We start from the raw sequence: 54763 nt of genomic DNA, 5'->3' as shown, positions 1-54763 counted from the left end.
CAACACGCCTCCCGATGCGGTGGATGATACCGTCACCCAGGTGCCGGGCACCTCGCTGTTCATCGATGTATTGGGGAACGACACGGATGCGGACGGGGATGCTCTCGGCATCATTGGAGTGACCCAGGGCAGCCAGGGCGAGGTCGTGATTGATAACGATCAGATCCTCTATTTGCGTAACACCTCCGGGCCCGCGGTCTTCCCGGGTGACAGCTTCACCTACACGGTCGGAGACGGCAATGGTGGCCAGGACACGGCGACGGTGACCATTGCACCTGAATCCACCACATCGGGTCCGCCGGTGATTGCCCCACTGGCGGATCTGCTGGTCGATGAGTTTGATTTTGTTGATGTGGCCATCAGTGCGACGGACCCTGACGGCAATGGGACCATTGCCCTGAGTGCGGAACTCCTGAGGCCGAACGGTCAGCCCGTCAATCCGTCGAAATACGCGCTTGTGGACAATGGCGATGGCACCGGCCAGTTCACATGGAGCACGCCGTCGCGGAATTTTGACGGCACCTATACGGCGAACATTACTGCCGATGACGGGGAGAACCCGGCGGTTGTGGAGAGCTTCACCGTGCTGGTCAACGATCTTGACGATGACACAGCCAACACGCCTCCCGATGCGGTGGATGATACCGTCACCCAGGTGCCGGGCACCTCGCTGTTCATCGATGTATTGGGGAACGACACGGATGCGGACGGGGATGCTCTCGGCATCATTGGAGTGACCCAGGGCAGCCAGGGCGAGGTCGTGATTGATAACGATCAGATCCTCTATTTGCGTAACACCTCCGGGCCCGCGGTCTTCCCGGGTGACAGCTTCACCTACACGGTCGGAGACGGCAATGGTGGCCAGGACACGGCGACGGTGACCATTGCACCTGAATCCACCACATCGGGTCCGCCGGTGATTGCCCCACTGGCGGATCTGCTGGTCGATGAGTTTGATTTTGTTGATGTGGCCATCAGTGCGACGGACCCTGACGGCAATGGGACCATTGCCCTGAGTGCGGAACTCCTGAGGCCGAACGGTCAGCCCGTCAATCCGTCGAAATACGCGCTTGTGGACAATGGCGATGGCACCGGCCAGTTCACATGGAGCACGCCGTCGCGGAATTTTGACGGCACCTATACGGCGAACATTACTGCCGATGACGGGGAGAACCCGGCGGTTGTGGAGAGCTTCACCGTGCTGGTCAACGATCTTGACGATGACACAGCCAACACGCCGGAAATCCTCTACAGGGTAAACGCCGGTGGAGGCAATTTGAGTGCAACCGACGGCGGTCCGGACTGGGGTCAGGATACCGCAGCGGTCAACAGCCCCTATCTGGCGGAGAATGGCAGCAACTCCACGGCCAGTCCGGGGATATCCGGGGGAACCAGCCTGCCGGACGGCGCACCCCGGGCGGTGTTTGAGTCCCATCGTTGGGACCAACCCGATGCACCGGAAATGACCTGGGAGTTTGATCTGCCGGATGACGGTTTCTACAATGTCCGACTGTTCATCCGCAACAGCTGGAACGGCACCAGTGAGGCCGGGGAACGGGTGTTTGACGTGGAACTGGAGGGATCCGTTCCGGCTGCGTTCGAGGACATTGATCCAAGCGGCATGTTTGGCCACAGGGTGGGCGGTGTTGTCGAGGCCGTGGTTGAGGTCACCGATGGGACCCTCGGCATTGAGTTCCAGCACCAGGTGCAGAACCCGTTGGTCAACGCCATCGAAATCACAACGACTGAGGACATGTTCGGGGTGTGAGGACCGGCATCAATGGCTGCGACATGGATGTTGGCATCCGTGTCCGGCCATCCATACGATCAGAGCCGGCGTCCACTTGCGCATGCAAACACCAATCCGACGGGCCGACGGCCAAAGCTCGGGGCGCCGACACCGGTTCCTCCGGAGACTCCGTTCGGCAACCGCGACCAAAAGGCCGGCTCACATCCAAGAACGTCGACCGAACGTGATACTTTCATACCATAGGCTCATGCGGCCCAATCCTGACCATTCAGGACAGAGGTGGTCTTGAATTTTCGACCAGTTTGCCGCGATCTCGGCGGCCAACGGGAGGCAACTGAAGCACTTGGTCAGCCCGGAGAACACGGGCTCTGAGATCTGGGTCGACAACGCATATCGATCCCGGAAGAGCGAGAAATGGCTGGCGGCGCGGCTGCTCAAGAGCCGCATACACCGGCGCAAACCGGCCGGCAATCCGATGCCGCGGAACATCGCACGGACCAACGCGAAGAAGTCGGCGATCCGCGTCGCAATTGAGCACGTCTTCGCTTACCAGAAGACGCGCTTCGGACTCTTCATCCGCATCATTGGTATCGCCCGCGCTGAGGCGAAACTGAAACTGGCCAACATCGCGGACAACTTCGGCCGCCTAACCTTCCATGAGCGCAGGCGCGCCATGGGATGAGACTGTCCGCGATCGTCGAAACTGGCTCGAGAACGCAGCGAGCAGACTCGATCCGGGCAGATCAATGCGCCGCCGCGCGCAACCCAAGTTTCAAATCAGGGTTCTGGCGGGTGTCCAGCTTGCGCGATGCAACGGTCTATTGTGGAAGTCCTTGGGTATGATAAGCTTAGGCAAAAAAGGATTTAAATGGTGGCAGAGACATTAAAACGCTTTAAAAAATTCTGCGTGCACGAGGCTCGGAACGAAGCGCCGCGATTTTTAGAAAACCAGCAGTCGCCACGTTTTGGAATTTTTAGCTCATGAACGTACCTCGGGAAAGTGACAACATGTCGAAGCGCATTCTGGTGACCGGCGGCTCGGGGTTTCTTGGTAGCCATCTTTGCGAGAGGCTGCTGGCCAAAGGACATGAGGTGCTCTGCGTCGACAACTATTTTACCGGTCGTCGGACGAACGTCGCGCATCTTCTCTCAAATTCGGGCTTTGAGCTGCTGCGGCATGACGTGACATTCCCGCTCTATGCCGAGGTCGATGAGATTTACAATCTTGCCTGCCCTGCTTCGCCGGTTCACTACCAGTTCGATCCAGTGCAGACCACGAAGACCAGCGTTCATGGGGCGATCAATATGCTTGGGCTCGCCAAGCGAGTGCAAGCGAAGATATTTCAGGCTTCGACATCTGAGGTCTACGGTGATCCTGCGGTACATCCGCAGACCGAGGATTACTGGGGCCGTGTCAACCCAATCGGGCCGCGATCGTGTTACGATGAGGGCAAGCGCTGCGCGGAAACGCTGTTTTTTGACTACCGCCGCCAGCATGGGCTTAGGATTAAGGTGGCGCGGATCTTCAATACTTATGGACCACGAATGCACCCAAACGATGGGCGGGTGGTGTCAAACTTCATCGTTCAGGCGCTGAAGGGCGTTCCGATTACGCTTTATGGCGACGGCCGGCAAACGCGCAGCTTCTGTTTTGTCGATGACTTGGTCGAAGGTTTCCTGAGACTGATGGATACGCCGGATGAGGTAACAGGACCTGTCAATCTCGGCAATCCCTACGAGTTCTCCATCCTTGAGCTGGCCGAGAAAGTGCTGGAGTTGACCGGATCGCGCTCAGAGATCGTATACCGGCCGCTGCCTGAAAACGACCCCATTCAGCGTCAACCCGATATCTCCAAGGCGAAGGACCTCTTGGACTGGAAACCGACCGTGCAGCTAGAGGAGGGGCTTAGCCGCACGATCGCCTATTTTGAAGTCGTGCTGCGGGGGAAGCCTGGCGGTTGAACTGGCCCCCTTTTTACGACCATGTGATAGCCCTGAGCACGTGTTCGATGCGACATGTTCAGTCCCGGCATTTGCTCTCTTTCATCAATTTGCGGACCGCCTGAGAGTGACAATCAGTCTTACCCGTATTGATTTCCTCCTGCCTCCCCCAATCCTTGCAGCCGCGCAGGGCCTTGCCCAGCAAGCGCTTTGCGGGACCTGGAGGGACAAGAGTCGATGGTGTCACCGTGGCTGTCGACGGCACGATCAAGTTTATGTCCATCTTCCGTTGACCCTGATGTAGATATCGTCGACCGGTCAAGACTAGGAAATGCTGCGCGGCCGGCAATGCCAGCGCAAGCGTTTTTTCATTTCACGGGCATAGGCCTGAACCCATCGATAGATCGCGGAGTGATCGACAGAGACGCCGCGCTCTTCCAGAATTTCCTCAGGATCGCGATAGCTGATACCATAGCGGCAGTATCAGCGTACGGCCCAAAGGATGATCCCACCCTGGAATTGTTGCCATTTGGAGTCGTTCGGCATGGAACAGGTCTCCGTGTGTCACACAAAGTGTAGAAATTGAGACGGTTTGCTTGCAATGTCTTTTTTAATGTCTCAATATGGCAGTCGCACGACCTTTTAGTTGATTTGACACCCTATGGCCAAAGTCGGATACGCCCGCGTCAGCTCAGTTGGACAATCCCTAGATGTTCAACGTGGAAAACTTAGTGATTGCGATAAGCTCTTCGAAGAAAAGCGCAGTGGCACGACTGATGCTCGGCCCCAGCTCAAGGAATGCCTGAATTACCTTCGCGATGGCGACCAACTCATCGTTACACGCATCGACCGACTGGCGCGCTCCACATTACACCTCTGCCAGATTGCTGAGACCCTGCGCGGGAAGGGCGTCGATCTCGTTGTCCTCGATCAGAACATCGACACGTCTGATGCCACCGGGAGGCTTCTCTTCAACATGCTCGGCGCCATCGGCCAGTTCGAAACTGAAATCCGTGCCGAACGACAAATGGATGGCATCAAAAAAGCCAAAGATCGCGGTGTTCAGTTCGGAAAGCGTCCGGCACTAACAGCAAACCAAATCGCGGAACTGCGTGGAAAACGTCAACAGGGAATCTTGGTCAAGGATCTGATGGCCCAATACAAACTCTCAAAAGCTACCATCTATCGATATCTCAGAAAATCCGATTACCAGGTTTAATTTTTGCAACAGTGCCGATTCCCGGGTGAATCGTTTATGCCCGTACGCTGCGCAAGACCACGTGGTTGCAACAGAGACCTTCGCCAGTACACGGCATTGATACAAAAGAATGCTAATCTGGATGCTTTCATTTGGAGCGTTGGAGCGCGTTGGCATTGAATGCACCGGGACTTAAGGGGCGGGGCTGCTGCGCTATCTTCAGCATGCCGGCATTGCGGTTCTGGAAGTGACGGCACCGGACAAAGCAGACCGGTGGCGGCGCGGCAAGGACGACACGCTCGATGCGGTAAACGCGGCTCATGCAGCTTTCTCCGGGACCCGGACCGTTACGCCCAAAAGCCGGGATGGCATGATCGAGGCATTACGTGTTCTGAAAACCTGCAGGAAAACAGCAGTCTCCGCCCGCCGGGTTGCCCTTCAGATGATCCAGACCAACATTGTGAGCGCGCCGGATCACCTGCAGGAGCAGCTCCGTTCGATGAGCCGGATGCAGCTGATCCGAACATTTGCGGCATGGCGACCCGATCTGACGGACAGCGGGAATGTAACATCGGCTTATCGGATCGCACTGAAGTCACTGGCCCGCCGCTATCTCGAACAGACCGATGAGGCCGCTGACCTCGATACCCTGATCAGGGAAATCGTCGACAGCGTGGCGCCGGACCTGATTTCCAGGTGCTCGATTGGATATGAAACGGCAACACAGCTTTTGATAACCGCTGGCGACAACCCGGAGCGTTTGTGGTCGGAGGCAGGGCGAACGCGATCTGCTGATCGGTGAACCTTGATTTCTTCATCGGCTACGGCCGCTCCTGAATGGCCCATTGTAGCCGGAAATTTCTCATTCAGACCGGTCCAGGTTTCCGGGAGGGGACCAACATTTTAGGCAATAGAGGAGTGTACCGATGCCGAAGAAACGATTCAGCGATGAACAGATTGCCTTCGCGTTGAGGCAGGCGGAAGCCGGAACGACAGTTGGCGAGATAGTGCCAGATAAGCCTGCGCAGATCCAAGGCACATTGAACCCTCGAATACCAGAACATATTCAGTCTCAGATAACTGCAGACACCTGGTTGAAAGAGGTCCTCACCTGCCTCCGGCAAACCCGGGGCGGTACAGCCGTTGTTGTCGCATTAATCCAAGTACCTTTCAGAATCAGGGGTACTTTACCATGATGTCCAGAAACAGGAGCGTAGCTCAATCACACGGCTTGTTAAAAATGGGTGGTTCCGCAGAGGTCTTTTGTATCGCCCGCCAAACCGCGAGGTCCGGAGCGCACAACTCGCGGACACGGTCAACCAGTTCGGGCGTCATGATTTCTTCCTTCTTGGATGAGGGCTGACGCATCTTGTTTTCATGGCCGATCCGAATACGGACACCGAGGCTTTGCTTCAACTGACGTTCAAAAAGCTCTAGGTTGTCTAGCTGACCAACGACATCCATCCGCTTCAGATTTGAGATAGCCTTTTTAATCGCCGCCTGCGCCGTAATGTCGCACTCCTTTGGAAGTCCACAAAAATATTCGACATAGGTTGCCCCCAAGCGACGGGCACGGGGAGTGTTCAGGAAATCCTCAAACTCCTCCTCAATGCGCGCATGTGCATCGGTTTTTCCGTAGCTCCAAAGATAATGTGAGATGAACCGGGAAATCGGCTCACGAAGAATGGTAATAAATTTGTACTGATCCCGGAATTGGGTGTACGCCACTTCAGAAAAGCGCACGTGAAGCGACACGCAGTGTACATTCTCATACATATGGTAGAGCATCATCTGTTCACGTAGGTCGAGAACGTCAATCAGCATCTGTTGCCGGTCATGACGTCCGGAGAAACTCTCAAACGCACGAAAGCTCGATTCCGGTACGACCGTGGCTTGATTCAGGATAAATCGCTTGCGCAGAGCGCGCCCAACAGATGTGCCACCACATTTTGGAACATGGTGATAAACGACCCGGTTTGGCATAATAAGGTCATTTATGGATGAGAGGGCCAGTTTTGCCCTATCAATCATACCCAAGGTCGAACCCACCTGTGGCCTCGTGAACCTGACGCACAACGTTCACCGGCATTAAACAGGCTGCATGCCTGCCCGAACTCAAAACTGCGGTTTACGCCCACGAACTCACGTCCAATTTAAAAAACTCTGCAAGCTTCCCGTTTGCCGATGAAAATTCGCTACGCAGGTCCGCAATAACGGCCCTTTCAGTTTCTGTCGGCCCATCAGGTTTTCGCGTATTCGCTCTACGATAGAGGCTGCGAAGGGTTTCGTATACGCGACCTTTTGGCAGCAGATTACGTCCGGCTATATTGATCTTCTGTATGAGAGCGTTGCGCGGTATATAAGTCTCATTGTCACGACCAAATTCGTAATCGTCATAGAAGTCAGGATCAAGCTCAAGCCAGTTGGAAATGAGCCTAGTAGTTGCCATCTCATCGGCTTTGAGGTCGTCGAACAGTATGATTTTCATCCGATCAGCGCCGAGCCGTTCCCACCATGGGACAAGATACTCGATATAGCGCGCGTATGACAGGGCGTTTACAGCCAGTTCATTCCCTTTGAAAGAATGGGATCCGGATCGCACCGTTTTGACAAAGTCACCAAAATCCATGTCTGACGGAATCCAGTCCCAGTTTCCGCGAAAATACGAATAAAGAGAATATATCTGCGAAGCCGGTTCCCTCAGAACGAAAAGGCACCGTGGTTTGCTTGGCAGGTCTGCGATGTGTTCGAGCGCCGTACGACTGTACATGTAACCGGGAGTGGACTCCAAAACAACCTTGGGGGAACTCCCGGCGGGTATTGGAAATTGGGCCTGATAGCTGTCAAGCCCGTTCGATATGTGAAAATTGGGCCTGTACATGTGTGTGCCGGGATCGACAAAGAAGTATGTTTCCTTTTCGGTCGAGCCAAATGCGTCTGGATGGTCCGCTATCCATCTGTACAGCGAACTTGTTCCGGCTTTGGGGGCGCCCGCAATGATCAGGTTGGGCAGCCAAGGTCGTTGGGTCATCGAAAATTCTCTGGGTAGGCTCACTGATGATCGCGAAATCGTCGAAAGCGGGTAAAAAACATTCTACAGGATCACATAGTAAGCCCACAGAGTATCATAGCCATGTGTTAGCAGTAGCAAAAACGGGTATTGCGCCGAAAAATCATAAAACGCTGGAATGCTACGATAAATAGTATGTGACGCTAGTCGGCGAAATTTTGCTTATAGTCGTACTCTGTTCTTTGAGGGAGCAGAGCGGAAACGCTTTCAGCCGCTTGGCGGTATGCGCTGCGGGACGTTTCTGGATTCCGCTGGAACTCCGCAACGAAACCGACGCCATATAGCCCGGACCTGAATTCCATCGAAACTGCGTCCCGGAAATTCAGCTCGTGTCTGCTTACCGAAGCAGGTTTCCACTTTCAGCATCGTTCACTTCAGGTGGATAAAACCCGTAAGCGCCGCTCTTTCCGTTCCTGCCAACGGCCTTTTCGGCAAGGACCTCCGAGATGATGTTCAGAAATTCCCTGCGAAATTTTTCGACCGTAAAGCGGTCCAGATAGTACTGCCGACTTGCGGGCCGCATGTTTCTTAGGTCTTTCCTGTCAAGGCCCAGCAGGAGGGAAGTTAGACTTTCCGTATTGGGCTCAAATACATGTCCGGTGCGCCCGGGTTCGATAAGACCAGGTAAAGCCCCTGAGGTCGAAACAAGTGCTGGCGTCCCGTTTCGCAGCGCCTCGGCGACAACCAGACCAAAACCCTCCCAGCGGGACGGAACCACCAGAGCATCGGCGGAACTGTAGAAATCATCTATTTCTTTTTTATCCACCCATCCGAAGCTGCTTGTGACATGGCTCATGCTGAGCAAGCTTGCATCCTCGTTCACGGAGGACCCGACAACATGCAAACGAAGGTCATTCCTCACCTGACTTGCATTTTCGAGAGCGTTAAGGAGAATGTCGATGCCCTTTTGATGATCAAGGCGACCCACGAAAAGTAGGTGGAGCGCGCCCTCGTCCCCAAAAATATCGTCACTGGCATCAGGTGCGGCATCCGGGACCGCATTCTCGAGCAAGACATGCCGTCCGCGATACCCGTTTTCCAAAGCAAGCCGCTGTTCAGGCGCTGAAATATTGACCACTATATCCGCAAGGCCACACAGCAGTCCCTCCACATGCCGGACCACGTGATATTTCCAGGAACCCTCCGTGTAGCGGCATATGGCCCAGCCGTGCGGACAGTAAATTGCCGGCCGCCGGTCGAAGGTGGCGCGCATCGCTAGAAGCCCAAGGAGTGCGAACGTGCTGTGGAAGAAAACGATATCCGCTCCGGGTTTGCGGAGTGCCCCGAACATACGTCTGAGCATTCCAAAAAGTGGAGCGATACCGCGTTTCGACCGGTTGAAAGGTATCGTCTCCACGCGGGTATCAAGCTGGACGCTGTGTTGGTCCGGGACCACGACCCTTGAGACAATTCCGTTATCGAGGAAGGCGGTAAAAAGATTGAGATAGGAGCCAATGCCGCCCATCGACGTTTCGCAGACGTGGAGGATGTGCAATTTGGAGCGGTAGGCCGTTCCGGTGTGTTGCGGCACGGGCGCAGATCCGAGCAGCCACTCAAATAACGTGTTGGGCTTCGAATGGCGGTTGTAAACAGTCATACGCCCGTTCCTTTTGCAACCACGTCCAGTGTCTTCAGGACGATGCGGGTATCGTTAAGAAAGCTGATATTGTCGTTATAGGCCTCGTCATATTTAGCTCTGTCCGTGAACGGGGTCATGTTCCTACCTCCGATCTGCCAAGGGCCGGTAATGCCCGGTCGCATGGAGTAGTAGGCTGTTCCGGGATAAATGGACTTCTGTTCCGGCAGTATGGGCCGTGGGCCCACAATACTCATGTCACCCAGCAGAACATTCAGAAACTGGGGAAGTTCGTCGATCGATGTCTTGCGGACCAAGCGCCCCACGGCCGTGATCCGCGGATCATCCTGAAGCTTTTGCGTTTTTTCCCATTCCACGCGCGCTTCCGGGTTTTTCGCGAGATGTGCGGAAAGCCTTTCTTCCGCGTTCACAACCATCGACCGCAGTTTAAAAATTGTGAAGATTCGCCCGTTGCGTCCGACACGCTGCTGCAGAAAAAATGGTGAATGTCCGTCAAGCGCAATAACAGCGACAGCCAGCAATACCAACGGCCACACCAACAATATTGCGAAGATAGAAAAAATCACATCCAGAAACCGCTTTCCCGCCATACCATATATTTTTTTGGCCAGTTGGGCTGATGAGGCTCCAATTTCTGCACGGTTCAGTGCCGGACTGGTGTGGTTTAACAATTTCTACTCCATCACAATGATCGATCAAATTCATACCAACGGTGCAAATCTGATCCAGGGTGATTACTGCTGCGTGCCAGATGCCAATTCTCTGAACTCACAATTAGTTGTATTTTAATCATATTGAAACAAATTTTTTTTTACCCTGTAGGCTTAAAGCCTCGGGTAAAATCACAGAATAACAATTTAAACATATGTTTTATAAAATTATTTTCAGGCCTTGGTTTCAAATTTCAAAAGCTTCTGCAATATTCTGATTAATTTAAATGCAGGGGCGTCCGTGAGTCATCCAGTTTATAGTCAAGTTGACCATATAGTTGAGATTTTCTGATTTCTTTTGGTCTGGAACGATCTAGGTCCTGTTGACAAAGTGGATTTCTAAATCCCTTGGGACGTGATTCAAGATGCCAAATTGAGGAGGGTATCTTGATCCGCGATCTCATGAGCGATGAGGAGTGGGCTTTTTTTTGAACCTTTCCTGATCGAAACCGGTCCGAAGCAGGGTCGTTCGCCCCGTGACCTGAGCCCCGTTTTCTCCTCCATTTTGAGGTAGAGTCCGTCCCAACGAAGGAGACGGACGGAATGAAGAGATCACGGTTCAGCGAAGAGCAGATCATCGCGATCCTGAAGCAGCAGGAAAGCGGCGTGGCGACGGGGGATGTGTGCCGGGAGCATGGGATCAGTTCGGCGACGTTCTACAAATGGAAGGCGAAGTTCGGCGGGCTCGAAGTGTCGGATGCACATCGGCACAAACGGGTTCCTGCCAATAAGGGCCGAGATCACTGGCGACCAAACTTCTGATTACAATCTGATCACAAAGGGTATGACCCCGTCATGGAGGCCGGGCCCGTGCCAGGGTGTTGCTTGCCGTCCGGAGTTACGATGCGGACCGTATTCAGAACAACATCGAGACTCAAGGCGGAACTGCCGTCTTTCCAATGTGTAAAGGACGGAAGGTCAAGGTTCTCATCGACGATTTTATCTACGCGCTAAGAAATCAGGTGGAGCGCTGCATCAATCGTCTGAAAAACGCACGGCATGTTACAACACGATATGACAAGACCGCTTAAAGCTATCTTGGCTTTATTCGCGTCGTATCGATACGCCTATGGGCGAAATACTTTGTCAACAGGGCCTAGCGGGTGCTGCGTGCGATTTCGACGATCCGGTCGGGACCTGCGCAATAGAGGGTAAGTGTTGCACCGCGCCCCATTGTGAAGTTTCTCGAACCAGCCAAAATGACTGATTTGGTGTTGCGCACGGACACCTTTCCGTAAGGTGCCATTATCGTACAGAACTGTCCAGTTTCCATGACAAAATCACGTAATTCTGTCATTTTCTCCGGTACAAAATCGACGAAGGAGGCTCCTTTCAGAGCCAAGCGTCCACCAAGAACGTCCGCCTCCTCGAGAACCGGAGGTGCGGCAGCGCGCGCGGTAGGGGCCAATGCGTGGTTACGCTGGCGCACGTGCAGGTCACGTTCATCCCGTAGCCGGCGAGCCCGGTCCACGTTGCCGGCAAATCTCAGTCCGTCGAAATCCAGAGTGACCCCGTTGTTGCCCGGCCCGGCGATCCGAAAATGGCAATAGTCCGTATCCGCCTCTACTGGCGTGGCCTGCCGGTCGATGCGACCTTTCACAACGAGGAAGGACGCGGCATTTTGCAGATCAATAACGCACCAGTCCGCGGCGCCCGTGCCTGCCCACTGCACGTTGTACAGTGTATCAATTTCAAGCGTACCGCGTGTGTTTCGGCTTTGTGTTTCGGTTTCCACGAGGAGTTTCTCATGGTCCGAACTGCCTGCATCGGAGACATGAATGAAGCCGTCCCCGGTCCATTGGAATGTCGTGTAGACCCGCAGTGCAAAAGAGCTGCACCGGTGAATGCGGAGCGCCCGGATAACTTCCGGCCCTCCATGGAGCTTGAGCGACGATCCCTCCCGCACGACTGCCGCACCTTCAAGATTGATGCCATGGAAATCCTGTTCGGTGGATCCCTGAAGCACGATGTCATTGAAGGAATTATCTTTTGACGCGTTGGCCGTGTAGTTTTGCGCATATACCCCGTCCACGGTGCCGCATTTATACGTCACGATGTCGATCCGGGAATTGTTCGCCCCTTCAATCTGCCATGCGCACCCGGCGATGAACTGTCCAAAACAGTTGTCGATGGTCATGCCATTTGTCGGACCCACACGAATCCCGTTGCAAACCGGGCGTTTGTCCCTGTCCCCAAAGACGCGGATATTCACGAAGTTTGGATAGGTGTTCCAGTCTCCGCGTGGGAAGTCCCACATGAATGTTCCGGTCTGAGGGTCGGTCGGGGTTACGAGTGCGCCGGGCGTCATCCTGAATGTGACGCTGGCCTCCTGCGGTATGGGCGGAAAGATAATATTGTGACAGCCAATGCGGTGAGCGATCTCGATCGTGCCGCCGCCGCCCGCAATGGCGTGATGTGTGAGGCTGAGGATTGACCTCGCGACTTCCGCACCATCCGTTCCGGGGAGAGCCCCGGCCTGACGCACATCATAAAGGGTTCCGTAGGCGAGACGCGCGAAGAGGCCGTTTGTCAGAGCAAGACGGCAAAAGCCGTCGGCGCCCCCGCCGGATTCGATATGCCAGCGTGCCCCGCCGCCATCGCCGGCGGACCCGCGGCCTTCGGTGATAGCGATGTCGCCGACCGTAAGCCAGCCCGCCGAAACCAGCGCCCTGATATCGGCAAACTGAAACGGATCGGCAAGAGGCGGCGTGGCGGACCACGGCCTGCCATCGCCCAGTTTGACCTCCATGCGGCCATTTTCGGCAACGGCAACCGCAAACTGACCCGTGCGGAGAGCCGGATCGGTCCGCATCCACTCCGTCAGGGGGGCATGTCGCACCCCGGTTCCAGCCGACCCCGTTTCCTCAGTCTCCGCCAAAGCCTTGGTTGCTCCGGCAAATGTCCCGACGGCAACGGTGCCCCCTCCTAGAGACATCGCCCTGACAAAACTCCTTCGGTTGACCGGCTCCATGAACACTCTCCTGTCTGGGCTGCATGAACCCGTCGCCGTCGGTGGGCTCTGTTGGCAACAGCAGTTTTTATTAACCTGCCCGGTTCGGCGGGGCGCATGACCGCCATGGCCGTGTCCCTGATCCGTTGTTGCGGAATCCCGGCAAACAATGCAAGCTAAGTTCCGGCGTCAGGCCAGAATATGAAACGGAACCGCGGCAAACGAAAACAGGATGTTCCGGTGATCCTAGTTCTCCCGGGTTAATGATCCCGCCCTTGACGCCCACGGGCTTCTGTTGCATTTCGCTCCTTATTTAGGTTTCAGGTGCGCCCTTTATCTGTTGTGTTTGGGGGAACAGGTCCGCTGCTGGCGGCCAGGCCATCGAGGCCTGAAACTTTTGGAGCAAATCTTCATGATTATTGCGTTCAGCATTGCGACCCGGAAGTCAAACCATGACTGAGCCTTCGGTTTTTGTGCTTGGTGCCCAGAAATGTGGTACGACCACGGTTGCGGATCTTCTTGCTGCGCAGCCGGAGATTTTTGTTCCCTCAGTCAAGGAAACCTATTTTTTCTGCGATGAAGAACTGTGGGCAAGGGGAGTCGACTGGTACAGGTCCGAATTCTACCGGCCTTCGGCAACAGGAGAGGCGCGGATCTTTTGTGATGCCACGCCCTTCTATCTCGCATCGGCCGAAGCCATTGACCGTCTGGCCGGCAATTCTGGAGCCGATGCCCGGTTTATTGTTACACTGCGTGATCCGGTCAAACGAGCTTATTCGGCCTACTGGCACCAGAAACGCTTGGGGAACGAGCCTCTTTCATTCGAGGATGCCTTGGACGCCGAGCCTGGGCGGGTCCGCGCGGCTCGGGCTGAAAACGGGCGATGGTGGCGTCATGCCTATGTTGGGGTTGGCCGCTATGCGTCACAGCTTGACCATGCGTTTGAGGTTCTTGGGCGTGACAGGATCCTTGTTCTGCTGCCAGAGGACCTGGAGGACGTGCCGGCCCTTCAAGAACGGCTGCGCGAATTTGTTGGACTATGCCCGGCCAACGGAAATGGTAAGTCTGTCAGCGGGCTGCACTCCAACAGTTCCGCCATGCCTCGCTCCCAGGCGCTCCATCGCCTGGTTACAGGAAAAAACCCTCTGAAATCGGTCGTTCGAACACTGGTGCCACGGGAGATGCGCTCTCGCGTTGGACGGAAGATCCTAGCGGTCAATCTGAAACCCGGGCAATATCCACCGATTGACGCAGCGGCACTCGACAGGCTCAGGCGGCTGTTTGAACCGGACATTGAACGCCTTGCATCGATGGGGCTGACCGGGGCCATAACGTGGAAGGGGGCGGGCTAGGCTAGAATGGAGGTCAGGGCGCTCTCAATCAGGCGGAATGTTCTTTATGGCCTGATCGGCAATGTAATTTTTGCCCTTACCCAGTGGGGCATAATTGCCGTTGTCGCGCGGATGGGCTCTCCGGAAGAGGTGGGCGCTATCACAGTGGCGACTGCGCTGGTCACCCCTATCTTTTTCATGGCGGCAATGTCCATGCGTGAAGGTCATTCAGTTGACGATCTCACCGAGTTTAACACCACCCACTATTTTGCCCTGCGCCTGGTCAATTCGGTCGTGGCGATGCTGGTTATCTGCGCCCTGGTTGCCATGTGGGACGTGTACCAGGGCTCACTGGTCCAGACCACGACACTGGCGTTCATGCTCGTGAAGTTTGTCGGGACTCAGGCCAACATGAGCTACGGAAGTTTCCAGCGGGCCCAGCGGCTAGATTTCGTGGCGGTTTCCTACGCGATCCGCGGGGTTCTCGGTCTTGCAGGTTTTGCTGCCGCTTATGCCCTGACAGGCGCGCTCTGGGTCGCTTTTCTTGTCGAGGCGCTGATGTGGATTGGGGCGCAGTGGTTTGTGGACCGGCGTTTTCTGGCACGGCTTGATATCACAAACCGCCTGTCGGCGGTATTTGAAGTGCGGCCCGGGATACTCCTGAAGCTGTTTCTCTGGATGCTGCCCCTTGGCCTGGCGGGTTTTTTCGTGAATGCGACCGCAAGCGCACCGCGCCTTGTCCTGGCCCAGCATGTCGATCTTAGTCTTGTGGGCGTGTTCGGAGCCATAGCCTACATCAACACCGCTCTTGCAACAGTCACCAATGCCATCGGGTCCGCCTCGGCGGCCCACCTCCGGCGTCTCGTACGTGAGGGGCGGCGCGCGCGGTTTCAGAAACTGTCCCTGAAGCTCGTGTGCATGTCGTCGGCCATCGGAGTCTCCATTCTAGCCGTCGTATGGTTTGCCGGACCGTGGATCCTGAACCTCCTCTATGGCGGACTGTTTGTCGATCAGCGCCTGTTTGTGCTCGTGATCCTCAGCACGGCCCTTCGCATGGCGGCGGCGCCGCTGCAGTTTGCGATGACTGCGGGACACGTGTTTTGGCGGCGGTTGTGGATCAATTTCGCGGCCTTTGCGGTCACACTGGCCGCGGCGGTCATCCTGATCCCGTCCCAGGGTGTTTATGGCGCGGCCTATGCCCTGCTGTTGGGCGTTGCCGTTCGCACACTACTTCTGCTCGTTTTCTTCTTTCGCCTGTCGCTATCGATTCAGCTCCCTTCCGGGACAGAGAGTATACCCCCATGACAATGCCCAATTTTCTCTATATCGGAGCTCCCCGCGCCGGCTCTACCTGGATTTTTGAAGCGCTGAGAGCCCATCCGCAGGTTTTTGTGCCAATCGCAAAATATGTGAAATACTATTTTGATGAGCAGTTTCATCGCGGCCAGGCATGGTATGAGTCCCATTTCGATCAAGCGGGACCGAAGCATGCGGCTGTTGGCGAGGTCACGACGGGATACCTGTATTCCGAATCCGCGCTGAGACGCATCGCTGACGACATCCCGAATGCGAAAATCCTTGTCTCGGTTCGAAACCCAGTTGAGCGGGACTGGTCAGCGTATTTGCACATGAAACGCAATGCAAATAACGCGGGCAGCTTTGCTGAGGAGATGAATGGGCAGTACCGGTTCATCAGCGAATATGGTCGGTATGACCATTACCTGCCCAAGGTGTTCGAACTGTTCCCGCGCGGGAACGTCAATGTCATGTTCTACGATGATCTGAAGGCCGATCCGAAGGCGTTCCTGCGGTCGCTCTATGGGTTTCTTGGCGTGGACCCGATGTTTGACTACGCCGAGGTTGACAGGCCGAAATACGTCGCCCGTGAAGCGCGCAGCCCGGCAATGGCAAAGATTACCAAGGATCTGGCATGGGCCGCACGACGGTCAGGGATGCCAAATCTCATCGGCAAGGTAAAAAAGATACCCGGTCTGCAAAAGGCCCTGTATCGTTCAACATCGGAAAAATCCACGAAGATGCTGGGTGCTGACGATCGGCGGCGCCTTCAGGAGAAACACCGGGATGGCATCAAACAGCTCGAACTGATGCTTGACCGTGATCTGTCCCATTGGCTCGACAACCAGTAACAGCGGACCGAAGCGGGAGCGGAATGATACGGCAATACGATACATTGCCCGGCTCGGCACCGACGCCTTGGTTCAACGGGCTTGTCATCTATGTCGCATTGGCAACGGTCGGCATCAAATGGTTTATCGTGTTGACGGTTGGCCGCTTTCAGATTGAACTGTCGAATTTCGGGTCGCTGATGCTTTTGGGGCTCATGGGGCTTGGCATCCTTCTCTTCAGGCAGTTTCGGGCGCCCATGATTCTGAATGTGCAGCTGATACTGCTTGTTCTGCTGCTTGCCAGTTTCACGGTCAACGGAGAGCCCAGCAATGTTGTTGTCATGTCACTGGCGGCGACGTTGGGGGCTTACGCGATCTCAAATGCCGTCAGCATGCGAGACTCGACTCCCGTTCTCCTCGCCTTTCTGACTTTTTTTGGATTCTTCATCTTTTCCGCGTTGCTGGCCGGTGTGGACCTGATTGGGGGATTCAGCGAGTATCTGGTCACGGGCAACCGTGACCGTTTCAATTTCTGGGTGCTGCGCCCCGTATATAACGCTTTCAGCCAGAGCGACGTTTTTGAGGATGACGACTTTCGAACGCAGCTGAACAATTCAGTCTCGGCAACCTATGCAATATTCTACATTCTGGCCGGATCCTATGCGCTGAATGGAGAGAAGCGCATGATCCCGGTGGCCATGCTCTCGCTGATAATGGTGCTGAGTATTTTCTCAAGCAGTGCGGTGCTGACATGTATCCTCGCGTCGGCCGTTTTCGTGGTCTACTATCTGCGGGCAGCCAAGGGGGGCGGACCCTATGTGCTAATCGTGCTTGGCTTGCTCCTCGTTCTGGTCACCGGTCCCCTGGTGCTGGACTACCTGACATTAAACCTCAACAGTGACAGCGACACCCGTGCGGGCCGCCTCATCCAATACTCTGAAGCCTTGGATTCCATTGAGGACAACATGCTTTTCGGCGTGGGTCTAACGCGGGTCCACAGACACTACGTGCATAACTTTTTTCTGTTCTCGCTCTCGTCGATCGGTATCATCGGTGCGATTTGTGCCGGCTACATTCTCCTTTATGCCGCGTTGCTTTCAATATCCGGCATGCGGGCAATAATTGCCGGAGCCGCATTGCAGCCCGAGCTGCTGATGGTCACCTGTTTGCCCATTCTTTTCCTGGTTCGTGCCAGCGTTGGCGGGGGCGGCGGTTTGCCGACCGGGGGTGGACTGGTGGCTCTTGCGCTCGCGCTCGTTGCACGTCGAGCGCTGCATTCGCCGCCGGAAAGGCGGCTCATTGTCGCAAAACAACCACCGCAGGGCGCAAGCTGACGGCAAACGGGCGTCCCCGGTTGCGCCAAGCCCCTTGCCGGGGTTATGAAATTTGGAAGGGGCTGGTGGATCTTTCAGACATGTCCAGTGTGTCACAAAACGGATCCAGGTCTCCACGGACAGTCCCGGCGGGCTTCCCGTATTCGGATCGCACTTGTAGCGGACGTAGCGTCTGATACATTCCCGAGAACATCCCACCGGTTTTTAAAGAGGTAGTTTTGATTTCGAATATTCATTCGTCACAGTCGGAGCATGTGGGAGGTCGACAGTATAGGCTCGATACGGTGGATTTCAGCACTGTAATTTCCGCTCTTCGACGCAACTTCTTTCTGATTGTCGCCATAATCGGCCTGTCGATTGCCGCCGCATATTTTTACCTCATTTACATGGCGGTTCCGCTCTATTCCGCAACGGCCACAATTGTGCTGAACAGCAGCCAGAGCAACATCGCCAGCCTTGATCCCACGAGCGGTGGGGAACCTTTTCAGGACAGTGCCGCCCTCAATACCGAGATAGCCGTATTGCGGAGTAACGGGCTGCTCGCCCGAATTGTGGAACTGGAGAACCTTACGCAAGATTACGAATTCAATCCGCATCTGACCGACGACCCGGCAGCCGTTACGGATCCGGTCATGCTCGCGCAGCGGACCCTTCCGGACACAATCGCGGCTTTGCGGAATTCCCTGACGGTCAGCAACGAGCGTGGATCCTATGTCATTTCGATTACCGCAACCACGACCGATCCGGCAAAGTCCCAGAGAATTGCCAACTCGGTGGCACAGGCATATCTGGACAATCAGGTTCTTTTGAAAACTGAAACTACGCAGAACGCCGTCATCTGGCTGCAGCAGCGCGTTGATGATCTCCAGCAGCAGCTGATCGAGGCCGGCGTCCGGGTTGGGGAATTTCAGTTCAGTTCGGAATCAGAGGACCGGTTTGAGGATTCGGTTCGGCTTGAACGGCTGAACAGTGAGGCCCAGGTGATCCGTGAACTGCATCAGCATTTCCTGAAACGGCTAAAGGAGGCAACGGTGCAGCAGGGTCTGCACCGTCCAGATGGTCGTATTCTGTCAAGAGCTGAAATGCCCGCCGAACCTGGTTCGCCACGCAAACGGGTGATTTTGTTTTTCAGCGCGATAATTGGAGGAATTGCCGCCTTGGGTGTGGTGTTCGTGCGTGAGGCGCTGTCCGACACCCTTCGGTCCCCAATGGAGCTGGAGCGGATCACCGGCCTCCCGCTCATTGGCGCGACACCGCGGGTTCCGCGTGGAATTCGGCAGCCTGAACTCTCTGGCCTCATAAGCCGGCACGCACCCCAGTACATTTCTGCACTCGAGGATCTTCAGGCCGGCCTGGTGATGTCCACGGCCGGTCCCCGCCACAAAGTTATCGCTTTATGCTCAGCGGTTGCAGGTGAGGGCAGGACGTCCCTTGTGATGTCGCTTGCGGCTGGTTTAGCCGAGAGCCGGAACCGCGTTCTGGTGATTGACGCCGATCTTCGCCGCAGATCACTTACCCGTTTGGTGGAGCCGAAATCCAGCACCGGCCTGGTGGCCCTGTGTCAGGGCCGCGCATCCTTCGATGAGGCGGTTACACACAACACGGTTCTCAACGCCGATCTGATGTTTTGCGAAGAGGCGCCGAAAAGGCCGGTCGACCTACTTACCTCCGATACCTTTCGCAAGGTCATGGCATCGGCCGAGAGCCGCTATGATTACGTTCTTGTTGACACTTCGCCGATCCTGGACGCGCCTGACGTCCGTTTGCTTGGACGGCATGTGGACTCTCTGGTTTTTCTATCGCAGTGGAACGCAACCCCAGAAGGTTCGGTGAGGGCGGCTGTCGATGTTCTTGGGCGGGCGGGGCTTACCCCGGCCGGGGTCGTTATGACCAGAATCAGTTCGGCCCGCTTCAAGCAGGCCAGGTACGACATTTTGCCGGGGGGGGGCGGGAAAGGATAGTTGGCGTTGCGGGCCGAACCCTGCCGGTGATGCAGGAAAGAGCAGCCCGGGAAACAGTGCTCGCCAGGCCGGATGCCCCAATTAGTCGGGTGAAACAGAAATAGTTCGCCCTAACGGTATGGGGGGCGGTGTTTGATCAGTTGGTAAGACATGCGGGCGTGAAGTTATGGAAAAAAGCATGAAATTGATTGGGGTCATTTTTGCGGCAGCAATTCTGCTGGGATCCGCAGTTGCGGCCATCGCACAGGAGCTTCGTCTGGGAGCCGGTGACACACTGTCATTTGGCATAGTTGGCGTACCGGAGACAAGACAGCAGGCCCAAATCGGGTTTAACGGCCGTCTCTTTTTCCCATATGTCGGCAGCGTGCAGGCAGAGGGTCTGACCTTGGATCAGATCAGGCAGGCCGTGAACGGCATGCTCAGGTCGTCGCCCATCCGGCTGGCGGGCGAGGGGGGAGAGGGCGTTCTGCATGGCGTTCAGGCGAATGAAATCCTCATCGACGTCGTCAGCTACCGACCGGTCTATATCTCGGGAGATGTGAGGACCGTTGGCCCGGTCGTGTTTCGCCCTGGAATGACCGTCCGTCAGGCTGTTGCGGAGGCGGGAGGACTGCGGGTTTTTGACGACAGCACCGACACCCGCGCACTCGAGCTAATATTCCGCCGCAACCTTTTCCTGAACCAGATTGAGACGACGCGGCAGACCATCTTTCGGCTGGAATCCGATTTGAGGCAAATTGATCCGGAACTGTCGCCGGATGGCGGGACGGAAACCGGCGGGGACCCCTACAGTGAGGAAACCGGTCTGACCGAGGCCGGCGAGGCTTGGCTTGAAACGCGCTCGGCAATGCGGACAAGGGTTGAGGATGAGCAACACGGGAAACTAGCGAAAATGCGGGAGCGTCTTGACGTACTGAGGGAACTCAGGACCGTAAATGAGGAGGTTGTTCAAATCAGGGAGGATGAGCTTGCGCGGGCCCGGGATCTCGTTGGATGGGGAAGGGCAACCACTCCGGAGGTTGATGCGGCCCGAGAGGGTCTTTTGCAGGCCTCGTCCAGATCACTCGACACGGCGGATGAGCTGTTCCGGGTGGAGATTGAACTGGCTCGGGACCTCTCGGCCAGGGAAATCGATGATCTGGGAGAGCGGCTGGATCTGCTGGAGCGGATTGATGCCGAAGAAACCCGCCTGCTTGAACTGCAGCGGCAGGTGCGGTCACTTGACGGTTACATAGGCACGCTGGGAATATCCGTTCCGGTTGCAAGGGAAAGCAGCATCACGATGAAACTGGTCCGGACCTCCCCCCATACTCCCTTTGAGGGGCCGGTCGAACCGGATGTGCGGGTTATGCCCGGCGATGTGATCGAGGTGCGTTGGGACGGGTCGTCCGACGTTGACACGGGAACGCAGTAGTTGCTGGTCGAAACGCGATCCATGCCTTCGGAATGATGGCATGATTTTCTTCGGTCAGAACATGGGATCCGCGATGCGTTCAGGGTTTCGATGATGCGCCTGGGGAAGGCCGCAGGGTTTTCGACCCGCCTGAGAGGCATGATTGTCTGGTCGATTCTAGGGCAGGCATTCTATGTTTCGAGCCAGTTCTGCATCCTGATCCTGCTGACCCGTTTTGCGGAGATTGAGGATGTGGGCCGTTTTGGCCTCGCAGCAGCAATAGCGACGCCCGTTTTTTTCTTTTTCAATCTTGGATTAAGGTTCAACCAGGCGACCGACATGTCGGACAGCTTCGGATTCCGAGATTTTCTTTTGTTGAGATCCGTCACCACTCTATGCGGGCTGGTGACAATTGGTGGGATAGCGGTGTTTGCGGCGCCTGACACCGAAACACTGTATTTCATCGCACTGGTTTCGATCACGCGAGCCGTGGATATGCTGTCGGATTTGATGTACGGCGTATTCCAGAAAAACAATCGTATCGATCTGATGACCGTATCACAAATCCTCCGCGGCGTACTGAGCATTTCGGCATTTGCGTTCATTCTCCTCTTCAACGGGTCGGTGACATTGGCCCTGTTCAGCAACTTTCTGAGCTGGCTGGTGGTGCTTGCGGTGTTTGATGCGCCCCAGGCCCTTCGGCATATTGAGAAAACCCCGCGCCGGGCAACCCTGTCGGAAACGTGGAGGCTGGCCGTCAACTCCGCTCCTCTTGGAGCGGCGCTGCTGGTCACCAGTCTTGGCGGGGTCATGCCGCGATTACTGCTGGCCCAGTTCGTCGGCCTGGAGAGTCTTGGTTACTTCACCGCCGTGGCGTACATAAATCAGGCGGCGAAGATGTTGTTTCAGGCTTTGGACCGGGCGGTGGTTGGCCATTTGGCGCGGCTGTGGCACGAAGGCCAGTCAGGTGAGTTTCACGGCCTGCTCCTGAAACTTGGGGCATTATTGTCGGGATCCGTGTTTGTTGCGGCTTTTGTTATGCTGCCCTATAATAACCCGATATTGTCGTTTGTATTTGGTCTTGATTTTGATGGCTATGGCGATCTGATGTTTCTTATCTTGATTTCGATCGCTTTTAACGCGCCCTGCCAAGTATATCAAAATGCCCTTATTGCTCAAAGAAAGTTTCGCTTACAACTTCTTAATCGAATAACTTATACGGTCTTTATTACGGTTTTTTGCACGATGGGTATTATGTTTTTTGGTTTGAATGGAGCTGCCATCGGCATGGTGGGCGCCTCTCTGGTTCAAATTCCCGTTCTGTATTGGATCATTGGTGGACGGCGCACGTCAGCCGCTCGCGGAGGCGGCAATGTATAAACTCCCGAAGTCCCCATTGTGCGAATCCAAGAGTGCCTGCAGATGACCTCAAGACCGAAAATCATGTTTTTTCTTCAGCAGGCATTGGGATGGAAAACCTATGCAACTCAATTGGAACGAGTGCTAAGGACACGAACGGACTTTGACTACAAGGTAGTTGACCTTACCCATTTTCGCTGGCTGGCACTGCCTTACAAGCGTCAGCACATGGCGTCGCAGGAAAAACTGTATCGCCACCTGGATCCGATTGGCGGGTTTCACGGCTTTCTGGGAAGGTCAATTCGGGCGGAAATTGCCGCCTATGGGCCCGACCTGGTGCATTTTTCCGCACAGTATCCTTCAGGAGCCCTGCATTCCAGTGCGACAGGACCGGTTTTTACGGTCGCGCTGGATGCTACGCGACCCAATATGGAACGGCAGGTTGGAGGCGATTTCTGGAACAGTCGTGACTACCGGCGCGAAGCAGAACAGTTGCGGAATGCGGCTATGCTCTTTCCATGGAGTTCCTGGGCCGGCCGCTCCCTTGTAGAGGATTACGGCATTCCCGAGGACAGGATCCAGGTCGTGTTTCCTCCAATTGATCCGAGTACGGTGGGTACGGCGGAAGCTCCCGGTTCTGACGGTCTGCCCAACATCGCCTTCATTGGAAATGATTTTCTGCGTAAAGGTGGGGACCTGCTCGTTGACTGGGTCACGGGGCCTTTGGCCGGCAGGTGCAAACTGCACATCATGTCCCGAGATCCCGTAACTCGTGGGCTGGAGCGGCCCGGAATTGTGGTTCATGGTCAGGTTCCGCATTCGGAGCTTTTGGGAAAACTGCTGCCAGGCATGTCCTTTTTGTGCCACCCCACCCAGGCGGACATGTCGGCCTATGTGGTGATCGAGGCAAGCTTTGCGGGATTGCCCTCCGTGGCCAGTGCGATCGGCGGTATTCCTGAACTAATCATCAACGGCGAAACGGGGTGGACCCTGGCGCCGGACGATCATGCGGGTTTTCTCAAAATTCTGGAAATGCTGATCGCAAATCCGCAACTCGCGAAGGATGCGGGACAAAAGGCTCTTATCCGCGCAAACACCTATTTCAATTCCAACACAAACTTTAATCGAATGTTTGACATACAGATAAAACTTGCCATGGACCGGCGTCAGACCCTTCAGTACACGGCCCCGTAGGTGAGAATGGGGCAGATTGCAGCGGGGCTTTTGTAGAAACTGCCGCAGCCTCCCAACGCCGGGCCACGTCTACAGAATATTGGCTCCATCAATCTCAAGAATGACGACGTGGTCCGTCAGTTCAACCTCGACGCTGGAGCGATTGCTGTATTTCCTGATGCTATTGTCGCTAACCAGTGGGTCGAAAAGAGCTATCTGTCCATGGGGTCTGTCGAATGATACATCGACACTCAGAGGATCCGAAGCTACCGCCTTGCCGGTGGCCCTGTCCCACATGATGCTTTCCCGCCAGATAATGACATTTGCATCGCCATTCGAATTGTTGAGCGCAAACGCATGAGTGTTGCCGTCCCCCCCGGAAATATCGAACTCAAACGGCGTCGTGCTGTCAAACGCCCCGTTGCCGTCATCCTCAAGAATTGACGTGAGATTGTGCAGCGCGTGTGCCACCTCCTTGGGGGTTCCGTTCTTTTTGAAAAGGCCGAAATTCGACTGGTTATTGGTCGGGTCGTTAGCCTTCTCGTCGAGGAGTTCATAGAGATAGACGCTGTGAACATCCTGTTTGTAGGCGTTCATGGCCATGTTCAGCACCGATTTTGCCTGAACGGTCTCGTCCACGGAGATCGTGTTACCCTCCAGCGCGTTGCTGGGCAGCCCGGTCTCAGTCAGGATCGCAGGGCTGTTTCCGTCCAGAATCGCGACATTGTCCAGCCTGTTGATAAGCTCGTAATAGGGGATCAGCTTGGTGTTCATGTAGACATGGGCGGTTGCAAGATCGGAATGGTTCGACAGGTCGCCAAAGCCGTCGAACACCTCCGCATCACGGCCCAGCCAGACCGTGAAATTGGCGACGGGAACGTCCTCCAGGGCGCTTTCCGACTTTATGGAGGCATAGAGGAATTTCTGAAAGTCGGCCGCGGCCTTTTTGGTAGAAGAGCCCTCGAATGAGAAGTCCAGGTTGCCGACCTCATTCAGGCCCTCGAAACTTTTGATCGCGTCCGGATGCCTGTCGACGAAATCAGCGAGATAGTCGACATAGTCGTCCATCCACTGGGCGCCGCGTTGCGGGAAATGCTTCTGGATCAGGAAATTGAACTGGATACCCTCGTCGGCCAGCGCGTCATATACCGTCTCCACGCCCTCCTTTACGGGTACGGCGGATTTCACGCGGATGTTGTCGATCCCGATATAGTCGAGGCTGTTGAGTATTTTATTGTAGCCCGCACTGCCCGGATCAATGTCCCTCAGGACGACCCCAACACCGAGGAACTCGTTGAAAGCGCTCGCCGTCTGGCGCTGGGAGGCGGTAACCTCCGGGGAGGCCCCCTTTATCGCGTCCCTGTCATAGCCCACGTCAAGATAGCCGCCATTTATCATTTCCGCGGCATGGGTAAAGCGATTGTTGTCGATGGTTCCGAGAACCTTGAAGCTGGATACGCCGTCGGTCCGTCCGTTGGCGTCAAACAGGAGCGTTGAGCTGTTGCCGCCATGGTCGAACTCCACCCGGATGAAATCGTTAATGTCATGGGTGTCGATGTTGAAGCTCCCCATCTTCGCGCTGATGTCGATCACGTCACCATCCTCCGCAGAGAAGTCACCGACAAAATCCGCACCGTCCCCGAGGATGAAGATATCCGCACCCTCATTGCCGAAAAGCCGGTCCACGCCCTTTTGCCCGTCAAGGGTGTCATTTCCGCTTCCGCCAAAAATCTCGTCATATCCGGCGCCGCCCAGGTGCCTGTCGTTCCCGTTGCCGCCACGCAGAATGTCGTTTCCGCTTCCGCCAGAGAGGAAATCGGCCCCGTCATTGCCGAATATCTCGTCGGCCCCGCCATTTCCGTAGAGCGAGTCGTTGCCGTTGCCGCCGTTCAGCTCGTCGTTATGCGCGCCGCCCCGCAAAAGATCGTCACCGTCCCCACCGGTCAGCTGATCGACGCCCTTGCCGCCTAGCAGCGTGTCATTGTCGGCATCCCCGAAGAGGGTGTCGTTTCCGTCCCCGCCCTTAAGCATGTCCCGGCCCAAGCCGCCCTGAAGCGTGTCGTTGCCGGCATTGCCGAACATGGTGTCGTTGCCAGCCTCGCCTCGCAGAAGGTCGTCGCCTATAGCGCCCGTCAGCCTGTCATTGTCCTTGCCGCCGCGCAGTGTATCATTACCCTTACCGCCCTCAAGTATGTCCAGACCGTCGCCCCCAATCAGCTCATCGGAGCCCGTATCCCCGTAGAGGGTGTCGTTTCCGGTGCCGCCCAGCAGTTTGTCGTATTCATCGCCCCCGCGCATGAGGTCGTCGCCGGAACCGCCGTTGAGTATGTCCCGACCCCTGCCACCGATTAGGGTGTCCTTGCCGCTCAGGTTTGTGGCCATGTTGATTACCTATGGACGTTACAGATAACGGCACAGATTCACCGCGCCACCCTTGATATTTCGTGAATAATTTATACTGGGAAAACAGCGATGGGTATTTCAAAATCACGAAATTGACTTAAGTGAGCGGGATTTTGCTTAGTAAATGAGCGATATTCTGCCGAATATATTATATTATTAAACGATAATTTAATAAACTAATATTTACTTTGTGTTTTATTTATGAAATTTTAATAAATATATTTCGCATTATGAATAGTTTTATTTTTACTGATAGGACTCTCTCCGAAAACCTGATGACCAGTTTTTTTATTGGAACATTAGCAAGGTCCGATTTTGCCACGCGGCCCAACAGCAGGTTTTGAGGGTGGCGGACAGGTCCCTAACAATTTTTGATAATTTACATTAACCTTGCCTGATTGGCTGACATGGCTATTTAGTTAACGATGGAGTATCGATGGTTGTCGATTCTGGGGGCGTCAGCGATTTTTTGGTTTCAGTATTCTGGTAAGCTGCTTTCGGATCCTGGTCATGGATAGGCTGATCCGTTTTTTCTCAGCCGCTAGGGAACTTTCCGAAAAATCCGACATTAATTGCAGGTTTTGAGGGGGTGTTTAAATGCCCATTGCATTTACAAAAGTCAGTGAAATAACGGGCGGCAGCACGACGATTGCCGAACTCAAAAACCCTACATCTCTGCAGTTTGGGCCTGACGGGCGGCTTTACGTATCGGAACAGAACGGCACGATCAACGCATTCACCGTTGAGCTACAGAATGGCGTCTACGTAAAAACGGCCCAGGAAAACATCAAGGACGCCAGTGGCAATGAGATCATCAAGAACCTCCAGAACCACAATGATGACGGCACTGACGCCACGCAGAACAACCGCCAGGTCACGGGTATCGCAGTAACCGGAACGCCGGAGGAGCCGGTTCTCTACATCTCATCCAGCGATCCGCGGGTCCCGAACAGTTTCGACTCTGGCCTTGACACCAATTCCGGCGTTCTGAGCCGGGCCTCGTTCAACAACACCACTGGTGAGTGGGAGGTTGTTGATCTCATCCGGGGCCTGCCGCGTTCCGAGGAGAACCATTCCGTCAACGGCATACTTCTCAGTGAGGACGGGACCAAACTCCTGCTTCAGGTTGGCGCCAACACCAATAACGGCGCTCCGTCTCAGTTTTTTGCCTATACCGCCGAATACGCCCTTTCGACGTCGATCCTTGAGATTGACCTCACGGCCCTTGATGCCATGCCGGACCTGGTGGATCCCAACGGGGGCAAGAACGGTACGGCCCGGACCTACAAATACGATCTGCCCACGCTGGATGATCCCAATATTCCCAATGTCACGGATGGTGTCGGCGAGGACGCAAATGGCATGGACGAGGACGGGCCATGGGGTGGCAATGACGGCCTCAACATGGCGATTTTGCCCGCCGATGCGCCCCTGCGCATCTATGCGGACGGAACCCGCAACGCGTACGACCTGACCAGAACCGCGAACGGCCAGATTTTCACCGTGGACAATGGCGGCAACGGTACCCTTGGAAGCTTTCCGAATACGGAAACCGGTGATGAGGATGGCGACGGGGTGTCTGGTGAGGCCATCAGCACGCCCAATGATGGTGGCGCCGGTGAGGGAGAACCGCTGTTTCAGGTCGTCGAGGGCGGATACTATCATTTTGCCAATCCGGTCCGTTCCAACCAGAACCAGTCTTGGACCGTGTATGGCGATGACGGGCTGCCCGACGGAACGGTTGGGGTCAACACGGTCGCGGACATATCCACGCTGGTGCCGGCCGGGGTCAATATCGAGGCGGGCTACCTGATCGATCCGTCGAAATATGCGGCAGGTTTGGGTCAGACCCTGGCCGATCTGTCGGAGATCGAGCAGACGGCCTTTCTGCTTGCCAGGGGACAGGGGCTGAACCGTGGCGATCCCGCCGCCGGGGCGCTGACCATTCTTGGATCATCGACCAACGGGATTGTCGCCTATGACAGCGGCGGCACCGCCTTCAACGGCGTGCTCGATGGCGCGCTTTTCGTGACGCAGTTCAACAGCAACCTTACGCTGCTCAATGTCAATGCCATGGGCACTGGGCTCGATCCCGTGCCGACCGAGGGGGCCGACGGCATATTCGGCACCGCCGATGACGGGGTTGTGGAAGGTGGTGAGGACGGTGTCCTGGAGATCGCAAACGCCTCCACCGGGGCACCCCTGTCCGCGCCACTGGACGTGACCGTTGGACCTGATGGCACGCTGTGGGTGGCCGAACATCAGAACAACCGGATTACCGTGCTTGCGCCAACGGAGGTCAGCGCACCGGCCGACACCGATACGGATGATGACGGCATTGAGAATGTGGACGATCCCTTCCAGCGCGATGCAGCCAACGGCACGGGGGTTGTCATTGCCCCTGGCCAGTCCATGATCTGGGATTTTGATGACGATTCCGATGACAATCTTCAGGGTCCGTCGGGTTTTGCCACCGGCCTGACCGGGGCGGCAATCAACGGGGTGACGGATTTCGAGCAGTTTTTCCTGTCTCCCTCCACCCGTCCCGACCAGGTTACCCAGCTCGACAATGTCAAGTTCGCCACTGCCGCCGGTGGCGGCACTACGGTTGTCGAGTTCGTCTCCCAGGGTGAGGCCGATGGCGCCGCCAATTCCGGGGAGTTTCTGTTTCATACCGGGCTGAGTCTTGCGCCCACGGTCAGTGATGTCGTCTTTGACTGGACGATGATCAATCCGGCCAATCCCGATGCGGCCGCCACCCAGCCGATCACCGGCGTCTCCCAGCAGATCGGCGGCTATATCGGTACCGGCGACCAGTCGAATTTCCTCAAGATGGTGGCGGTTCAGACCGGGCCGTCGACATCCGGGTTTCAGATCCTGCTGGAAAACGGTGACACCACCGTTTTCAACGAGACCCTGACCGACAGCCAGGTTGACGTGTTCGACACCACGCAGATTCCCAATGGGGGTGCCATCTCGATCAGCCTGGCCGTGGACGTTCCTGGCGCCACCGCCATTGCAAGCGTCACCTATCAGACCACCCAGGGTGACCGGACCCTGACCGGCTCGGTCATTGATCTGACCGGAACCGCCGTTCTTGACGTGCTTGAGGGCGGTTATCAGGTCCAGGGTCAGGACAGCGGCTTGGCCGTGGGGCTTTACTCCTCGAATGCGGGCCAGTTGGAGGCGGATGCCTTCCAGGCGGTTTTCGATGACATCACGGTGACCGCAAACAGCCTGCCCGCGCAGGTGACGGCCGGTGACGACACGGCCGCGACCACCTCCGGCACGACCATCGTCATTCCGGTTGCCGATCTTCTGGCCAATGACCTGCCCGCTGACGGCTCGCTGGACGTGACCGGGGCGGGAAATGCGTTTGACGGCACCGTCAGTCTCAATGACGCCGGAACCCCGGGGGATGCCAGCGACGACAGTGTGGTGTTCACGCCGGACTTCGGATTTGTCGGCAACGCCTCCTTTGAATATACCGTCTCCAATGGCACGGACAGCGATACCGGTGCCGTCGATGTTCAGGTCGATGCCGTTTCCTCAGCGGTTCTTTACCGGGTCAATGCGGGAGGTCCACTGATTGCCTCCGTTGATGGCGGCCCCGACTGGTCCGCGGATACACAGGCCGATAACAGCCCCTATCTGGTGTCCGCAGGCAGCAACGGCGTTCAGGGGTATGCCCTGCCATTTGCCACAACCATTCTGCCACAGGGGGTTCCAAGACAGCTTTTTCTCAAGGAGCGTTTCGACCAGCCGTCGGCCCCGTCGATGCAGTGGGCTTTCGATGTTGCCCAGCCGTCGGCCTTTTATGAGGTAAAACTCTATCTCCGTAACGGGTTTGACGGAACCGGTGATCCTGGCGAACGGATTTTTGACGTGGCGGTGGAAGGGTCTGTACCGGCCACTTTTGACGACCTCGATCCCACGGCCCTGTTTGGCCATAAGGTTGGAGGTGTCGTCTCCACCGTCGTGGAGGTGACGGACGGAACCCTGGATCTGGAATTCCTGCACGGAGTGCAGAACCCGATCGTAAACGCCATCGAGGTGTCATCGGTATCGGGACCCACTCCGGTGACCGTCTCGATTGCCAGCGGGGCGTCGATCTCCGTAAACGAGGGCGAGGTGGGTGGAACCGCCTTTGTCTCGGTGACAACCGACATGCCCGTTCCGCCGTCCGAGAGCGTAACCATCGATTTTGAGATCGTTCCGGGAACGGCAACGCCGGGGGCCGGCAACGATTATGAGTATACCGGTGTCGGCGCCACGTTTAATGGTGGCGTCTATACCCACAGCGTCTCCATTGCCGGCAGTTCCTCCGACGTGCAGATCCCGGTCTCGATTCTCCAGGACATGGATGTCGAGCCTGGTGAGACATTCACGGTCAGGCTGCTGTCGGTGAGTTCCAATGCGGTTCTGGGAACCGTCAGTGAGACCACCGTGACAATAGAGGATGATGACAGCCCGGTTGTCGTTACGCTGTCGGGTGATCCGGCGGTAAGCGTAAACGAGGCGGCCGGGCAGATTGACATCTCCATTGTCACCGATCAGGTGCTGCCTGCGGGCTCACCGCTTGACGTGACCCTGGAAGTGACCGGCGGCACGGCCACGCCGGGTGCGGGGGGGGATTTCTCCGTCAGTGGCGGTACGCTTGGCGGATCGACCTATACGGTGACAGCTCAGATCCCCGGGGGCACCGACACCGTGACCCTGCCAATCGACATTCTTCAGGATACCGGTGTGGAGCCGAATGAGACGTTCACGGTCAGCCTTGTGTCGGTGGGAGCCAATGCGGTTCTCGGCAGTGCCGTGGAACAGACCGTCACCATCATTGATGACGATACCGTCTACACACCTCCCGCGGATACGCTTTTTGGAAACAGCATTGAAATCTCGGATGACCGGCTGGCCCCGACCGACGGGGGAATGCTGTCCCTGGGAGACAATCTCGTAACGGCGACCCAGGAGGGCGAATCCGGCGAAAACGGCATTCGTGACCGGGACTATTTCACCTTCACGATCCCCGATGGCCATCAGCTGACGGGTATCTTCCTCGATGATTTCGTCAACGACAATCCCTTGTCCCCCAACGGTTTCCTGGCTGTTCAGCAGGGCACGCAGATCACGGTCGATCCGGTCACCGGCGATCCCGACCAGGGGGCCGATCCGCTGCTGGGTGCGGTGGTGTACGGCTCGGGTGACGTTACCACGGACCTGCTCGCCACCATGGCGGCGGGCGGGGTGGTCGATCCGTCAACCGGTTTCACCCTGCCGGGCTTTTCAACCCCGCTGACCGGGGACATTGCGGTTTGGCTGAACCAGGGGGCGGGGCCGGGCGCACCCACCCTGCGGTTCGTGACGGAGGCGATGCCGCCCGTTGAGGGAGGGATTCTTTACCGGGTCAATGCGGGAGGCGAACTTGTTGCCTCGATTGATGACGGGCCCGACTGGACCACCGATACGGCGACCCAGAACAGCGTTTACCTGACCGATCCCGGCAGCAATTCGGTTTCGACGCCATTTGTGCCGGCCTCAGCCGACCTGCCTTCGGATGCGCCAGCGGAGGTTTTTGAATCCCACCGCGCGGATTCTCCTTCAGCCGGCACCATGAAATATGCCTTCGATGTGCCGGAGAACGGTTTTTACACCGTGCGCCTGTTCATGCGGAACAGCTGGAACGGTGCCGATGATCCCGGCGAGCGGGTTTTCGATGTGGCGGTTGAGGGTACGGTTCCCGCGGCCTTTGACGATCTCGATCCCACGGCCCTGTTTGGCCATAAGGTTGGCGGTGTGGCCGAAAGCACCGTTGAGGTTACGGACGGCACGCTCAATCTGGAGTTCGTGAACGGGATCAGCAACCCGCTTGTCAATGCCATTGAGGTGTTGTCGCTCACGGGAGCCGCACCGCTTACCGTTTCCATCGCCGATGGTGCGTCGATTTCCGTGGCTGAGAATGTGGCTGGTGGGACTGCCCTTTTGTCAATTGCCACCGACATGCCGGTTCCGGCCTCCGAATCCGTGACGGTCAATTTCGAGATCGTGCCCGGAACGGCGACACCCGGGAGTGACTATGAATATGTTGGCGGTACGCTGACCGGCGACATCTATACCGGCAGTGTAACCATCGCTGGCGGGTCCTCCGATGTGCAGATTCCGGTGTCGATCCTGCAGGACATGGATGTGGAGCCGGATGAGGCCTTCACGGTCAGGCTCACATCGGTGAGTTCCAACGCGGTGCTGGGCGCGGTCAGCGAGACTGAGGTGACGATCAGCGACGATGACGTTACACCGTCTGTTGGGGAGGCGGAGCTTTCGGTCAACCGGGACCAGAACAGTATCGAGGCCTCGAATTACAACACCGGATCCTTCGAGATTTTCAACTCGGGGACCAAAGCCATTACCTCGATCGAGATCGACGTGACTGACGCCCTGTTTCCGGATACGGTTTTCGATCCGTTCGGCGTGGCCGGGGACACCATTAATAAGGTCCTCACCATCGACTCCGAAGGTGGCACCGGGGTGCTCACCCCGACGGGCGGGTTCGACCAGCCCTCCGCTGTTGGCGTGACCTATTTCGGGGCGGGCGGCACGGCAGGCTTTGAGCGCATCCGTCTGGAATTTACTGATTTCGATCCAGGCGAGACCCTGACATTCTCAATCGACATGGATCCCAACTCGGTTGCGGGTGCAGCCAAGCTCACGCTCGACAGTGGGGCGGTGATTACGGACAAGCCCGGAGACGACACATGGGATGTTGGCGGGGTTGGCGGAGCGGAAATCAGCCACTCCCTCTTCTCCGTGACATTCGATGACGCGACAGAGTCCAGCGGACGGCTGATCGGACAGGGTACTGGACAGCAGATCGGGGCCAGAGCCATTGCCTCCCAGTCCGGCGGTTCCGCCGCCGTTTCCCTGACGGTGAACGGATTGACGGCAGGATCGGAAGGGACCTACGGGGCCGGCGGTCCGGCCGTAACCGTTCAGGGACCCGCCGGTGAGACGGCCAGGATCCTTCTGGCCAAGGGTTTCATTGTGCCGTTCGAAAACCTGTTCCCGGATACAGCCGATCCAAATGAGTATCACGACCAGCTTGACGCACAGCTTGCCACCCTGGCGGCAAGCGGCTTCCCGGCCAACAACGCGGCCGAACTGCAATATGTGGATGTCCTGCTGGACGGGACGGTTCAGGATGTCACCGCGTCCTTCGACTTCACGGATGTGGACGCCTTTACCATACCATCCGCATATTATGACGAAAGCCGGCTGCCCCTCGGTTTCACGGGGAGTGTGATTGATGTGGCCACGGACCTGCCCAAAGGTCCCGTTACGGCGCCAATACACCTGACCTTTGACGATCCCGCGCCCAACGCGCCAACCATCGCACCGATTGCGGATGTCTCCATAAACGAGACCGACACCGTCAACGTGACGGTCACCGCCACGGACCCGGACGGGAACGACACCGTGATGCTCGACGTCGCGGTGACGGATCCCCTCGGCGCCACCGTGCCGAATACGGAATACAGCTTCACCGACAATGGCGACGGAACGGCGGATTTCAGCTGGGTGACGCCGGATGTACAATCTGAGGTTGTGTACGACATCACGTTTATTGCAGATGACGGGATTTCCACACCTGCACAGGAGACGTTTAGCGTGACCGTCAATGACACTTCCAATCCAGCCGAGCCACCATTCCTTCCAAATTCCAGTGGTGACATCGTCATCGACGTGAATGAGATGGACGGCGGCGACGCAAATGGCTGGACTTTCCGAACCAATGTCACGGGTGCCACCGGCGGCACCGCACTGTCATGGGATGGCGACCAGTCCTTTGGCAGCCCGGCAAATGGCCAGCTGAGCTACAGTTTCACGCCGGATACGGACGGTATCTATTATTTTTCCCTGCGGTCGCTGAGTGAAAAGGGTCCCAAAACGGATCACAACGACGCGTTTGCCCGGATCACGACCGACAGCGGCAATGAAATCATTCCCAGAGACGGCTACAAGCAGGGACAGCTGTGGACCCCGTCCTTTACGGGTCACAGCGGGAATTTCAACGATGGCTGGTACAAGGTCTACCAGTATGGAGCCGCCGTCGATGAGTGGGCGTATTCGAACAGGAATGTGGACACGGTCGGCATTCCCCTCGGCTATGAGCTGACGGCCGGGGAAACCTATGTGGCGCAGGTCGCGGCGCGCTCGAACATGTATGTCATCGACCAGCTGCACCTTGCCTACCAGCAGGATCCGCCGAATGTTGATCCGAATGCCGGGGCGCTTGAGGTGACACAGCCGATCGACCCGTCCGCGTCCGCGGAACTGTCCGAACGCGGCTTCACCGGTGGCGGCGGCTCCGGGGCGCCCTCAATCATGGCCCTGCCGGATCTGACGGTTTACGAGACCGCGGTTGTCGATGTCGACATCGTCGCGACCGATCCGGACGGCAACAGCACCATAAACCTCGATATTGAGGTTCTGCGGCCCAACGGTCTGCCGGCGAACGCAAACAAATACACGTTTACGGACAATGGCGACGGAACCGCCGGTTTCATCTGGAACACGCCTCAGCGAAACAACGATGGGACCTTCGAGGTGATCGTCACCGCCGATGACGGGGACAATCCGCCGGTGGTGGAAAGCTTTGACGTCACGGTTCTCGATGGCACGCCGCCAGCCGGCTCGGATGAGATCATCTTCAGGGTCAATGCGGGCGGGGATCTCGTCGCGGCGGAGGATTCCGGTCCCGACTGGACGGCCGATACGGCATCCGCGAACAGCGTTCATCTGACTGATGCCGGCAGCAACTCGGTCGCGGCGCCAAATGTTCCCGCATCGGCGACACTATCCCCGGACGCTCCGGCCGAGGTGTATGAATCCCACCGCTGGGACCGTCCTGCGGGCAGCACCATGGAATATGCCTTTGATGTTCCCGATGACGGTTTCTACAGCGTGCGTCTGTTTATCAGAAACAACTGGAACGGGGCCAATGATCCCGGTGAACGGGTATTCGATGTGGCCTTGGAGGGAACGGTTCCCTCCGGTTTCGACGGCATTGATCCAACGGGCCTCTTTGGTCACAAGGTCGGCGGCGTTGTCGAAAGCACGGTTGAGGTTTCCGACGGGACGCTGAATGTCGAGTTCCTGAACGACATCAGCAACCCAATCGTCAACGCGATTGAGATTGTGGCAACGGACGACCCGTTCATGATTGGCTGATGCCGGTCTGATCCCCTGAACCCGAGCATCGGGGCGAAAAATTCCAGCCCCGCAGCCCATGGGGGACGGGAACCGGAAGCCACAATGCCCGGGTTCAGGCGGCTTTCAGCCGCCTACCTGATTGACTTGAACATTGGCACGTGGGAGTTTTCCCAAAATGGGAGGGCATGCACCCTGCGGGATGTTTCCTGCAGATTTCGACCGTAGTTTGAATGTCCAGCATCACGAGTACACGGCTTATGCCTGAAATCCAGAACCGGAACGGGATTCCTCCCCGGTCAGACCCCTCCCGGGGCGTCTCCGTAATAAAGCCGGAAAACCTGGCCCGACGGGTCATCCTGGTCACCGGTGCGCCCCGCACGGCCACAACACCCGTGGGAAACATGCTTGCCCTCGCTGCGGGGGCGTCATCCCTCTATGAACCTTTTGGCCCAACCGGATTTCGGGAAATTTCCCAGAGATTCCCCATAATCGGCAGCCAAAACGGTCTTTCCAGCGAACAGGTCGCTGCGCTCATCGAAAAAATCGCGGGGCTGCGGGGACGACTGCACGGTCAGACCCGGTCCGGACAGAAAACATCCCTGCGCACCGTGCTTCTGGGCAGCAGGACAAAACACAGTTTCCGCCTTGCCCGCATCAGACCCTGGCTTTCGACCATCATCTGGAAGGATCCCCACGCAATCATGCTCGTTTCGGACATTGTCGAAACGGATATTCCGGTGGTTGTGACCGCCCGGCGCGCCAGGGCCCATGCGGGAAGCTACAAAAGACTGGGCTGGCAGTCGCGGGCCGCCGAGATCTATCCGCGCTGGCGCGCCCGTTTCGGAGCTGACCCGCTGACCGAGAAATGGCTTGAAAACGTCCAGGACCCCGTGGTGTCGGGCGCCCTCATCTGGCGGATGAGCTACCTACCGCTGGTTCGGGCAAAATGCCTGTCCAGTATTGAATGGGTTACGGCGGACGATCTCGAAGCGGATGAGGAAAGGGCGTACCGTGATCTCTATCGCAGACTGTCGCTGAAACCCACCTCACGGTTTGAGACACAGCTGCGCAGAAGGCGCCGGGCATCCGGTGCCGCAATCCCCCGGTCGGGCGCGACACATGACTGGGCGCGTTCCGTGGAGGGTGTCAACGCCTACTGGAAGGACCTGCTGACACCGGAGGATGTCAGCACCGTTGACAGCCTTACGGCCGATCTTGAGGCGACACTTTTTGCCAGGCGTCCGGTTCGGGAAAAATGAACTTTCTCCGGTACTGAGGAGGGCATCTGGTGCCAGCCATCAAACACGCACTGCTAGTTGGTGATTTTGCCGACATCAACGGCGGTCAGGCAAAGGTCTCCATCGACAGTGCCCGGCTGCTGGCGGAACACGGGATTGCGGTCACGTTTTTCGCGGCGGTCGGCCCGGTTTCGGCCCATCTAGATCATCCATTCATCGAGGTGATCTGTCTGAACCAGAACGACATCCTTCAGGATCCGAACCGCCTGCGGGCGCTTCGACACGGGATCTGGAACAGGAAGGCCGCGGCGCGGCTAGCGGAGGTGGCGGGACGGCTTGATCCGTCAACCAGCGTGCTTCACTGTCACGGCTATGCAAAGGCGCTGTCACCGTCCATTGGGCCGGTTCTCGCCCAAGAAATACTGCCAACGGTCTATACGATGCACGAGTATTTTCTTGCCTGCCCAAATGGCGGATTCTATGACTATCAGCGCAATGAGATCTGCACGCGGCGGGCACTTGGACCGGCCTGTTTGACCACCCATTGCGACGTGCGCAAACGCACGCACAAAGCCTGGCGGGTCGCCAGACAGGCCGCGACGTGGGGACCTGGACGTCTTCCCCGGAGGCTTACCGACATCGTCTACATCTCGAACCTGCAGCGTGAGGTGCTCAAACCCTATTTTTCGGCATCAACCAGACTACATCACATCCCAAATCCTGTCCCGGTATCGAACATGCCGGTGGTGGAAGTGGAAAACAATGACGTGATGCTCTTTGTCGGCCGCCTCAATCCGGAAAAAGGGGGGCTGATGTTCGCCAAGGCCGCACGGCTGGCCGACGTTCAGGCGGTTTTTGTCGGCGACGGCGCGGAACGGGCGCAAATTGAGGTAGAAAACCCGGAGGCAAAAATCCTCGGCTGGAAGACACCCGACGAGGTTCAGGAGTGGATCGGGCGCGCCCGGGCACTGGTGTTCCCCAGCCTCTGGTATGAGGGGCAGCCGCTCGTCCCCATGGAGGCGCTGATGCGGGGCGTGCCGGTTGTCTGCGGTTCCTGGAGTGCCGCAAGGGAATGCGTTGCGGACGGGCAAAACGGCCACATCTATCACGAGGCTACCCCGGAAGCCCTTGCCCAGGCCCTGCGGGAGATCAAAACGCTGCCGGCGTTTGATCCGGCGGATATTCAGGCGCATGTAAGCCCTGAAAAACACCTCCGCTCACTGCTGACGCTTTATTCCGAAATGCTGGAACGCCACAGCCACTGACCAAAACGCTTTCCGGCACCGGCATCCATCTCCCCGTTAAGGGAAGCGGACACCGGCACCGAAATTTGGCTCGCAATACGCGGGCGGTAAGGCCTACGCCATCCAAAGCAGACTGAAATCAACATCCGAGGTCGGTCTGGCCCCATCCGTGATCCAGTCCATAGCCTCGACGGTGGCGTAGTGAACCGAACGGTCACTGCTCATCTCATGAACACCGTTATCCGAGAAGACAAAGCTGTCCACGGCGGCACCATTGATGTCATAAAGGGTCACCATGGCGGCCTCCTCGGCACCGTTCCGCGCCCCAAGACCGTCCAAGGCCACGCTGACCTCATCAAGCCCATCGCCCAGATCAACGCCGATCATCTCACCGGCGCCCTTCTTCTGACGGTAGTCGATGTCGCGGCCAAGCCCCACGTCATCCACTCCGATCCTGGCGTTTTTCGCAACAGGCCCTTCCGCGGACCCGTCAATTCCAAAGCCGTAATAGGTGACGCCCGATTTTTCGATCGACGGCCCCTCCATGGAAAACGGGCTCACCGGAGATGACAGCCATTTGTCAGCGAGATAGGCATCCAGTTCAGCGCGCCCGGCCCCGTCAAGACAGCTGTCGAAACCGGCAATCTCATGGACATGGCCGGAAAAGGCGCCTGTGCCATCCTCACTGAGCAGGTTGCCTGCCGCATCACGCGCCCATCCCTGAACCCCGCCAAGGCCGATGTCATCGCCATGGGTGAAAAGGGTGCCGACCCCGTCCACCGAACCGAACACGACACCATCCCTGTAACCGGTCAGGGTGCCGCTTTCAGGATCGAGCAACAGTGATACCGCCGTCCGGACACCAGGCTCCACATCCGTTGACACGGTGACCGGACCCCATTCACCCTGATCGGCATCAAGGTTCCAGGCGGTCATGTGCAGCTGGCCATCCTCCAGAGTAACGGAGATGCCACGAACTCCTCCGCCCTGCTCCCAGAGAACCTCCTGCTGTTCGGTCTGGCCTGGCGTAATGACAAAGGCGAGCGTTTTGCCCTCCGCGGCAATGCCAAGATTCAGGCCGACCGCATCCTCCAGCTCACAGGCCGGCGCATCTCTGAAATCCCAGCCCATCACATCCGCATCAAAGTGGACACCGGTGCCGAAGGCGTCATTGCCATGACCGCTGAGATCGGAAATTGCCGACGCATCACCCTTTGAAGCATCAAACCAAACCTTCAGACCCTCAAGCTCCGCAGGCACATCGTCCTGGACACTGTCTTTGGGCAGAACGTCAATCTTCACCTGTGCGGTTGCGGACTGCCCGTTCGCATCGGTCAGTTCATAGACAAAACTGTCATCGCCGAAAAAATCGGCATCCGGCCGGTACTCGAATTTACCGTCAACCATGATCACGGAACCGTTTGCGGGTCCGCTCACCAGATCAATCCCGGCCATACCGCCTTCAGCGGAATCGTTGGCCTTGACGTCAATCAGAACGGATCCGTCCTGATCAACGGTAGCAAAATCCGGGGCAGGTCTGGGCTCCTCAACCTTAAGCGTACCATCGTAATAGTCCGATGGCGACTCGTCCGCGTTGTTGTTGAAGCCACCCTTGTTCAGGTGAAGACGGTCAATTGTGGCCCAGTTGGAGCGGCCCTCAATCCTGATGGTGTGCATGCCCTCATCAAGATCGTAAATGGCCTTCAGATGACCATCGGCAGTATCTTGGCGGGTTGCCCAATTCCATTCACCACGTGCACCGCCGAAATACATTTTGATCCAGGGGCCGTCATCAATCTGAATCCAGAAGTCATTGTTCACATCGGAGGCCGCCCCGTTCTGCGGCCGGTAACACCGCAGACTGAGATGATAGTCACCGCTCTCCTCAAGGGCGAATTTATATTCCAGCGTACTGTCTTCGATCGGCTCCTTGTAGCGGTTCTTGCCGGCCCAGGTGAACGCACCGTCCCCAGTATGACCCTCAATGTCGGATCCATCCTGCCAAAAGCCGACCATGTCGGCACTTTCAGCCTCCATAACAACAAGACCGTTCTTTGCAACGACCGCATCCGATGGTGTGTCGTCCAGCGTCTTGGAATTTTTAAGAAGAAACGCCCAGTCATACTGCAACTGACCCGGCGCGATCCCGACATTAACGACACTGCCGCCCGTGAATTTGCCGGCATCAATCAGGCCCCCACCGTTGCGCGGGTCATACCACCAGCCGGTAAACTCAACGCCCTCATAGTAACTAAGGTCGAGCTTTATGGCCGTATCCGCCTCACCCTGCGGCAAATACACCAGATAGCTCTCACCCGGATCGACCATGACATAGTCGCGGCCATTGGCAGTCAGCCCGTCCATCTCCTCCATTTCCCAAAACGGAACATGGGTGTTGAAGAACTCGGTCGCGGCGGCGGTCCATCCCCACAGGCTCTCAAACCCGTCAAACGTGTCCATGTTCTGGTCATATCCGTGACCTTCCGTGGCCCGGACATACCAGCTCACCCCGCTGCCACCGGCAGTCAGATGCCCCCAGAGCCCCTTGCGCAAGGCCGCCTCATTTTCCGAATTGGGATCGCCCTGAAAGGCGTCAATTGCGGATTTGAGCGTGGAATCCTCATCCCAGGAAAGGACCCACGGATCACCCGCCTCAGCCGATTTCTCCCTGAACTCTTCGGTCCGGTCCCGGATGGCGCCGGCGGCCACCTGGAAGGACGTGCCGTCCATGGCCTCCTCGCCAATCAGCGGATCATAGACGTCGTTTACTTGGGCCGGATAGGAGTGAATGACCACGAGATGGTCATACGGGTCGGTTTGCTTGACCAGGTCCGCCATGTCCGCACGGACCTCCGGCGTGTTGGTGTTTTCCTCTCCAAGATTCCACTGCAGCATGTTGCCATGCCCAAATCTTGCGATCATTTCCCGGACGTAGACACCCATCTCCACCGAAAGCGAGGAACCCTCCATCGCCGTGCCACCCTGCAGAAGGTGGTCGTTCTCCGTTTCCTGAAACAGGAAGTTTCTGTAAATGCCACTGGCATCCATGTGATCGAAAACCCGGCCCCACTGGTCCAGTTTTGAAACGTCGTAGGTCGAGAAATCCTTAACCGAAACGCCGTCCGTCGCCTCTGCGGCCGCCTCGACGGATTTGAGGTTCTTCTTGATGTCATAGATCTTCTCATTCACCCAGGGCATGACATCGCCGCCGTCGCCACCGGCGGTATTGAACAAAAGATAGACGGTGTTCAGCCCCTTTTCTGCCAAATAGTTCACCGCCCCTAGAACCGCCTGACCCTCGTCACCCTGCCATGTCGGGTCGGTGGCCAGCGCATCGTCCAGATGGGTGGCGTAGTCATGCCGGCCATCCGCGGTGCCGTCAAATCCGGCATAGGCGAGCAGGTTTTCCGGGACGCCCGGTCCGCCCTTGATGAAATAGTCGCCGTCACCTTGGAACCGCAGATAGTGACTGCCCTCCTCCTGAAGCAGCATTCCCTTAGAGGCTTGGTCATCACCGGTATTGGGCGCGATCTCCAAACTGCCCTTTTGGCCATCAATGGCATCCGCACTGACACCTCGCATGTCCGGCTTCACCGCAATGTCCTCGCCGGCGCGAAATGACACCTCATAGCTCCAGCCCCCGGCCTCGGGCGGGTTGAAGTTGACCCGCCAGACGTTCCCGGAACTGGCGCTGGTTTCCGCCGCCTGGCCATCCGCCGCAAAGAAACCGGGGACCACGATGGTCGTACCCGTGTCCGGATTTGTGAAGGTTACATCAAGCCGGTAATCGCGAAAGGTTTCAGCGGATTCCTGAAAATCCCGACCAACCTCAAAATCCAGCGTCACCTTTTCCCATACCTGCAGATCATTCCCCAAAATCATCGTGCCCACCACGCTTATCGAATAAAACCAGGGCAGCTGATCTCATGTTTCGAGTTTATACTTCTATAATTCACTTATTTTGCAAACTAATAAACTTACTATATTTATATAGAAAATAGTAATTTTTGCACGTTAAGTTTAAGGTTAATATAGATATAAAGGCAGCACGGGAAAGCGCGATTCTGTTCGGTGAGTTCAGCTATTTTCGACCTAGGGGTTTGATCCCGCTTTCTTTTCGTTGGCATATAAGCAGGCGTGACAGAGCAAATTTCTCACGGCAGCCCCACGGTCAGGCAATCCGTCAGATCGAGACTACGGCCGCCCGCTACCCCGCTGGTCATTGCGCGAAAATTTCCTGATAGGGCGACAAGCTTTAGACGCGAAACCGGCCCCGAAACAGAGTCGCCACAGGCCCAAAAAGGAAACGTGGATGGCGCCCGCAACGCGAAACACCAAAGCGCACCACCACACGCCTGAGACCTGCAGGGCCATTACCTATCATCTCGCTCCAGCGCCTGCGCGAACTCCCGGGTGATGTCGGACCGGGCCTCCGCACTGATCTCGGAGGGCAGCGCCAGTTCCCATTCCCGGGCGGTGACCGAGTTGCGGCGGGTCTCGGCCGCCTCCGCCGCATTCCACAAAGCCGAGCGGTCCAGCACCCAGTCCGGTGCTCCCTCAGGGGCCAGGATAAACGTCTCCTCGATGCCCTGCTTGCGGGTATAGTCATGCACCCGCCCCTCGCGCTGACACTCAATGCGATCGGCCGCGCGATAGGCCGCCGCCGTTGCGGAGCGCCCGGCGCTGCGTTTGATGGTCTTTACGGAGAGGTGGTAGCTGGACATGCGCCCTGCCCTCTCCCGTGATACCAGGCCCGCAAACGCGCACCACGCCCACTCCGCCCGGACAGTCCAGAACCGGCTAGCCCCTGACCCGTCTTTTCCCCTCCGGCCGGCCCCCCCGGAAAGCAAAGGCCGGAGGTGAAAAGACGGACCGCCCGAGGCCGCCCTTAGGGCGGTTGAGGTGCGGGCCCGGTCATGCGCCAGTCCGGAATCTCGTCCGCCACAAATCCGGGAAACAAAATCCGGATTTAGCAGGACGGCGGGCGTGGGGTTTACGCGATGGCGGGCACCGATGTCGCGGCAGGCCGGACTCTGTGCGGCAGCACCGGGAGGACTGTGGCATGATGCGGGCATTGAACGTGGGGTTCTGGAAGGCTCTTCAGGTCATCGTGTTTCTGGCGACGGCGCCTTTGGTGATCGGGTCGCAGCTGCTGTCTCTGGGAGCGGGTGTTCTGATTGGGGGGCTGGTGGGCATCGTGCTCACTGCCCTGCTGCTGGAGCCCCATGAGGGGCAGATTGTTTGGGATCTGCTGATCATCGTCCCCTGCATGATCGGCGGGACCGATGGCTGTCTGGCGATCTGGATTGACTACAATGGGGTTGTGAAGTTTCTTGTCAGGCCACAGCGCGACAGCCATGGCACGGCGTAATTTCCTGACATTTCTAGACATTTCTAGACATTTCTAGACAAACGCGAGATAAGGGTACTGGAGCAAACCGAAGGGCTTGTGATTGGCTCCAATCCCGCTATTGGCCGGCGGCTATCCTATGACGGGCCGGCCCACCTGGGGACCCGGGCGGGCAAGGGAGTTGGGACGGTCATTCCAAATCTGCTGGCGGTGGACCGCTCGGTGCTGGTGATTGATCCCAAGGGGGAGAACGCCCGGATTACCGGGGCGGCCCGGCAGCGCTTTGGCGCGGTGCACGTACTCGATCCCTTTGGGGTCTCGGGGCATGTCTCCGCCGCCTACAACCCGCTCGACCGGCTGGGCATCGACAGTCCGGATCTGGACGAGGATGCCGCCACGCTGGCGGATGCGCTGGTCATGGATCCGCCCGGTCAGGTACAGGAGGCGCACTGGAACGAGGAGGCCAAGGCCCTGCTCGCGGGACTGATCCTGTTCTGTGTCGCCCATGAGGAGGCGGACAGGCGCAGTCTTGCCGCCGTGCGGGAATACCTCACCCTGCCCCCGAACAGGTTCCGGGAACTGCTCACGCTGATGCAGGACAGCACGGAGGCCCATGGGCTCATCGCCCGGGCCGCCAACCGCTTCCTTGGTAAGTCCGAGCGCGAGGCGGCCTCGGTGCTGTCCTCGGCCCAACGGCATACCCACTTTCTCGACAGTCCGCGCATTGCCGCCAGCATGGCGCGCTCGGACTTCGCCTTCGCCGATCTGCGCGACCGCACCGCCTCGGTGTTTCTGGTACTGCCGCCCAACAGACTGGATGCCTACAGCCGCTGGCTGCGCCTGCTGGTTTCCCAGGCCCTGCAGGACATCGCCCGCGACGCGGAGGCAGGCACCCCGGCAGGGGCAGGCACGCCTGCAGGTGGTTCCAAGGCAGCCCACGGCCTCACGGGACCGCACAACGGCTCTGAGAGGCTGCCGGAGGCCCGGAGCGCATCACAGGGCGCCATGACCTCCACAGCAGGCTCTGAGAGCCTCACAGGACCGCTCAGCAGCCCTGAGAAAGCTACGGACACCCTGAACACCCCTGAGGCCCTCCCAGAGCCCCTGACAGCCCCGGAGAGGCCTCAGGGCCCGGTTCTCTTCCTGCTCGACGAGTTCGCGGCTCTGGGCCGTCTGGAGGCCGTGGAGCGGGCCATGGGGCTGATGGCGGGCTACGGGCTCCAGCTCTGGCCCATCCTCCAGGACATGAGTCAGCTCCGGGATCTCTACGGGACACGGGCGTCAACCTTCGTGGCCAATGCCGGCGTGCAGCAGATTTTTGGCGTGAACGATTTCGAGACGGCGCAATGGCTGAGCCAAAGCATGGGACGCGAGACTATCGGCTACCACACCCAAAGCCACAGGCCGGGAGATGCGCCCACCACCGCCACCGGCATCACCGGACGGGATCTGCTCACCCCTGATGAGATCATGCGCATGGCCCCGGAGCTGCAGCTTCTACGCCTGCAGGGCCGGCCGCCGGCCATCGCCCAAAAACTGCGCTACTACGCGGATCCTGAATTCGCGGGGCTGGTCGCAGCCACCACTGCAGCATGACCGGGAAGGGAATATCTCCATGCCGGATGATCACATGACCAGTCCTTCCGCCTCCCCTGCTCCGCTCCGGGAGGATGAACTGCGCGAGACGCTGGATCTGCTGGCCACCGCCGTGGCCAGCATCTCGGACGGGGTCGATGACCAGACCCGCATGCTGGATCAGGTCAACAAAACCGCCACGGAGGCGCGGCAGGCTGCTTTCGCGGCCCGGAAACAAACCGACCCGGAAAATTACGGCGCAATGATCGGGGAAACCCTCAACCGCAGGATCGGTGGCAGTCTTGACCGGGTTGAAAGACTGACCGGCGATTTGCAAACCGCGGCTCGGCAAACGCAGGAGGTTCTCAGGGATGCCCGGGGAAAGGGTTTTAGAATCGACTGCCAGCTTTGGGAACGGGAATACGCGATTGGCCGTTTCAAGGGCGCCCTGCCCTGGCTCGGTCTGGGAGCCGTGGTTTTGGTGATTGGCCTGACGGCGATACTGCCCCGGTTCATGGCGGGCAACCTTGCCACATGCGTTTTGATTGGGGGCTCCTGGAGCACCGCATCCAATGGCGTTGAGGCCTGTATGTTTTATCCCTGATCAGGCGGGGGCGGCGAGTTATCCACAGGTTATCGGACATTTCCTTGTGTTAAAATGTGTTAAGTATAGTGTTAAGCAATTTTTTTTTCCTCTAACCCTTTCGAAAAAAAGACGGAATCCAAATGGGGTGTGTGTGATAGTACGATAGAACGTGTGTAAAAGTACGAAAGAACGTGTGTGATAGTACGAAAGGTGGTAAGGTGTGTGTAAAAGTACGAAAGAGGTGAAATGTGGGTGAAAATACGAATGATTTTGAGGACCCAAAAAGTGTTCGCCCGCCCCTTTTACCGGATCGCTATCCTCAGGGAGATTTTTTTGTTTGTGATATTTTCGATGCGGTTCCCAAAGGTGACATGGCCTCAATGGAACATCCCATTTTTTCGCTATCGACCAGGCCTGACACACGGATCCGAAAGTACGAGCATAAGGGCGCGCAAATTGAGATTAAGCCGTCCGCTGATGGACTGGCGACAGTCCATGATCGGGACATTTTGATCTACTGCATCAGTCAGCTTATGTCAGCGCTCAACGAAGGCAAGCAGGTATCGCAGATCGTCAGGTTTAGGGCTTATGAAATGCTGGTGGCCACCAACCGTAACACGGCAGGAACAGGTTATGCCCAGCTCAAGGCCGCGCTTGAGCGGCTGGCCGGAACACGGATCAGTACGAACATTGTCACTGGCGGGCAGGAAGTATTTCGTACTTTCGGTCTGATTGAGAGCGCGGAAGTTGTGCGGGAGACCCGGGACGGCAGAATGCAGGAGGTTGAAATCAAGCTCTCCGATTGGGTTTTCAATGCAATTCGATCAAAAGAGGTGCTGACGCTTCACCGTGATTATTTTCGTCTCCGCAAGCCACTCGAACGACGCATTTACGAGCTTGCGCGCAAACATTGCGGACAGCAGGCCAGTTGGCGGATAAGTTTAACGGCACTTCAGAAAAAGTGCGGTTCAGCGTCGAGTTCGCGGGAATTCCGGCGTTTGGTAAAGGCAATTTCCGACCAAGATGAAATGCACGGCCATATTCCCGACTACGCCATTCGTCTTGAGAGCGACATGGTTATCATCACGACGAAAGGGAGTATCTCTGTACTTGAATATTCGATGCGTTTGGAGCCGGAAACTTACGACCAGGCCCGAAAATCCGCTCCAGGATGGGATGTCCACCATCTCGAAAAGTCCTGGCGCGAGTGGATGGCTGATGGTGGTTTAGATTCACCGCGTGATTCCAATAGGGCTTTTATTGGCTTTTGCAGAAAATGGTTTGAAAAACGCGGGCGACCGTAAATTCTCGTTTTTTCGCCCTATAAGATGGGAAAATATTTCCTCCTTCCCCCACTATTGTCACAGGATAATTGCCGAAACCCTGAATTCCAGAATTGGCAATGATTCTGACCGCCGGTCTGCGTAGTACAACCTGGGAAGCGGAGAAAGTCTTGATTAAGGACCAGGCGGAGGGGTTCAGAATGGACCAGGATCTCCGGGAACGGGAATATGGGATCAACCAGGTCGACAACGCCCTGCCCTGGCTTGGTCTGACGGCCTTCCTTCTGGTGTTCATCCCGGCGGTGATGCTGGCACGGTTCATAGCGGGCAACCTTGGCACATACGTGCTGCTTGGGGGCTCCTGGAGCACCACAAATAATGTTGGGAAGGCTGTGCGTATTATCTGCGATGATGGGCTTTAGAGAGTTATCCACAGGCATTTGGACCTCTTTCCTGTGTTAAAAAGTGTTAAGTATAGTGTTACGTTGTGGATAAGGTAATATAAGTATTTGAAATATAATAATTATTTTGAGGCTTCGGTAACTAAAACCCCGAATCTCGGTAACTAAAACCCCGAATCTCGGTAACTAAAACCCCGAATCTCGGTAACCAAAACCCCGAATCTTGACATTGGTAACTAAAACCCCGAACTTGATGCAATGGTAACTGAAACCCCGAAACGCGTGATGACTGATTATAGCCCGTTGTTGCCTGATCGACATCCACAGCACGATCTCTTTATCTGCGACGTCGCGGATGCCGTGCTCAAGGACATTATCGCGCAGATGGAGCATCCCTTTTATTCTCTTTCAAAGAAACCAGAGACTGCGGTCCGCCGTTACGAGCACAATGGGAACTGGTTGGAGATTACGCCAAGTGTGAAAGGCCTTGCGACGATCTACGACAAGGACATCCTGATCTATTGCATTAGCCAGATAATGGCAAAGCTGCGGAATGGTGAAGCTGTTTCCCAGCGCGTCCGGATCAACTCCCATGATCTTTTGATCTTCACCAATCGCGGCACCGCGGGGAAGGATTACAAGGCGCTTGCAGAAGCGCTTGATCGGTTGTCCGGTACGAGAATAAGCACCAATCTTCAAACTGGTGATGAGGAGCAGTATGATAATTTCGGATTGATCGATGCGGCGGCGCTCCGTCGCAAGCACGGTCTCGATGGCCGTCTGCTTTGGTGTGAGGTAAAACTTTCAGATTGGGTTTTCAATGCGATACGGGCGCAGGAAGTGCTCACGCTGCACCGAGACTATTTTCGGTTGCGCAAGCCCATTGAGCGCCGGGTTTATGAGATTGCCCGTAAACATTGCGGTCAGCAAGACAGTTGGAAGATTAGTCTTGGGATGCTTCTGAAGAAAACCGGCGCTCAGAGCCCCGAGAAGCGCTTTAGGCAGATGATCCGCGATTTGGTACGGCATGATCACCTGCCCGATTATAGCGTTTCGTTCGACGCCGGGACAGACATGGTGACTTTTCGCAATCGTGGCACAATGTCCCCCCACTCACTCATGGAGACCGACATCCCTCCTTTACAATCAGATACATACGAAGAGGCGCGACATGCTGCTCCTGGATGGGATGTACGCTTTCTTGAACGTGAGTGGCGTGAATGGTGTATCGAACCCCCTCGCAACGCTGATCGCGCCTTTATTGGATTCTGCCGGAAATGGTTTGAGAAACACGGAAGTTCGTAAGACCGACCTGATCAACCCAGTTCAGAGGCCTCAATTTCTGCTGCCCTTCGCGTTTCCGACTTCGCAAGCCGTTCGAATGACGCATCTACGAACTGGCGCATAAACATTGCGGACAAAAGGCAAGTTGGCGGATAAGTTTAACGGCACTTCAGAAAAAGTGCGGTTCAGCGTCGAGTTCGCGGGAATTCCGGCGTTTGGTAAAGGCAATTTCCGACCAAGATGAAATGCACGGCCATATTCCCGACTACGCCATTCGTCTTGAGAGCGACATGGTTATCATCACGACGAAAGGGAGTATCTCTGTACTTGAATATTCGATGCGTTTGGAGTTGCAAACTTACGATCAGGCCTGAAAATTTGCTCCAAGGCCATGATATCAGCAATTTATCGAAATGAAGTGCAGCTGATATCCCGATAGCTCTTGTGGTGCAGCTAACATCCCAAACCACCGCGAAACCCTGATAGTGCTTTCATTGGGTTCTGCCGGAAATGGACCGCACTTCAGGAAGATAAGGCATATTATATGCCGTATAAAGTATCACGACATATAATATGCCGCATATAAAAAATGCCGTGACATATTTTGTGGCACGGCATATAAAAAAGAAAAACAGCGAGCAGACAAATGATTGTAAGCGTCCTCTCACCTAAGGGTGGCTGTGGAAAATCTACCGCAACACTGACGTTGGCCTCGGTGTTCGCAAAGAACGAAGATCTCTCAATTGCCATCGTTGACGCTGACCCCAGGCAAAGCATCGCGCGCGTTTGGCTTGGAAAGCGCAATGAAGAGAAGCTTGGCGATCCGCTCTTCAAGGTAATTTCAGACCCGTCTGACAGCTCAATTCTCGACACTTTGGAGGCGGCAGAGGATAAACACGACCTGGTGTTCGTTGACCTCGAAGGTGTTGCGGGCCTTATGGCGTCCTACGCAGCTTCGGCTTCCGACCTTTGTATCGTTCCGATGCGCCCGAGTGCATTGGATGGGGATGCGGCGGGCGCGGCTCTCAAAATGATCCGCGATGCGGGGCGTGCCGCCAGACGGGCGGTGCCAGCCCGTATTTTGATTACGCAAACCGACGCTGCAATCGTCACTAAATCTCACAAAGAGCTGCTGGCAGAACTGGACGGGGCAGGGGTCGCTCGCCTGCAAACCGAACTCATGCGTCGCGCGCCTTTTGAAAGAGTCATGGCAGAGGGCAAGACCCTCTTCGAGCTACAAGACAATCAATCCGTCAAAAGTGCGATCAATAATACCGCAAGGCTTGGCAAGGAACTCGCAGAAATACTGGAGGCACAATGATGGCGGGAACATTCCTGAACCTGAGCGGCGATGATCAACAGGCCGCTCCGGAGCCAAAGATTGGGGCAGGGCTGAAGCGAAAGAAGAAAAGCGCCCGCCCTCGTGCCGATGCGGAAGCCGTTGCCGCCGCTGGGCGTGCGAATGGGTTCAACCGCTCTACGGATACAACTCAAGTTGCATCCGTGCCAAGGCGTGGGCGGCCACCGTTGAACGAAGACATGACGTACTGGCGCATCTACGTTTCATCTGACCTCCGAAATCAACTCAACACGCTTAGGGACAAAGAGGGCAGGCGGCTCAATGATGTGTTGGCTGACATGCTCGCCGCATATCAAAACGGGAACGCCTGACTTGAGTATGCCATAAGGTAGGTGCCAATGACACATATCTTTTGGTTGAGTTGCAAATGGTCGTAGGTCTCTGCAATGTCAGCGTCGGGACAGCGCACGCATGTCTGAAAGCGAAGCCGCGATTGGGACGGGTATCAAAAGCAGGTCAACGTGACATCCTGCGCCTGCTGATTATCGGTGCCATGTCGCGCCTCAATTGGCTTGGACGGAAATCAATCCGTGAGGGGGCCTAGCTTGATCGCATGAAGGACCGTAAGCCAAGAATGCTCGTCGCTGTTGCGCTCGCCAACAAAATGGCGCGGATGATCTGGGCAATTGCGACCAGAAAGGAAGTTTACAGAGATCCCGGGCCGGTCGTTCCGGCTTGCTGACTTATCAGCACGCTACAGGAACGTCATTGGAACGGGGAGTGTGAGAAGACGACAACCAGCGTGGGTAAATGATCGCTGATCCGGATTGGGAAAACCAGTTGGACACCCGAAGCCTCAAAAGCTCGCAATGCAGATATGGACCTGATCCTGCGCACACCATACCGACCAGCGGAAAAACCGCACAAACCAAGCCTGAAAGAAGCGCGCGCTCAATCACTCCCTCGTTGGTTACAATCTTCTTGCGCTATGGGCGGCAACCACAGAGGTGTCCAGGTAGGCGGATATCCGCTGTAATAATTTGCAAGTTGATTAGATACCTGTAACGATTTTGAATTATTAGCTAATCTTAAAGCTATTCAAAATTTTGGGACCCTTTCTTTCCTAACGAGTGCATTCCAATCTTTGTCACGCGGCTTTCTTGAAATTTTCTCGTAGAGCGAAAATGCCCGAAATTCACATCCAGAAACCGAAATTAGTTTCAGCTTGTCCGCGAGGACTTCCGAAAAAGTGGTAGGAGGCACAGATGGTTAAAATCACCGGCGAGCGAATGACCTGGCATAAAATCACGCTCGATTTTGAGTCGCCACTTGAGTTTTCGGAAGAGCCATCCACGTTCCGTGACTATAGGCTGGATGTGACATTTCGTAACGATGCTTCCGGTGAGATCATAACTTTACCAGGATATTTTGCCGCGGACGGCGACGCGGCAAACACCAATGCCACAACCGGTGCCATATGGCGGGTCAATTTCAATCCGCCCTCGAACGGCGTTTGGGAATATGAAGCTTCCTTCCGAACCGGGACTGACGTTGCATCAATACCCTATGACATCGACCCATCGGCGGGGAGAGCGGTGGATTTCATCAATGGGACCAGCGGCAGCATCGCTGTCCGGGAGTCCGACAAACCTGATAGCGATATTCGTGCCAAGGGTATGATTCTGCAGGATGAGGGAACGCATTACCTGCAACATCAGGGCGACGGAGACTATTTTATCCGGGGCGGCCCGGGTATTCCGGAAAATTTCCTGGCCAGTACGGATTTCGACAATACCCCAAATGGGCGACACGACTACGCCACACATCTTGAAGGGTATAACATTGGCGATCCGACGTGGGATGGCGGAAAAGGCAAGGCAATTATTGGGGCTGCCAACTATCTCGCCGAAAACGGTCTGAATACGGTCTACCTGTTGACAAACACCTCTGGAGGAGACGCGCGGGACGTGTCGCCCTGGACGTTCAATGCCGCCAATACGCCAAAATTTGACCAGGGGCTATCCAACGACGAGTTGGACAAGTTCTCGACCTACGACATCTCGAAGCTGTCGCAGTGGGATATTGTCTTTGACCATATGGACGAAAAGGGCATCTACAAAAACATACTCCTGCAGGAAACGGAAAATGACCAGCAACTGAATGGGGGTACTGTAGCTGCTGATACGTCACTGAGCGTTGAGCGAATGATATATATTCGCGAAATGGTCGCCCGTTTTGGTCATAACAATGCACTGCAGTGGAACATCGGTGAGGAAAACACCAACACTGAACAGGAACGCGCTGATCAGGCTGAATACCTGAAGTCAGTGGACGGTTACGACCATTTGGTCGTAGTTCACAGTTATCCCGCTGAGATCAATCAAGTATATGATCCGCTCGTTGGGAACAGTTATTTTGATGGCACTTCATTTCAAACAGGTGCCCGGAATATCCGCAGAGAGATTATCGAGTACCGGGAAAAATCGTCAGAGTCCGGGAAAAAATGGGTATTGGCCTGGGACGAGGACTCGGGGCCAAACAGCATCATCGAGCCATACTCCAATAACCCTGACGGGGAAAACGAAGTAATTCTTCGTGAGGCGTTTTGGGGTGCGCTTACCGCCGGCGGATCGGGTGGAAACTGGTACTTTAAAGATACCTCCGGACACTCCCTCGATCAGAATTATGATACGTTTGAAGCACATGCCTCCGTCTGGGAATGGACCGCCTCAGCGACTCATTTTTTTAACAACTATATTCCGTTTTGGGCCATGTCCCAGGCCGATGGCCTGACGCCGGGCAACAATGATTTCGTCATGGCGCTGGAGGGACGGTACTACGTCGTTTACGCTCCATACGGAGAGGCGACTGACATCAGTCTCGACCTGACCGATCAGTCAGGCAAAATATTTGATGTTTTCTGGTATGATCCCCGTTCCGAAGGAGAGCTCATAACAGCCGGGCAGGTCTCGGGTGGTGGTGTGTCGGCGTTCGGAGATCCGCCCACTGACACGGACAGCGACTGGGTTCTTTTGGTGCGCAGCGTCGGGTCTCCCGAATATCCGACACCCGATAATCTTTTCGTTGTGGAAAACCAGGCACCCGTAGCAGTGAATGACACTGCATCAACGGAGCAAAACCGAACCATCGCAATTGACGTATTGGCCAACGACAGTGACCCGGATGGCGATACCCTGACGTTGACAGATGTGTCCTACCTCGGGAGCACGTCAATCGTTTCGATCCGAAATGGGCAGATCGTGGTCAATCCGCTGTACGCAGCGAAAGACTACAGAATCGAAACGGTGTCGTATTCAGTGACGGACGGGGACGGTAAAAGCGACAGTGCGGTACTGAAAGTGGAGATTGGTGTACCTGATGACCCGACACCGCCTCTGGATCCGTGGGAGGAAAGCGGACCGGTCGCGGTGGACGACGCAATCGGCACTGAACAGAACAAAACGGTGATGGTCGACGTCCTGCGGAATGACGGGGGGCCGGACGGCGACAGCCTGACGCTCGTTGATGTCGACTATACCGGCGTGACATCGCTTGTTTCGATCGTGGGGGACAGAATACGGGTAAACCCCCTGAGAAAGTTCTCCGACGACAGGGTGGAGGAGATAACCTACACGGTTGTTGATGCGGAAGGGCATGAGAGCAGTGCGGTCCTGACGGTGGAAATAGGTGATGCAAACGGTGGGTTGGCACCGCCTGGTGTTTCTGAAAGCGACGCCCTGGCGGCGAAAAATTCTGATGACGGGTTTGTTTTTGGTTCAGCAGACGAGCCCGATGACCATCCAGTCCACGCCTTACAGCCGTCAGAGGCCCAATACGACGTCAGACCGTCCGGGCTGATAAGCGCTGACCAGGACATGCCTGGTTTCGGCACGGGGACGTATGGTGACGTTGGCATGCTCTGGCTGTAACGACGAAATCATCTGCGTCAGGAATGTCCTCCAGGCCGCTCCTCACTCGGGTTTCTCGACATGTCGGCTGGCGAAGTCGACCGGACCCGGACCCAAAATCCGTGTTTTGGGCGGGCGTCCAAACTTCAAACACTCTGGATTGTGTGGATGCGGTATTGCATCCGCCTGTTTTTTAACAGGCTTCCTGATCTGGCGGCCATGGCGGTATAAACCCGCCTGAAATTTCCTCTTGAAACACTTTTGACTTTGGTTAATGTCGCCAGTGTCATTTCTTTATTTGTGCAACCGGTCAAAATTTCGGCCGAATATTTTTGTAATACATATCAATTCATTGGATCAGATTTCCCGTGCCGAACTCTCCGTATCCCGTTTCCGTTTCGCGTAACCCGGCCATGCCCGGCCGTTGCGTGTGGAGCATGGGGCGGAGCGCCCGCGGGAGGATGTCAGGGGGCGTGATGAGGCACGCAACCACCACCGGACCGGGGCCGGAGGGGCCCGCGGGACACTCACATGAATTAGAAACCGGAGAACCGGGCCGCCGCGGGGTGCGGGGCGGCCGGGACGTCTGAAACACACTGTCGGGGGACACAGAAAATGGCGGATATTTATCAGAAGCTGGGCGGGGAGTTTCTCGTCAACTCGGAGACCAACAGCAGCCAGTATACCCCCACAATCACCGCCCTGTCCGATGGGGGCTTCGTGGTCTCATGGTACTCCCATGACGGTGTCGACGACACCAGTGGTTCCGGCATCAAGGCCCGTCTCTTCGCGGCTGACGGCACGCCGGACGGGCCCGAATTCCTGGTCAACTCGGAGACCAACAGCTACCAGTCTAACCCCTCGGTCACCGCCCTGTCCGATGGGGGCTTCGTGGTCTCGTGGTACTCCATTGACGGTGTCGACGACACCAGTGGTTCCGGCATCAAGGCCCGTCTCTTCGCGGCTGACGGCACGCCGGACGGGCCCGAATTCCTGGTCAACTCGGAGACCAACAGCTACCAGCATAGCCCCACGGTCACCGCCCTGTCCGATGGGGGCTTCGTGGTCTCGTGGCACTCCAATGACGGTGT

General features: G+C 56.5%; 33 protein-coding genes and 5 pseudogenes. 30 read left to right on the top strand and 8 right to left on the bottom strand.

What is annotated here, in order from left to right:
- The 5 genes and pseudogenes from ACP15P_RS21695 to ACP15P_RS21675 all read left to right on the top strand — a co-directional run.
- The coding region (locus ACP15P_RS21695; RefSeq protein WP_424930561.1) for an Ig-like domain-containing protein at window positions 1-1768 on the top strand (1768 nt) is incomplete at its 5' end.
- Between the two features lie 325 nt (window positions 1769-2093).
- Window positions 2094-2432 (top strand): hypothetical protein, encoded by a 339-nt coding sequence (locus ACP15P_RS21690; protein WP_424930560.1) that lies wholly within the window; start codon window positions 2094-2096, stop codon window positions 2430-2432.
- A 326-nt stretch (window positions 2433-2758) separates the two neighbouring features.
- Window positions 2759-3712, top strand: a complete 954-nt coding sequence (locus tag ACP15P_RS21685) for a UDP-glucuronic acid decarboxylase family protein (protein ID WP_424930559.1) — start codon at window positions 2759-2761, stop codon at window positions 3710-3712.
- A 640-nt stretch (window positions 3713-4352) separates the two neighbouring features.
- A complete protein-coding gene (locus ACP15P_RS21680) occupies window positions 4353-4910 on the top strand; it encodes a recombinase family protein (RefSeq protein ID WP_424930558.1) in 558 nt (185 codons plus the stop codon).
- 79 nt (window positions 4911-4989) lie between these two features.
- A pseudogene (locus tag ACP15P_RS21675) lies at window positions 4990-5667 on the top strand (IS110 family transposase); the annotation flags it as partial.
- Between the two features lie 440 nt (window positions 5668-6107).
- Here ACP15P_RS21675 and ACP15P_RS21670 read toward each other — a convergent pair.
- The 4 genes from ACP15P_RS21670 to ACP15P_RS21655 all read right to left on the bottom strand — a co-directional run bounded on the left by ACP15P_RS21670 (window position 6108) and on the right by ACP15P_RS21655 (window position 10227).
- Window positions 6108-6920 carry a sulfotransferase family 2 domain-containing protein gene (locus tag ACP15P_RS21670; RefSeq protein ID WP_424930563.1) on the bottom strand — a complete coding sequence of 271 codons (813 nt, stop codon included), beginning with the start codon at window positions 6918-6920 and terminating at the stop codon, window positions 6108-6110.
- 97 nt (window positions 6921-7017) lie between these two features.
- The gene (locus tag ACP15P_RS21665; RefSeq protein WP_424930557.1) at window positions 7018-7920 is read right to left on the bottom strand and encodes a sulfotransferase domain-containing protein; all 903 of its coding nucleotides are present in this window, start codon (window positions 7918-7920) and stop codon (window positions 7018-7020) included.
- A 376-nt stretch (window positions 7921-8296) separates the two neighbouring features.
- A complete protein-coding gene (locus tag ACP15P_RS21660; protein ID WP_424930556.1) occupies window positions 8297-9556 on the bottom strand; it encodes a glycosyltransferase in 1260 nt (419 codons plus the stop codon).
- Window positions 9553-10227 (bottom strand): sugar transferase, encoded by a 675-nt coding sequence (locus ACP15P_RS21655; RefSeq protein WP_424930555.1) that lies wholly within the window; start codon window positions 10225-10227, stop codon window positions 9553-9555. Before ACP15P_RS21655 ends, ACP15P_RS21660 begins: the two co-directional genes overlap by 4 nt.
- A 582-nt stretch (window positions 10228-10809) precedes the next feature.
- On the opposite strand from ACP15P_RS21655, the pseudogene ACP15P_RS21650 reads away from it, so the two are divergent.
- Window positions 10810-10980: pseudogene (locus ACP15P_RS21650) on the top strand (transposase); the annotation flags it as partial.
- Window positions 10981-11362: 382 nt separating this feature from the next.
- On the opposite strand, the gene ACP15P_RS21645 reads toward ACP15P_RS21650, so the two are convergent.
- Window positions 11363-13237: a hypothetical protein gene (locus ACP15P_RS21645; protein ID WP_424930554.1), complete on the bottom strand. Its 1875-nt coding sequence runs from the start codon at window positions 13235-13237 to the stop codon at window positions 11363-11365.
- 431 nt (window positions 13238-13668) lie between these two features.
- Between ACP15P_RS21645 and ACP15P_RS21640 the strand changes: the two genes are divergently transcribed.
- The 8 genes from ACP15P_RS21640 (at window position 13669) to ACP15P_RS21605 (ending at window position 23914) form a co-directional block, all read left to right on the top strand.
- A complete protein-coding gene (locus tag ACP15P_RS21640; protein ID WP_424930553.1) occupies window positions 13669-14568 on the top strand; it encodes a sulfotransferase family protein in 900 nt (299 codons plus the stop codon).
- A 6-nt stretch (window positions 14569-14574) separates the two neighbouring features.
- Window positions 14575-15852: a lipopolysaccharide biosynthesis protein gene (locus ACP15P_RS21635; protein ID WP_424930552.1), complete on the top strand. Its 1278-nt coding sequence runs from the start codon at window positions 14575-14577 to the stop codon at window positions 15850-15852.
- Window positions 15849-16694, top strand: coding sequence for a sulfotransferase family protein (locus tag ACP15P_RS21630; RefSeq protein ID WP_424930551.1), 846 nt, complete (start codon window positions 15849-15851; stop codon window positions 16692-16694). Before ACP15P_RS21635 ends, ACP15P_RS21630 begins: the two co-directional genes overlap by 4 nt.
- Window positions 16695-16717: 23 nt before the next feature.
- Window positions 16718-18007, top strand: a complete 1290-nt coding sequence (locus ACP15P_RS21625; RefSeq protein ID WP_424930550.1) for an O-antigen ligase family protein — start codon at window positions 16718-16720, stop codon at window positions 18005-18007.
- A 218-nt stretch (window positions 18008-18225) separates the two neighbouring features.
- Window positions 18226-19968: a GumC family protein gene (locus ACP15P_RS21620; protein ID WP_424930549.1), complete on the top strand. Its 1743-nt coding sequence runs from the start codon at window positions 18226-18228 to the stop codon at window positions 19966-19968.
- Between the two features lie 178 nt (window positions 19969-20146).
- Window positions 20147-21382, top strand: coding sequence for a polysaccharide biosynthesis/export family protein (locus tag ACP15P_RS21615; protein WP_424930548.1), 1236 nt, complete (start codon window positions 20147-20149; stop codon window positions 21380-21382).
- A 90-nt stretch (window positions 21383-21472) separates the two neighbouring features.
- Complete coding sequence (locus tag ACP15P_RS21610; RefSeq protein WP_424930547.1) at window positions 21473-22741, top strand: lipopolysaccharide biosynthesis protein; 1269 nt, start codon at window positions 21473-21475, stop codon at window positions 22739-22741.
- A 120-nt stretch (window positions 22742-22861) separates the two neighbouring features.
- Window positions 22862-23914, top strand: coding sequence for a glycosyltransferase family 4 protein (locus ACP15P_RS21605; RefSeq protein ID WP_424930546.1), 1053 nt, complete (start codon window positions 22862-22864; stop codon window positions 23912-23914).
- 69 nt (window positions 23915-23983) lie between these two features.
- Here the strand turns inward: ACP15P_RS21605 and ACP15P_RS21600 are convergent, their stop codons facing one another.
- On the bottom strand, window positions 23984-26275 hold the full coding sequence (locus ACP15P_RS21600; RefSeq protein WP_424930545.1) for a calcium-binding protein: 2292 nt from the start codon (window positions 26273-26275) through the stop codon (window positions 23984-23986).
- A gap of 618 nt (window positions 26276-26893) precedes the next feature.
- Here ACP15P_RS21600 and ACP15P_RS21595 point away from each other — a divergent pair.
- From ACP15P_RS21595 to ACP15P_RS21585, 3 genes are all read left to right on the top strand, one after another.
- A complete protein-coding gene (locus tag ACP15P_RS21595) occupies window positions 26894-35521 on the top strand; it encodes a malectin domain-containing carbohydrate-binding protein (protein WP_424930544.1) in 8628 nt (2875 codons plus the stop codon).
- A gap of 383 nt (window positions 35522-35904) precedes the next feature.
- The gene (locus ACP15P_RS21590; protein WP_424930543.1) at window positions 35905-36762 is read left to right on the top strand and encodes a hypothetical protein; all 858 of its coding nucleotides are present in this window, start codon (window positions 35905-35907) and stop codon (window positions 36760-36762) included.
- A 29-nt stretch (window positions 36763-36791) separates the two neighbouring features.
- On the top strand, window positions 36792-38006 hold the full coding sequence (locus ACP15P_RS21585) for a glycosyltransferase family 4 protein (RefSeq protein ID WP_424930542.1): 1215 nt from the start codon (window positions 36792-36794) through the stop codon (window positions 38004-38006).
- 93 nt (window positions 38007-38099) lie between these two features.
- Here ACP15P_RS21585 and ACP15P_RS21580 read toward each other — a convergent pair whose 3' ends face one another.
- Together ACP15P_RS21580 and ACP15P_RS21575 are read right to left on the bottom strand one after the other, a co-directional pair.
- Window positions 38100-41867, bottom strand: a complete 3768-nt coding sequence (locus tag ACP15P_RS21580) for a DUF5060 domain-containing protein (RefSeq protein WP_424930541.1) — start codon at window positions 41865-41867, stop codon at window positions 38100-38102.
- A 491-nt stretch (window positions 41868-42358) separates the two neighbouring features.
- Entirely contained in the window at window positions 42359-42709 is a 351-nt protein-coding gene (locus ACP15P_RS21575; RefSeq protein WP_424930540.1) for a MobA/MobL family protein, read from the bottom strand.
- Between the two features lie 338 nt (window positions 42710-43047).
- On the opposite strand from ACP15P_RS21575, the gene ACP15P_RS21570 reads away from it, so the two are divergent.
- The 13 genes and pseudogenes from ACP15P_RS21570 to ACP15P_RS21515 all read left to right on the top strand — a co-directional run.
- On the top strand, window positions 43048-43356 hold the full coding sequence (locus tag ACP15P_RS21570; RefSeq protein ID WP_424930539.1) for a hypothetical protein: 309 nt from the start codon (window positions 43048-43050) through the stop codon (window positions 43354-43356).
- Window positions 43357-43434: 78 nt separating this feature from the next.
- On the top strand, window positions 43435-44931 hold the full coding sequence (locus ACP15P_RS21565; RefSeq protein WP_424930538.1) for a type IV secretory system conjugative DNA transfer family protein: 1497 nt from the start codon (window positions 43435-43437) through the stop codon (window positions 44929-44931).
- Window positions 44932-44965: 34 nt separating this feature from the next.
- Complete coding sequence (locus tag ACP15P_RS21560) at window positions 44966-45514, top strand: hypothetical protein (RefSeq protein ID WP_424930537.1); 549 nt, start codon at window positions 44966-44968, stop codon at window positions 45512-45514.
- Between the two features lie 230 nt (window positions 45515-45744).
- Window positions 45745-46800 (top strand): replication initiator protein A, encoded by a 1056-nt coding sequence (locus ACP15P_RS21555; protein ID WP_424930536.1) that lies wholly within the window; start codon window positions 45745-45747, stop codon window positions 46798-46800.
- 179 nt (window positions 46801-46979) lie between these two features.
- Window positions 46980-47201 carry a hypothetical protein gene (locus tag ACP15P_RS21550; protein ID WP_424930535.1) on the top strand — a complete coding sequence of 74 codons (222 nt, stop codon included), beginning with the start codon at window positions 46980-46982 and terminating at the stop codon, window positions 47199-47201.
- A 264-nt stretch (window positions 47202-47465) separates the two neighbouring features.
- Entirely contained in the window at window positions 47466-48485 is a 1020-nt protein-coding gene (locus ACP15P_RS21545) for a replication initiator protein A (RefSeq protein WP_424930534.1), read from the top strand.
- A gap of 83 nt (window positions 48486-48568) precedes the next feature.
- Window positions 48569-48676: pseudogene (locus tag ACP15P_RS23130) on the top strand (replication initiator protein A); the annotation flags it as partial.
- A 3-nt stretch (window positions 48677-48679) separates the two neighbouring features.
- Window positions 48680-48838, top strand: a complete 159-nt coding sequence (locus ACP15P_RS23125) for a hypothetical protein (protein WP_481736477.1) — start codon at window positions 48680-48682, stop codon at window positions 48836-48838.
- Window positions 48839-49110: 272 nt separating this feature from the next.
- Window positions 49111-49785 carry a ParA family protein gene (locus tag ACP15P_RS21535; RefSeq protein ID WP_424930533.1) on the top strand — a complete coding sequence of 225 codons (675 nt, stop codon included), beginning with the start codon at window positions 49111-49113 and terminating at the stop codon, window positions 49783-49785.
- Entirely contained in the window at window positions 49782-50135 is a 354-nt protein-coding gene (locus tag ACP15P_RS21530) for a hypothetical protein (protein ID WP_424930532.1), read from the top strand. Before ACP15P_RS21535 ends, ACP15P_RS21530 begins: the two co-directional genes overlap by 4 nt.
- A gap of 113 nt (window positions 50136-50248) precedes the next feature.
- Window positions 50249-50506 (top strand): annotated as a pseudogene (locus tag ACP15P_RS21525) (IS110 family RNA-guided transposase); the annotation flags it as partial.
- 523 nt (window positions 50507-51029) lie between these two features.
- Complete coding sequence (locus tag ACP15P_RS21520) at window positions 51030-53693, top strand: Ig-like domain-containing protein (protein ID WP_424930531.1); 2664 nt, start codon at window positions 51030-51032, stop codon at window positions 53691-53693.
- Window positions 53694-54287: 594 nt separating this feature from the next.
- Window positions 54288-54763: pseudogene (locus ACP15P_RS21515) on the top strand (hypothetical protein); the annotation flags it as partial.

Source organism: Amaricoccus tamworthensis (assembly GCF_049800875.1).
GTDB lineage: Bacteria > Pseudomonadota > Alphaproteobacteria > Rhodobacterales > Rhodobacteraceae > Amaricoccus > Amaricoccus tamworthensis.
Note: the sequence above shows the minus strand (reverse complement) of the source record. Positions and strands in the feature narration are given on the sequence as shown.

Excerpts from the sequence above, each read along its gene's own strand:
- ACP15P_RS21685 (WP_424930559.1), top strand. The coding sequence starts at position 2,759 with ATGTCGAAGCGCATTCTGGTGACCGGCGGCTCGGGGTTTCTTGGTAGC.
- ACP15P_RS21680 (WP_424930558.1), top strand. The coding sequence starts at position 4,353 with ATGGCCAAAGTCGGATACGCCCGCGTCAGCTCAGTTGGACAATCCCTA.
- ACP15P_RS21670 (WP_424930563.1), bottom strand. The coding sequence starts at position 6,920 with ATGATTGATAGGGCAAAACTGGCCCTCTCATCCATAAATGACCTTATT.
- ACP15P_RS21665 (WP_424930557.1), bottom strand. The coding sequence starts at position 7,920 with ATGACCCAACGACCTTGGCTGCCCAACCTGATCATTGCGGGCGCCCCC.
- ACP15P_RS21660 (WP_424930556.1), bottom strand. The coding sequence starts at position 9,556 with ATGACTGTTTACAACCGCCATTCGAAGCCCAACACGTTATTTGAGTGG.
- ACP15P_RS21645 (WP_424930554.1), bottom strand. The coding sequence starts at position 13,237 with ATGGAGCCGGTCAACCGAAGGAGTTTTGTCAGGGCGATGTCTCTAGGA.
- ACP15P_RS21640 (WP_424930553.1), top strand. The coding sequence starts at position 13,669 with ATGACTGAGCCTTCGGTTTTTGTGCTTGGTGCCCAGAAATGTGGTACG.
- ACP15P_RS21635 (WP_424930552.1), top strand. The coding sequence starts at position 14,575 with ATGGAGGTCAGGGCGCTCTCAATCAGGCGGAATGTTCTTTATGGCCTG.
- ACP15P_RS21630 (WP_424930551.1), top strand. The coding sequence starts at position 15,849 with ATGACAATGCCCAATTTTCTCTATATCGGAGCTCCCCGCGCCGGCTCT.
- ACP15P_RS21625 (WP_424930550.1), top strand. The coding sequence starts at position 16,718 with ATGATACGGCAATACGATACATTGCCCGGCTCGGCACCGACGCCTTGG.
- ACP15P_RS21615 (WP_424930548.1), top strand. The coding sequence starts at position 20,147 with ATGAAATTGATTGGGGTCATTTTTGCGGCAGCAATTCTGCTGGGATCC.
- ACP15P_RS21610 (WP_424930547.1), top strand. The coding sequence starts at position 21,473 with ATGATGCGCCTGGGGAAGGCCGCAGGGTTTTCGACCCGCCTGAGAGGC.
- ACP15P_RS21600 (WP_424930545.1), bottom strand. The coding sequence starts at position 26,275 with ATGGCCACAAACCTGAGCGGCAAGGACACCCTAATCGGTGGCAGGGGT.
- ACP15P_RS21595 (WP_424930544.1), top strand. The coding sequence starts at position 26,894 with ATGCCCATTGCATTTACAAAAGTCAGTGAAATAACGGGCGGCAGCACG.
- ACP15P_RS21590 (WP_424930543.1), top strand. The coding sequence starts at position 35,905 with ATGCTTGCCCTCGCTGCGGGGGCGTCATCCCTCTATGAACCTTTTGGC.
- ACP15P_RS21580 (WP_424930541.1), bottom strand. The coding sequence starts at position 41,867 with ATGATTTTGGGGAATGATCTGCAGGTATGGGAAAAGGTGACGCTGGAT.
- ACP15P_RS21575 (WP_424930540.1), bottom strand. The coding sequence starts at position 42,709 with ATGTCCAGCTACCACCTCTCCGTAAAGACCATCAAACGCAGCGCCGGG.
- ACP15P_RS21570 (WP_424930539.1), top strand. The coding sequence starts at position 43,048 with ATGATGCGGGCATTGAACGTGGGGTTCTGGAAGGCTCTTCAGGTCATC.
- ACP15P_RS21560 (WP_424930537.1), top strand. The coding sequence starts at position 44,966 with ATGACCAGTCCTTCCGCCTCCCCTGCTCCGCTCCGGGAGGATGAACTG.
- ACP15P_RS21550 (WP_424930535.1), top strand. The coding sequence starts at position 46,980 with ATGGACCAGGATCTCCGGGAACGGGAATATGGGATCAACCAGGTCGAC.
- ACP15P_RS21545 (WP_424930534.1), top strand. The coding sequence starts at position 47,466 with ATGACTGATTATAGCCCGTTGTTGCCTGATCGACATCCACAGCACGAT.
- ACP15P_RS21535 (WP_424930533.1), top strand. The coding sequence starts at position 49,111 with ATGATTGTAAGCGTCCTCTCACCTAAGGGTGGCTGTGGAAAATCTACC.
- ACP15P_RS21530 (WP_424930532.1), top strand. The coding sequence starts at position 49,782 with ATGATGGCGGGAACATTCCTGAACCTGAGCGGCGATGATCAACAGGCC.
- ACP15P_RS21520 (WP_424930531.1), top strand. The coding sequence starts at position 51,030 with ATGGTTAAAATCACCGGCGAGCGAATGACCTGGCATAAAATCACGCTC.